We start from the raw sequence: 57,671 nt of genomic DNA on the forward strand, positions 1-57,671 counted from the left end.
CCGGCGATCCTGGCCGGCGGACTCCTGGTGTTCATTGAGGCGCTGGAGAATTTTGGCGTGCCGGCGGTGCTGGCTGAGGACCGGCCGTTCCTGGCCGTCGACATCTTCAAGCTGTTCGCCGGCGAATCCGACGCCAACCCGGCTGCGGCGGGCGCGCTCAGCGTGCTCCTGATCGCCTGCACGGCGCTCGCGCTTCTCGTGCAACGGCACTATCTCGGCAAGCGCCGTTTTTCGACCAATGCCCGCAGTGCGCCCGCGAAGCTGCCGCTGACGCCGGGACTGCGGCTCGTGGCCACGGTCGTGAGTTGGGGCATCGTGATCGCCTCGCTGCTGCCTTTCGCGGCCGTACTGATGATCTCCCTCCTCCGCTTCCGCGGCCCCGTCCTGACCTGGGAGCTCGGATTGGGCAATTACGCGACCCTGCTGTCGGGCTCCTATCGGCCGCTGCTCAACACGCTGACGCTCGCCAGCATCGCGGCCGTCGCCACCATGCTGATCGGCGCTCCGATCGGCTATGTCGTGGCCCGGCACCGCTCCCGCCTGTCGGGGTTGCTCGACTTCGTCGGCATGGTGCCGTTCGCGGTCTCGGGCACGATCCTGGCAATTGGGCTCATCATCGCGTTCAACAGCGGTCCTTTGGTTCTGACGGGCGGCTGGCTGATCCTGGTCATCGCCTATGTCGTGCGCAAATTGCCCTTCGCGATCCGCTCGTCCGCGGCGATCGTGCATCAGCTCGATCCCTCGCTCGAGGAAGCCTCGATCAATCTCGGGGTCTCGCCGAGCAAGACCTTCGCGACGCTGACGGTGCCCTTGATGGCGAGCGGCCTTGTCGGCGGGCTGGTGCTGGTCTGGATCACCGCGGCATCCGAGTTGAGCGCAACCATTGTGCTCTATGCGAGCGGCTGGGTCACCACGACCGTCGTGATGTACCATGCGATCGAGGGCACCGGCGCGGGCCTCGCGGCCGCCGCGGCCGCAGTGCTCATCCTGGTCACCGCAATCCCGTTGCTTCTGATCAACCGGCGCATCAACAAGCAGGAAACGACGGTGATATGACGGCAGGACAGGACGCTATGAACGAAGCAACCCCGACGCTCCCGAATTTCCGCAGCGACAACGTCGCGCCGGTCAGTCCCGAGATCCTGCGAGCGATCGCCGAGGCCAATCGTGGCCCGGCCGCCGCCTATGGCGACGACGATTATTCGAAGTTGTTGAATGCGCGTTTCTCGGAGCTGTTCGAGACCGAGGTCACCGTATTCCCGGTCTCGACCGGCACGGCGGCCAATGCCTTGTCACTCGCGAGCTGCGTGCGCCCCTATGGCGCCATCTATTGTCACGAAGAGGCGCATATCCACACCGCGGAAGGCGGCGCCACCGAAGCCTTCACCGGCGGGGCGAAGCTCGTCGCCATGTCCGGCCGAAACTTTCGGATCGAGCCGCCGAGCCTGCGCGAGGCGCTGGGCCGGGCGGCCTGGGGAGTCCGCAACCGCTCGCAGCCCGATGCGGTGTCGATCACGCAGGCCAGCGAATATGGAACGATCTACCCCCTCGCCGAGATCGCCGAGATCGGAGCAATCGCCCACGACAGGAATCTGTCGCTGCACATGGACGGCGCCCGGGTCGCCAACGCGCTCGCGCGGCTCGGCTGCAGCCCGGCCGATATGACCTGGCGTGCCGGCGTCGACATTCTGTCGTTCGGGGCGACCAAGAACGGGGCGATGTCGGCGGATGCGATCGTGGTGTTCGACCAGGATCTCGTCGAACCCCTGTCCTATCGGCTTCGCCGTGCCGGCCAGACCTTCTCAAAGATGCGCTTCGCGTCTGCGCAGCTGCTCGCTTACATCGAGGATCGCCTTTATCTACGGCTCGCGGCCAAGGCCAATGCCGTAGCCGCCCGCCTTGGAGCGGGTCTTGCCGCGCTGCCCGACGTGCGGCTGGTTGCCCCGGTGGAGGCCAATCTGGTTTTCGTCAACCTGCCCGCTTTGGCCATCGACCGGCTCGCGGCGAATGGGCTGCAATTCGCGCGACGCGGCCAGGAGGTGATCCGGTTCGTCGCCCGCTTCGACAGCACCGAACAGGAGGCTGACGAGGTCATCGCACTCGTCCATCGCGCGATCTCGGGAAGCTGAGAGCGATTATTCCGTAATCGCTCATTCTGGAGACGGATGCCCGGCCCTGAGTCAGGACGAAGCTGGTCGAACCATCCTGGCATTTCCGAGCAGCACGGCTTCAAAGTCGTCCGCGTCACCGCTGACATTCACCTGCTCGAAGTATTCGTACCAGCCCGACGCGGCGACCTGCCGCTCAAATTCGCGTTGAAAATCGACGTTCGGTACACGATAGACGCAAAAGAAATCGTACGGAGCACGACGATCGGTCGCGGGAGAGTTCAAACCATAAGCGACGACCTCGACACCAGCGGACTTCAGACCTTTGACCGCCTCGGCCACTTTCGTCACGAAGTCGGTTCTCTCGCTTTCCGGGCATTTGGTCCAGGCGGGCCGGTAGTTATAGAGCTCGATGAAGATTTGCTGCATGACGCGCATCCTTCTGAAGAACGACGATTTACACCACAGAATATCCGCAAACTACGGCACCGGACGAGACGGCCCCTAGAGCCGTCCCATCGTCGAGCAGCGGGCTCTCACACCCTCCAACTCTTGAACCGGCATCAGCTGCTTCACGATTTCCGTCGTGTGAGCCAATGTTGCAGGATCGGCCAGTTCGGGGCGCCCGGTTCCGAAAGGAGGTTGCGGCGCGTACTCAAATGACAACTCGGCGACGCGGCCGACGGCCTCTCCGGCGATTTGGCCGATCATGGCAAGGCCGAAATCGATCCCCGCAGTCATGCCGCCGCCCGTCGCACGGTTGCGGTCGATGACGTACCTGGCGTCGGTCGGAATTGCGCCGAACAGAGCGAGATGCTCCCGCGTGTACCAGTAGGAGGCCGCCTTGTATCCCTTCAGGAGTCCGGCCGCGCCGAGCAACAGCGAGCCGTTGCACACGCTTGTGATCCACGTGGCGCGACTACCGACACCGGCGATGAAGTCGAGGGTCCGGTCGTCCTGCAGCTGCTTGAAAAGAGAGAGTGTGTTGCCAGGGACGAACAGGATGTCCGGATCCTTCCAGCAACTTCCAAAATCCTCCGTCGCCTGCACGCTGACACCGGCGTCGGAATCGACGATGCCCTTGTCCTGCCACACGATCTGCGAGGAGAATCCCGGAAGCATCATGAAGGCCTGCATCGGACCGGCCAGGTCGATGAATGTGAAGCCAGGAAAAGCAAGCGCCAGTACCTTCATCGCTACCTCGTTCGCCTGAATTTGTGAATTCGCGTTGAAATCCCGCGCAATCTAGCTGAGAATGCCCATGTCAGAAATGACATATAAACGGCAAATCCTGCCATCCGGGCCAGTGCCGGTTCTTGCTCGACCTCAGCGGTCCCCTATGCGCTTTCAATCTGGCGTCGGAGATTCATCGTGCTCCCTATCGGATCGAGGTGATTTCCGTCCATGGCGGCACAATCACGAGCGCATCGGGTGTGCCGATCCATACCTTGAAGGCTTCGCGAGGCAGATCCGTTGACACACTCTTGATCGTGGGAGGCGCCCCCGACAGCGCCGTCGACGGTGATGCCGACACCGTCGCGCTGATCGGGAAGTTGGCGCCGCGGGCGCGGCGCGTGGCCAGCGTGTGCACGGGAGCCTTCCTGCTGGCCGCCGCCGGCCTGCTCGACGGGCGATCGGTTACGACGCATTGGCGATATGCCGCCGGGTTGCAAAGGCGGTTTCCGCGCGTGCGCGTCGATGCGGACAAGATATTCGTGAGGGATGGCAACGTCTGGACATCGGCGGGGATCACGTCGGGCATCGATTTGACGCTCGCGTTGATCGAGGACGATTTCGGGATCGAGGTATCGAAGGCCGTTGCAAGGGACATGGTGGTCTATCATCGCAGATCGGGTGGGCAATCGCAGTTTTCGACGCTGCTTGAACTGGAGCCCTCATCCGATCGCGTCAGGGATGCATTGAATTTTGCGCGCGAGCACCTGCACGAACCGCTTCCCGTCGACCGCATGGCCGCGGCTGCCCGGATCAGCGCACGGCAGTTTGCCCGTCTTTTTCTGAAGGAGACCGGAGATACGCCCGCCCGGGTCGTGGAGCGGCTGCGTGCCGAAGCGGCGCTTCCGCGCATTCAGGAGGGAACGGAGCCGATCGACATCGTTGCCCGCAAAGTCGGCTTTGGAGACAAAGACCGCATGCGGCGCGCCTTCCTGCGGATCTACGGCCAACCGCCTCGCGCGCTCAGGCGTGCGACGGCGATTTCGAAAGCCGCGTCCCTCCCCGACTCCCGTGATCCCCTTGGTTCTCGAGCACCAAGGCGAAGCCGCACCAAATAGGACAACAAAAGCCCGCTATCCGAAGTGCTCGATCAGCAACTCGGTGAGGACTCGGACTTTTCGAGCGGGGTGCTGCCCCGGCGGCCGGACGACAAACACTCCGGCTGTGGGCGGAGGATAGCGCGTCATCACCGGAGTAAGGGCGCCGGAAGCCAAATAGTCCTCGACGAGGCAGTGCGGAAGCCAGGCAATACCGAGCCCTGCTACAGCGGCGACGGCGAGAGCAGTGCCGTTGTCCGCCTTGAACCGCCCCTGCGGATGAATGGAGATTGTTTTGTCCCCGTCGATGAACTGCCAGGTTTCCGTGCCCTGCATGAGCGCCTGATGCGTGAGTAGCTCATCCGGCGTCTCGGGAGCGCCATGCTCCCTGATGTAATCCGGGCTCGCGACGAGGGCACCATGGATTGGTCCGACGCGCCGCGCCATCAGGATTGAATCGCTGAGATAGCCAACGCGTACGGCGCAGTCGAAGCCCTCCCCGACAAGGTCCACGAAGCGATCACTGTAACACGTGTGCACGTGAAGCAGCGGATGGCGCCGCGCCAGTTCCGCAAAAGCCGGCGCCAACAGCGTTGGGCCGAAGGTCAGCGGCGCTGCAACGCGCAGGCGGCCGCGCAGGTCCCCGGCGGGCAGGATCGTCTCCCGCGCGACATCGATTTCGGCGCAGACCCGAGCGGCGTGGTCGCGGAACGTGACGCCGGCCTCAGTCAGTGCAGCGCCGCGAGTTGTCCGTGCGAGAAGCTGGACGCCCAGTTCAGCTTCCAGCCGGAACAGCCGCCGGCTCACGATCGACTTCGAGACGCCGAGCCGGCGTGCGGCCGGCGACACTCCGGCGGCATCGGCCACTTCGACAAAAGTCCGCAGGTCTTCGATATCCATTATCGGCGTTCCGCTTTCCGCGACACTGCTAGGCAGATCGCGAGGCTAGCGCATCGCGCTTCGGAACGACACCATAAACCCGGTGAGAGCGGACAACGCCGCGCACACGCACCGCCTGCTGAAACGGAGATCAAATGCCGAGCCCTTCTGGACATTCGCGTCGCTCCGCCGCAGTCACCGGCGCGGGCGGCGGCCTCGGCCGCGATATCGCGCTCGGACTTGCCGCCAAGGGCTATATCGTTTTTGGCACGGCCATGTCCGGCGCAGAGGTCCAGGATTTGAAGGACGCCTCCGGCGGGCGTGTGAGCTTGACCGTCTGCGACATGACCAAGGAGCAGGCCGTGAAGGCCTGGGCGGGCGGCGTGTCCGACGCGCTCGGCGCTTCCGGCCTTGATCTCCTGATCAACAATGCGGGCATCCTGACCCCGGGCCCGATTGAGGTTCTGCCGCTCGACGCCATCCGGCGCGAGTTCGACGTCAACGTGTTCGGGGCTCTCGCGGTCATGAACGCTTTCCTGCCGGCGCTGCGGACGGCACGCGGCCGCATCGTCCAGGTCAGTACTTGGACGGCGAGCGTTCCGCTTCCCTTCAACGGGCCGTCAGGCGCGTCGAAGGCGGCGATGGAGGTGTTTGCGGCTGTTTACCGCGCCGAACTGAAGTCCTTTGGTGTCGACGTCGTCGTGGCGGCTGCGGGCAACATGAGGACCGGCGGCCCCGCCAAAACGGCGGCGGCGCTGGCACGTGTTGCCGACGACATGACGGCCGAACAACGCAGACTGTACGGAGAGTCCTTCAACACGTTCGCGACCACGCTCAATGGCATGCAGAGCAGCGGGCTCGATTCCGTCCTGGCGGCCAGGCGCGTGATCGAACTGGCCGAGCAGGTGCCTGCACCAAGTCGCGCGCCGGTCGGCGCGGACGCCGATGAGATGCTCCGAGCCGCTCGCGAGAAATCCGACGATGAACTGGATACGCTCCGCCTTCAGATCGTCGGCCTCGGCTAGGGCCATCCGGCCAATCCACTTTTCGCAAGAGGAGTTACCCATGATCGAGCTGTTTGATTCCGATGACAGCCGCGCCGTTCGCAACAGGGCCAGCATCCTTAGCTTCTATGATCTGGTGATCAACCAGAAGAAGTCGGAGGAGTTCGTCGCCGAGTTCATCAGCCCCGCCTACGTCCAGCACAACCCGCTCATTGCAAACGGCCCGGAGGCGCTGGGGCAGTTCTTCGGCCAGATCACCCGGGAACGCGCCAAGGCGCGCGTCGTCGTCCACAAGATCATCGCTGTCGGCGACTATGTGTGGGCTCACGTGAATTTTCTGAATCTGTTCAACGACGATCCAAACGATACGGGGATCGCCGGCGTCGACATCTACAAGATGGATGCCGACGGAAAGGCCATAGAGCATTGGGACACCTTGCAGCTCGTCGGTGACCCGAAAAACTCGGCTCCGTGGCTCGCGCCGAACGTGTCGCGCGCCAACCCTAACGGCATGTTCTGAACAGGAGGGTCAGCTATGAGCGACACACTTGGTCCTCTGATGCAAAGGAACCTGCACGAAGTATTCGGGCAGCCAGATTCCGCGCGCCGAGCGGTCGCAATCGCCGAGATCTACACTGCGAATTGCACGTTCTTTGAAGCGGGGGAACGAATCGTTGGCCGCGACGCTCTGAACGCGAAGATCGAGCGTATTCTCCAGGACGCTCCCGGATTTGTGTTTCGCGCGACGGGATCTGCCGAGGTGAACCACGATCTCGGCCGCTTGCGGTGGTATCTCGGACCGGCCGGATCTCCGCCTGTCGTCACAGGCATGGACGTCGCGATCTTCGAGCACGGGAGAATTCGGGCGCTGTACACCTTTCTCGACAAGCCTGCGAGCGATTGAGCCGGCCCGGGCGCCGGCTTCTTCACCACGGCGACACTGCGATTTACGGGCTGAAAACACCGGCAAATTTGGAAAGGCATTCAGCCCGGTTGCCGAAATGACTTCAACAGTTGTCGGAATGAGATCGAGAACTCGCGCCAAATCACTGAAATTGTTTGGAGCGGGTGAAGGGAATCGAACCCTCGTATTCAGCTTGGAAGGCTGCTGCTCTACCATTGAGCTACACCCGCGTCAGGCGATCACCTAACACGGCCGGACGGCCGCCTCAACTGGTTCGGCTCGCGTCCCAATTCCCCGGTCAACGGAGCATATTTCGATAAGATCCGGCCGGTTTCTGGCGCGGATGGGCCGGACGGCGGCCTTAACAGCGGCGGATTCGCCGCCTATATTGTGAGTCCCATCAACAAAGAAAGGAGGTGATCTAGTGTCTTGTCTCAAGCGCTGTCACCTCGCTGGGATCGCCCGCTAGGCTTTGAGTAATCAGCCTGGCATCGGGGCGCTCTCAGCCCTGACCAGCGAGACAACAAAAACGGGGCGCGGCGGGAGCGATTCCGCCGCGCCTTTTTTGCGGTCCGGGCTGAGCGACTAACTCCGCCTGCCCCAAACGCTGACATCGAATCAGAGGCCGACAATGCCGAGCCAGCGCCGCAGCCAGCGGCGCCTCGCGGGATACCTTGTCGCACCACAAAAACGATCCGGTCCGCTACAAGGGAAATGTCGGCGTGGGTTGCCGCGAGACGTCCTTCGGCCTGCCGCATCAGAAATGAGGAGCACATAGATGCTTTATGCCATCCTGGCCTATCACGTCGAAGCCGAGGTCAAATCGTGGACCGCCGAAGAGGACGCCGCCGTGATGGCGGGCCTGCGCCAAGTCCATCAACGGCTGAAGGGCCGGCTCGGCCCCGCCGCGCGGCTCGGCGATACCCGCAAGGCCAGCACGCTGCGCGGGCCCGGCCACGGCATGGTGATCGACGGCCCGTTCTCGGAGACCAAGGAACAGCTGCTCGGCTTCTATGTGATCGATTGCGCCGATGAAGCGGCGGCGATCGCAGCGGCGCGCGACCTGCGCAGCGTCAACCCGTCGGCGGTCTACGAGATCCGCGCGCTCAAGGTTTACATCCCCGGCGCGCCGTTTCCGGAGACCGCTGGGCCTAGCGACGCGTAGCAGGGTGCCCGATTCTTTTTGACGTGTTTTCTTCACGCGAACCGGTACCCACTTCGCTCGAAAACGCTTCGGCTCAGCGGCTGGAGCGTTTCGGCAGCTTCGGAAGCCTGCTCGGATCGAACTTCGGCAGCGGCAGATCCGGCGGCGGCTCCGGCGTCACGTCCTGGCTCGGAATCAGCGTGACCGCGAAGGCGAGATCGGGCACGGCATCCGCCCTGCCCGTGCAGGTCGCGATTGCGCCAGTAAAGACACCCTCGAGCCGCACCACGAGATCGTCGGTGCCGAACACGGTCGCATGTCCATCGGAGTGCCGTCTTGTGGTCAGAACCGCGGAGAAGCGCTCGCCGTCGACCTCATAGGTGCCGCTGTAGAGCATGATGGCATCGCTGCCCCACAGCCGGCCATCGGCCACGTGGACGATGCCGGTGCCATCAGCAAGCGACGTTCGGAACCACGCCGCATAGGTGCCGTTCTTGAGCATGGAGCCTTTTTTCCATTTGCTCCGTTTCACCGCAAACGATCTGGGCACCCTTGCGTTAACAGGGGGTGAAGGAACCTGGACGTGAAGAATTTGGGCCCTGCGCTCATTGGCCGTCAATCTGCCGCCCCATGATCGCGATCGCCTTCTGATAGACCCCTGCGGCGTTCCACGCCTCGATCGCGGCGAAGTTGGGTTCCCCCGGCTGATAGCCGACGCCGGCGCGCCAGCCATGGGCCCGCAGGAAGTTCGCCGTCGAGTTCAGCGCGTTGGCGGCGACGTCGAGATTGCCGGTGCCATAGGCGAGGACGTTCTTCGGCATGAACTGGGTCTGGCCGATCTCGCCATGCATCGAACCGCGCGTGCTGCCAGAGAGCGTGCCCCGGTCGATCAGCTTCAGCGCGGCATAGAGTTGGTCGGTGAAGAATTCCGGACGGCGGCAGTCATAGGCAAGGGTTGCGATCGACGACAGCATGTTCTGGTTGCCGCGCTGGCTGCCGAAGCCGCTTTCCATGCCCCAGATCGCGATCAGCGGTCCCGGCGGCACGCCATAACGCTGCTGGATCGAGGCGAACAACGCCGCCTGCGATTGCTTGAGCGAACGGCCGCGCGCCACGATGGTCGCAGAGCCCCGCTTGGCCATGAACTGCTCGAGCGACAGGCCAAAGCTGCGCTGGCCGCGATCCGCGGCAATCGTCGCGCTGGCGTAATGCGCCTGCATCAGCGCGTCGATCGCGGTGGCGCCGACGCCCTTGGCCCTCGCCTCGCCGGCGAATTGCTCCTTCCAGGATTCGAAGCCGCCAGGTCCGTTGCCGCACTGCGCCGCGTTCGCCTCAACGCCCAGCGTTGCAACCATCGCGACAGCAGCGAGCGCCGATGCCGCAATCCGCCAGCCCCTCACCATCCGAAACCTCCTCCGCAAATGTGCCGCCCCTCCGGGCGCAGCGCTGACGATGGCCGGATTCATATGACCCGGCGATGAACGATCCGCCTCAGATTCGGCCGCGGATCGCCACGATATGTCGCGGGAAGCGGATTGGCCATCCCGGCCAGATCAGGCAGGCCGGGACATTTGGCCCCTGCGGCCGCCACTGCGCTTGACATTGACGTTAATGACAAGGTGCTAGGCCGACCCTCGACAGGAGATCGCGATGAGGATTCAGGAGGCGGCGCGCCATCTTGGCGTGAGTGCCCGTGTGCTTCGGCACTATGAGGCGGCGGGCCTGATCGAGCCGCAGCGGATTTCGAACGGCTACCGAAGCTACTCCGCGGCGGAAATCGAACGGGCCGCCTGGGTGCGAGACCTGATCGCCTCGGGGTTCTCGACCCGCGAACTTCGCAATCCCTTGCGCGCGCTGGAAGGCGGCCGGCGCGGCGCCCGCGTGAACTGCTCCGCAGTGATGCAGCAGAAGCTCGACCAGATCGATCGGGCGATCGCGGTGCTGCGCAAGCGGCGGCGCGCCTTGTCGCGTCGGCTGACCGAGCCGGATCGCGGCCGCAGCAACACATGAGGACATGATGAGGGCACCATGAGGACCTGGCAATGAAGATACTCAATATCCTCGCGAGACGTTACTTGCCGCTAGACGGTCTGGATGAGGCCGTGGCCTTCCATGAAGCCCTGATCGGCCAGACGGCGCGCCTTCGCTTCGACTATCCGGAATATGATCTCAGGCTCGCGCAGGTCGCCTCGATCCTGTTCATTGCCGGGACGGAGCAGAGCCTGAAGCCGTTCACGGCGACGCATCTGACGTTTCTGGTCGATGACATCGACGCGTTCGCCGCCCATCTCCCCCGCGTCGGCGCTACGGTGCTGGAGGCTCCCAAGCCGGTCCCGACCGGCCGCAACATGCTGGTGCTGCATCCGGACCAGACTCGCGTCGAATATGTCGAGCATCGCGACAAGCATCCGGCCGATATGCTGCCCTGAGCATTGCCGCCACGAGATCATGACGGACGGCGGCTCGCTAATTCAGAACTGTCGGTCGTGCGTGAGCGAGACGGATTGGTCGGTGGTCTGCTCGCGTCCCGTTCAGTCAGGAGGCCCCGTATTGTCCCGGATTTCCAGTTGCCGATTTTTCCCGGCTACAACTGGCATTCACGATCAAAATGGGGTTCCTCCGATCGGGACGTCTTGGCTGATCGCGTAACATGCTTCATCGATCTTTCCGGGAATACGGGTATGCAGATCAAGCCGGCACAGTGGACCACGGAGGACGAGCACCGGCTGTTGCAGTTGCTCAGAGAGACGCTGCTGACGCAGCGGGAGATCGCCCAGGAGCTTGGACGCACGGAGGCCGCTGTGAACTGCCGGCTGTCGGTGATCCGGAAACGGCTCGCAGGCGGCAGGCCGGACGAGCCGTCTCCATCATTGATGCGTCCGCACCCATAATTTCACGGTGTTTCAAGGCTGTTGGGCAATGACGTAACGTAGCCCCGTTGATCCGGTGCCTACTTCATATTTCGAATTGATTGCACAAAGAGGGGCCGCGAAAACGCGGCCCTTTCTTCTCTCCCCTCTCGATTTTGCAACGCCGGGGTCCGTCTCCGAAACGAGAACGGCAATCGGCGAGCGAACCTACCGAGCCCAGCGACGAACGACCGGCCCCGGCGCACAAGGCGTTGGGATTTCGTAGGCGAGCACAATCCACACCCGTAATACAGCGGGCATTCCAATTGCCACTTCTTCCCGACTATAATCCACGCTCTGGGAGAAAACACCAAGGACGGGGACGGCTCCGGCGATCACGACATCTCGCCGGGGCCGTTCAACCCGCCTGCCCCACGCAATACTCGCAAGCAAGTCGGATGACATCAACTGCCCAGGCGGCGTGCTACGGCACGTCGCCTCGCCTGCGCGGGCCGACGGTTTGCGGCCGGTTGAGGAAGAATTCGCGGTTGCCGAGCGCGGCCTCCGCATACTGATCGATCGCCACGATGATCGCCTGCACGTGGTGAAAGCACCAGCCTTCCCGCGTTGCCCGGTGCCGAACCTCGGCCAGCGCCTTGATCCAGGGCGCGTGATCATCGCTGTCGTGGAAATACCGAAGCGGCTCTCTCATCTTTCCTCCGGCAGATCACGTCTTCCAGCTCGGCGCGCTTGCGCGACAGCAGAAGCTGCGCCGACGCGCTGTCGCGCCCGGCCCGCCTGAGCCGGTTCACGGATGCGTCGAGCTCGCCCAACTCGGCGCGCAGCCGCAGCATCCTGAGCGCGTCATCACGCACGCGCTTCGCTGGCGACCAGCGCTGGCCTCCCCGGGCGAATGGAGACGGGTGCCGTCGTGCGGCGCCGCGGCGCCACGCTCGCATGCACGATGATCGGTTCGCGGTCGCCGAGGACGCCGCGCTCCTCGACCAGACGGCTCATGACGAGACGCATCTTCAGCAGGTCCCCGGCCACGAAGGCGCAGTCCTCGTCCCGGTTGAGCTGCTCGCGCATGATGGCCTCGGCCTCGAGCATGCTGACGCGCAGCGCCCTGATCTGCCTGCGAATTTCACTGATACGGTTGTCCATGGCGGCCTCCTGTTCACGGTGGAGGGCGATTAGAACAAAACAAGAACATTGAGTCAAGCGGTACACCCGCTTATCATGGGACGCCGCTACCGAACTCGATCCGGCGAGTTCCTTCTGTCGGAACCTGAGGGTGACAGTTGTCACGACTTCAACGTGGGGCTGTCGGGGGATGAATACCTGATCGACAGAGGACGCACAGCGTCGCAAGCTCCTCAATCGTCACGTCCCGCGTCGTCGGCGAACAGCCGACAATGGCAGTGGAACAATGCGCCATCGAACTTGTCTACTCAAATAGACAAATTAAAATGACGGCGATTCTGTTTCGATCATTGCACAGTACATGCCCAAGTCCTCCAAGCTGGTCGCCGCGAAGCGCGGCAAGGTTCTTCTGGTACGGCGCCGATCCGACGGCCTGTGGATGTTCCCCGGCGGACGCAGGCGCGCGCGGGAGACCGGCAAGGATTGCCTGAAGCGCGAGATCAAGGAAGAGCTGCCGAAGCTCAAGCTCGGCAGGCTCAGCCTGTGGAAGGAAGTCACGGCCAAGAACAAGCGTTCGGGCCGCCGGATGAGCGATGCGATCTTCATCGCCAAGTTTGCCAAGGGCAGGCTGGCAATCGGCGACAAGAAGGAGATCGACCGCGCGGCCTGGCAGAAGCCGCGGGGCCTCCGCCTGACGCCGACCTCGCGCTACATCCGCGATCGGCTGTTTCCGAGAAAGCAGCGGCCCCGGAGATAGGCGGCGGAAGATTCGCTGTAGCGGGAGCTGACGTCCACGTTAGAGCGTTTTCGAGCGAAGTGGCTACCGGTTCGCGTGAAGAAAACGCGTCAAAACTAGAATCTAGAGCCCCGTTCCGATTCCATCGGAACGGGGCTCTAGGGATTGGCCTCTCTCCGAACGTCCCGGCACTCACCCTTGAAATGCAAACAGCTCGATCGGCTCACTGAAGCCGCGCACTGCGTGTTCGCCGACGCGTTCGAGCCGGAAATCGCGTTCGACGAGGTCGGCGAACGCACGCGACAGCAGCACGTTTTTTCCCAATTGCTTGGTGAGGGCTTCGAGGCGCGACGCCATGTTCACCGCAGGTCCGATCACGGTGAAGTCGAGCCGGGTACGCGATCCTATGTTGCCGTACATGACGTCGCCGACATGGACGCCGATGCCGTAATTCATCGGCGCGCGGCCCATCATGCTGTTCTTTTCGCTGAGCGCCGCCATCGCCTGCCGCGCCTCGGACACGGCGTGCAGCAGATTGGCGCAGGCTTTTGGGTCGCTGAGCGGGAAGATGGCGAGTAGGCCGTCGCCGATGAATTTCAGGATTTCCCCGCCATGCCGCGCAATCGGCTCCGACATCGCGTCGAAATAATCGTTCAGGAGATCGATCACGTCGTCGCGCGGCCAGCTGTCCGAGATCCGGGTGAAGTCCCTGAGATCGCAGATCATGATCGCGGCGCGCACCGTCGTCCCGCTGCCCCGCCGCGTCGCCCCCGCCAGGATCAGCTCGCCGGCATGCGACCCGACATAGGTCTCGAGCAGCGTCCGCGCCAGCCGGTTCTTCATCCGGATTTCGCTGACCAGCGCCAGCACCGGCAGCAGCTTCGAGAGGCCGGCGATCTGCGCATCGTCGAAACCTCCGGGCCGGTCGGTCGCAAACGTCACGACATGCCGCTTGCCAAGCGTATGGAGCAGCGGCCACGCCACATAATCCGTCAATCCCTGTGCGCGCATCTCGTCATAGAGCGCGTGCTTGCGGCCGGGCGCCCGTTCGAGCCGTTCGCGCACTTCGGTCGCCCCCTCATGGATTTCGTAGACCGGACTGCCGATATATTCCGAGCGCTCCCTGACCTCGTAGTCGACCCGCGTGATCTCGGCCTCGCGCTTGCCGTCGGCCCAGATGATCCGGGCGCCAAGCCATTGCGGATGCTGGATCAGGAGATTCATCGTCGCCCGCTTGAGGGGAATGCCCGCGCGCTGCAGCCGGAGGCAGAGCTCGGCGAAGATGTTGTCGATGAAGCGCTCGTCGCGCGTCTCGTTGGTCAGCCAGCGCACAATCTCGCCGTCAGACTGCGGAGCGACGGAATCGATGTTGGGCGCGTTCATTTCTTGCTCCAGAGCGGCGAGTTGGATTCGGCAATCGGTATGTCGTGTGTCCGCCCGGCAACGTCAACGCTGCCAGCGGTAATGTGATCGTGCGCGTCTGGCGGTCGAGGCACCGCATGCCGGCCTGCCCAAGCCCCTCCATGCCGTCGATCTGCTCCCGGTCACCGAACGACGTTACCCCTGCGATTGCGCCGCTGCCCGGCGGCGGCCTCGGACATGTGCTTGCGCACGGCACCGTGCCGAACGCGACTCAACTGGTTAGCGATCGATTAATTGCAGCGCGCGGACGTTGCATCGCGAGCACACCAGGCTTGGTTTCGATGCGAACGATACAACCTCCATTTGTCAGCTCACAGTGAGTCACATAGCGTAACACATATCCGCCGCCGGCGAATGTTTGCGCGAATGCAACCTGCCAGGCGGTGGCAAGAACAAGGGGCCAAAGCACCATGCGCGAATGCATCGGGGCTGCGACGATCTCGCGACCAGCGGATGACAATCCACACCTGAGTGCGCGCCGGACTGCATCACCATCCTACAGACGCGCGCAATCCCAGCGCCTGCTGCTGATGAGCGCCTCGGTGGCCGCGCTCTCGGCGCTAATGCCGGGCTTGGCCGCCGCACAGACCTGGACCGGCGCCACCAGCAACGACTGGACGGTCGGCTCGAACTGGAACGGCGGAACAGTTCCGGCCGGCGGTGCGGTTAGCATCGTGGCCGGTTCAACCGTCGTCCTCGGCGTGACCGGACCGGCGACCGGCACGACCGGTACCATCAATGTTCGTGACGCAGTCGGGGCACCGGGCAGTCTCACAATTCAGAACGGCAGCACGCTGACAAGCACCGGCACCGTCTCGATCTCCGACGTCGTAGGCGGTACCGCCACTATAACTGTGACCGGGGCCGGGTCACGGTGGAATGCTTCCACGATCACCACCGGCACTGCCGGCACGGGCATCCTCAATATCACTGATGGCGCGACCGTCACCGTAACAAGCCGGATCATCGTCACCACTCCGGTCAACGGCACCGGCACCCTCAACATCAGCAACGCCACGCTCGTGAATCGCGGCTTCGGCATTACCGTTGGCAACGCAAGGGGCCAGATCAATTTTGACAATGCCACTTTCCGCGCGGCCATCAATACCCCCGGCATCTCGAGCGGAACGGCCGCCCAGAACAACATCGCCGCGGGCGGACTGACCGTCGATAGCAACGGGTTCACCGTCCTCCAAGCGAACGGCTTCAGCGGCGTCGGCGGATTGACCAAGACCGGCGCCGGGATCTTCAGGTTCGCTGGCGTCGGCAACAGCTACACCGGCGAAACCGTGATCCAGCAAGGCACGCTCCAGCTGTCTAACATCGCCGGCTCCGGCAATGCCGTCGCCAGTTCGAGCCGGGTGGTCGATAACGCAATCTTCGATCTTTCACTCATGCCTGACCCCAACGCGCGCATCCAGAGCCTGGCCGGCAGCAGCGCCGGCAGCGTCACGCTGGGCACCAAGGACCTGATCATCACCAATGCGAACGATACGTTCGCAGGCTCCATCAGCGGCACCGGCGGATTGCAACTCACCGGCGGCACGCAGGCGCTGTCCGGCGTGCAGGCCTATGGCGGCGCGACCACGATCGCGGGCGGCACGCTGGCACTGACCGGCGGTGGCGATATTGCCGCCTCCAGCCAGGTGATCGCGAACGGCACGTTCAGCATCGCCGGCCTTTCCGGCGCGGGCACCAGCATCCAGCGGCTGTCGGGCACCGGCGGCGTCGATCTCGGCGCCAAGACGCTGACCGTTACCAACGCAAACGACACGTTCTCCGGCGTGATCGGCGGCAGCGGCGGCCTGACGCTCGCCGGCGGCACCGAGACGCTGTCCGGCGCCAACACCTATAGCGGCCTGACCACGATCTCTGGGGGCACGCTGGCGCTTGCGGGCGCCGGCGCGATCAGCAATTCGAGCCATGTGGTAGCGAATTCGGTCTTCGATATCTCCGGACTCACCGGCGCCGGCACGAGCATCCAGAGTCTGGCCGGCAGCGGCAATGTCGCGCTCGGCGCCAAGACGCTGACACTCACCAATGCCAGCGACACGTTTGCCGGTGCGATCAAGGGCACCGGCGGGCTTGCACTCACCGGCGGCACGCAAATCCTGTCCGGCATCAACAGCTACAGCGGTGCCACCACGGTCAGCGGCGGTACGCTGCGCGCCGGTGCGGCCGATGCCTTCAGCTCGGTATCTGCCGTCACGGCCGGCGCAGGCACCACGATCGACCTCAACGGCTTCAGCCAGGTCGTGGGCGGATTCAGCAATGCCGGCACGTTGCGGTTCGGCATGACGCCCGGGACCACGCTGACGGTCGCCGGCAATTACGCCGGCAATGGCGGAACGCTGCTGTTCAACACCGTGCTCGGCGGCGATAGCTCAGCCACCGACCGCCTCTTCGTGCTGGGAAGCACTTCGGGCACCTCGACCGTGAAGGTCACCAATTTCGGCGGCGGCGGCGTGCAGACGGTTGACGGCATCAGGCTGATCGACGTCGCCGGCGCCTCGAACGGCACCTTCGCGCTGGCCGGCGACTATGTGCTGAAGGGCGAGCAGGCGATCGTCGCCGGCGCCTATGCCTACACGCTGCAGAAGAATGGCATCTCGACGCCATCGGATGGCGACTGGTATCTGCGCTCCAGCCTCGCCAATCCCAGCGATCCGACGACACCACCCGTGATCGCAGGTCCGCTCTATCAGCCCGGCGTGCCGCTTTACGAAAACTATGCCGGGGTGCTGCTCGGCATGAACGAACTGCCGTCGCTGCAGGAACGCGTCGGCAACCGCTATTGGGGTGGCGGCGCCGGAGAGGCGATGGCGCGGATGGGCGTCACGCCGGCGGCGCAGGCGGACAGTTCGTGGACGCAGTCGCCATTCTGGGGCCGCGTCGAGGGCGGTCAATCCAGCCTGCGGCCGTCGAACACCACGGGCTCGACCACCAACAGCGATCAGTTCAAGGCGCAGGCCGGGCTCGACGGCCTCGCGCTCGAGAACAGCTATGGGCGCCTGATCGTCGGGCTTACGCTGCAATACGGCCTGACCACGGCCTATGTGAATTCGCTGTTCGGCAACGGCCGCATCCGCGCCGAGGGCACCGGCGTCGGCGCCACCGCCACCTGGTACGGCGACAACGGCGTCTACGTCGACGGCCAGATGCAGACCATGTTCTACCGCGGCGATCTCACTTCCGATCTCGTCGGCAACATGGCTCACGGCAATGAAGGCCTCGGTTATGCATTCAGCGTCGAAGGCGGCAAGCGGTTCAATCTCGGCAACGGCTTTTCGCTGACGCCGCAGGCGCAGCTCGCCTATTCGAAGGTCGACTTCGACGGCTTCACCGACCGCTTCGGCGCGCTGGTCTCGCTGACCAATGCCGACAGCCTGCTCGGCCGCATTGGTCTCACGCTCAATCACCAGAAGAGCTGGACTGACGGGACGAGCATCGTCCGCTCCGACCTCTACGCGATCGGCAATCTGCACTACGAATTCCTCGACGGCAGCAATGTCGATGTCGCGGGCACCGGCTTTGCCAGCGCCAATGACCGTCTCTGGGCCAGCATCGGCGGCGGCGGCAGCTACAGCTGGGCCAACGGCCGTTACACCGTATTCGGCGAAGCGACCTATCGCGCCAGCCTGCAGGATGCTGGCGACAACCACAGCTACAAGGGCAGCGCCGGGTTTCGGGTGGTGTGGTGAGGACGGAAGACTAAAGCAAACTGAAGTCAGACTGAACTGGCTGCACCTCTCCCGCTTGCGGGGTCGAGATGAGCGAAGCTGCACGATTTCTGGATAATCGAATAATACCGCTGAGTTGCCCGACGAGTCAAGCTGCCGTGTCCGCCGGCAGCCGCCGGCTACTTTGCATGGGGTTGTTTTCGATATTTTGGCATTGCCTCCCTGCGACGGCAGGCTATCGCATGCGGCTATCAGCCTCGTCCCATAGCCCGGCCATGACAACGTGGACACCTCAGTTGCAGAAGCCCGCAAGCGCCATATGCGATCGCCATGCCGCACGCGGGGCGAGGTGACAAGGAGCCCTACCCGCCCAGCCGATCGACCTCGGCCTTGCCGGCCTTCATGACAAGCGGGATGTGCTCGCCCTGGCCGAGCAGGCACGCCACGTCGCGCAGCGGATTGCCTTCCACCACCAGGAGATCGGCAAGGGCCTCCGGCACGATGCGGCCGAGCTTGCCCGTCATGCCGAGCACTTCGGCGCCGACAATTGTCGCGCTTTCGATCACCGCCCGCGGGCCCAGAACCTCGGCGCGGATCCGGAACTCGTCGCTCTGCAGCCGCTGCGACGGTCCGAGCAGATCGGAACCGTACCCCATCCTGACGCCGGCCTCGCGGTAGATCGCGAGCGAACGCAGCCCCGCGTCGCGCACGTCGGCGACCTTGGCGACGCTCGCCGCCGGCAGGCCGTATTTCGCGCCCTCGGTGGCCAGCGCCTCATAGGTGACGAGGGTCGGCACCGCATAGGCGCCCTGCTCGGCCATCAGCCGCGCGGTCGGCAGATCGACCAGATTGCCATGTTCGATGGTCCGCACGCCGCAACGCACCGCACGCTCGATCGCCTCGGCCGTGTAGGCATGGGCCAGCACATAGGTGTGACGCGCCCGCGCCTCCGCGACGATGGCGCGGATCTCGTCCTCGCAATAGCCGAAGGCGCCGATCGGATCGGTCGGCGACGCGACGCCGCCGGACGCCATGATCTTGATCTGGTCGGCGCCCATCTGCAGCTCTTCGCGCACCGCCTTGCGCACCGCATCGACGCCGTCGACGACGCGTGCGATCGCGCCGACCCGCACGCAGCAGGAGCAGGTCGGGTCGTTCAGATAGTCCGAGCGGGCGCGTCCGTCGCCGTGTCCGCCGGTCTGGCTCAGCGCGCGGCCTGAGACGAACAGCCTCGGACCATCGGTCAGCCCGGTGTCGATCGCCTGCTTCAGGGCGTAGCCGGCGCCGCCGGCATCGCGGACGGTGGTGAAGCCGCGCTTCAGCATGCCGCGCAGCAGCATGGTCGAGCGCAGCGTCACCAGCACATTCGCCATCCGCGCCTGCTGTGACAGGTCGAGCTCGACGGCGACCGCATGCACGTGAAGGTCGATCAGGCCGGGCATCAGGGTCTTGCCCCTGAGGTCGATGACCCGGTCCGCGGCGGCCTCGATCGGCCGGTCGGACACCTCCCTGATCAGGCGATCCTCGACCAGCACGTGATGGCCTTCGAGGAGATCTGGCCGCAGCGGATCGAGCAGCGCGGCATTCTTGAAGAGGATGGTGGACATGATGGTCTCCTTGTCAGGACGCGGCCTGCGTCACTTTGAGCATGATCTTTTTCGGAAAACCGCTGCGCACTTTTCCGGATCATGCTTCACGCAGCTTCGGTTGCGATGTCTTCGAGCGATCGACCGCGCGTCGGCACGCCCATCAGCACGACGGTGACGGCACCGATCAACAGCACGGACGTGGTGACGCCGAACACGCCGGCAAAGCCGAAATTGGGATAGAGATAGCCGACCAGGATCGGCGCGATGATCGCACCGATGCGGCCGATCGCAGATGCGAGCCCGGCGCCGGTGGTGCGGATCGCGGTCGGAAACACCTCGGCCGTGTAGGCATAGACACCTGCATAGGTGCCGTTCATGAAGAACGACAGCAGCAGGCCGGCCAGCATGATCTGTCCGTCGCTTTTGGCAAAAGCGAGCCCGAGCGCGCCGGCGCCGCCGAGCAGCATGTAGGAGGCGATCGTGGCCTGCCTTCCGATCCGCTCGTTGAACCAAGCCGCGGTGAAATAGCCGGGCACTTGCGCGCAATACATCGCGAGCGAGTAGCCAAAACTCTTGGTGATGCTCATGCCGTTCTGGACCAGGAGGCCGGGAATCCAGACGAAGAAGGAATAGTAGCTGAACGTGATCGACAGCCACATGATCCAGGTCATGGTGGTGATCCGCGCCTGGCGGCCGGCCAGGAGCGCGGCAAAATTGCTCAGCAGTGTCCCCGACGATGCGGCCGGCGCAGCGGGCTCTGCGACCGCAGGCGGCAGCACGCGGCCCTCGCGCGCGAAGCTGGCCTCGATCTTGTCGAGCACCGCCTCGGCTTCCTGCACCCTGCCCCGGCTTTCCAGCCAGCGCGGCGATTCCGGCAGCGAGCGGCGCCACCACAACAGCATCACGACCGGCACGGCGGTGATGACCAGCACGATGCGCCAGCCGTTCTCGTAGGCGGGCACGATGAAATAGCCGAGCAGCGCCGCAGCGACGAAGCCGAAGGAGAAGAAGCCGGCGAGCGCGCCGGTGAAGCTGCCGCGGTAACGCCGCGCCACGAACTCTGCGAGGTATGGCGCGATGATCGCGCTCTCCGCGCCGGTGCCCATACCGGCGACAACGCGTGCAGCGAAGAACGACGGCCAGCTGTCCACCGCCGCGCTCGCCAGCGAGGCCGCGCTGTAGAGCGCGAGTGCCGACATCATCACCGCGCGGCGGCCGATCAGGTCGCCCAGCATCCCCGCTAGCAGCGCGCCGAATAGATAGCCGACGAAGGTGCTGCTGCCGAGCACGCCGGTCTCGACATTCGACAGCCCCCACGCGGTGCGCAGCACCGGCAGGATGAATGCGAGAACCGCGGCATCCATCGCGTCGAACAGATAGCCCAGGCCGCCCATCAGCAGCAGGTGAATATGGAAACGCGCGAACGGCAGGCGCTCGATGCGCGCCGATATCATCGACATGAAATCCCCCTCTGCGCCCACGGTTCGGCACGCGCCGCGGGGTCAATCGGGGAATGATAGACAAATCGGCATTATCGGAATAGTTTATAATTATTATCTGGTACATCACCAATGTGAATATTGCCGATGGCCTTCCGCACGCTCGACCTCAACCTTCTGAAAGTCTTCGAGGCGCTGATGACCGAGGGCAGCGTCACGCGCGCCGCGAGCGCGCTGACCATGACCCAGCCCGCCGTCAGCAACGCGCTGGCCCGGTTGCGTGACGCGCTCGGCGACCCCCTGTTCGTCCGCACCGCAAGCGGGATCCGCCCGACGCAGCGCGCCGTGGCGCTGTGGGAGCCGATCGGCGACGCCCTGGAAAACGTCCGCCACGCGCTCGACGAGGACGCCTTCGATCCGCGGCGCACCCAGGCTGAATTCAGCCTGTCGATGTCGGATTACGTCTCCTCGCTTGTGATGCCGCGGCTGCTGAACCGCTTTAATGACGTGGCGCCGTCCGCGCGCATCCACACCATGCCCAACACCATCCTGGAGATCGGCGACCGGCTCGAAGACAACCGGGTCGATTGCGTGCTGAGCGTCTATGTCAACGAGGCGCAGCAGCCGCCGGCCGTGATCCGCTCACGCTCGCTGTGGACCGTCGAGTATGCCTGCATGATGCGGCGGGATCATCCGCTCGCCAGGCAGAAGCGGCTCAGCACCCGCAGCTTCCTCGCCGCCAAGCATGTCGATGTCAGCCTCGCCGGCAGGACGCTGCCGACCTACGACCAGTTCCTCGCCTCGCGCGGGCTGTCGCGCAATCTGGTCGCCACCGTCAATCACTACAACACCGCCTACGAAATCCTGCGGCAGTCCGATTTGATCGCCGTGCTGCCGCGCGATCTCAGCGCGCAGTCCCGCCACGCGCCCGATCTGCACGCGATGCCGGTGCCGCTGCCGGCCCCGCCGCGCGTCGTCAGCCTGTTCTGGCACCAGCGCAACGACACCGTGCCCGCGCAACGCTGGCTGCGTGAGACGCTGGTGGAGTTGTTTGCGCGGATGGAATGAGCGAGCGGGACGTCGGACGCCACCCGCCTGCGCCGGTTCGGGGCTTCGGCGCGGCAGCCCTCGCCCGACCCCGTGTGCCGGAACTGCATCGGGGCCCGGTGCATCACCCAATTGGGTCTTTCTAACCGCCCCGCAATGCGTAACCTAAGGTTTTAACGAGCGCCCTCGTTGGCCCATATTGCCGGAGTTGAGCATGGCCGTTTATACGATCAGTCCTCATCCCGAACCGTTCATGTTTGCGTCGTTTCCCAACGGCGATCCGATTTGGCAGATCGTCGAGCCGCAAACTGATTTCGTCGCGGAACCCTGGGGTTTGCAGTTCGGCTTTGATCCCATCTATCCGAGTGGACTGCCCAGCTCCACCTACGGTCTGATCAACATCATCGGGACTGGGCTGACCTATAGCGGAAGCAGTCTGACAGGCGGTGTCGTCACCGGGATTAGCTGGACGTCCAGCGACGGGGCGTCGCTTTGGGAATCGATCACCGGGGTCAGCTACACCATCACGTCGAGCCTCGATATTTCAGGGCTGTGGCGCGCAATCCTGGCCGGCAACGATACGGTTCTGGCGAACAACCCCGCCAACAATTTTCTCTCGGGTGAAGCCGGCAACGACACCGTCGTCGGTGGCGGCGCGTTCGATTATCTGAGCGGCGGCCCCGGGGACGACGTCGTCTACGGCGAAGATGGCAACGACTCGCTGAACGGCAATTCCGGGAACGACATTGTCTACGGCGGCAATGGCAACGACTCGGTGTCGGGAGGCGCCGGAGACGATATCCTGCTCGGCGAAGCGGGTGCGGATTACATCACCGGCGATGCCGGCAAGGATGTCCTTTACGGTGGTCTCGGCGACGATCAGCTATGGGGCGACACACCCGGCTGGAACCTGTATGGCGGCGACGGCGGCGACGCGGATGTCATCCACGGTGATGCCGGAAACGATACGATCGACGGCGGCAGCGGGGCCGACCAGCTCTATGGCGATGATGGCAATGACCTCATCTATGCCACGTTGGGTTTTGCATTCACGGCAACCACCGACACCGACTCGCTTTACGGCGGCAACGGCGACGATTGGCTGATCGGCAATGAAGGGGGCAATCTTCTCGACGGCGGTGACGGCAACGACCTGCTTTACGGCGGTGACGGCAACGACACGCTCGACGGCGGCGCAGGCAACGACCGGCTTTACGGGGCTAACGGCAACGATGCACTCGCCGGTGGCGCCGGCGACGACGTGCTCTACGGGGGTAACGGCAGCGATACGATCGACGGCGGCGCAGGCAACGATCTGCTTTACGGCGGCTCGGGGACCAAGACGTTCATCTTGAGCGGCGGCAACGATACCGCCTTCGGCGACCCGCTCGCCCAGAACACGGCCTTATTCGCTGCACCGCTCAGCGCCTTCCAGATATCGCGCGGCAGCGGCAACTCCTTCATTCTCACCGACACGCGCGCGGGATCGCCACTTGGCAGCGCCGCTCTGATTGGCGTGAATACTCAGCAGTTTTCGAACCAGACGTTGTCCCTGGTGACGCTTGGAACATCGCTGGCCGAGACGCTGACCGCGCCATCCTACGGCGGCTGGCTCGAAGGGCTGGACGGGGACGATACGCTGAACGGGAGTGCCGAAGGCGATACGCTGAGCGGCGGACCTGGAGACGACACCCTCAATGGCGGTGGCGGACTTGATCTCGCGGACTTCTCGGGCGCAACAGGCAATCTTCTCATTTATCTCACCAGCCCGGTCGTCACCGCGCCCGGGCTTGGCACGGATCAGCTCAATTCGATCGAGGGGTTGGTCGGCGGCGCATACAACGACGTATTTGTCGGTACGACCGACCCGAACATTTTCTATCTCAACGGCGGCAACGACTACGCCTATGCCCGCGCTGGCGACGACACCGTCTATGGCGGCGACGGCCTCGATGTGCTGCTCGGCGAAGACGGCAACGATGTCCTCTACGGCGGCGCCGGCTTCAATTACCTGTTCGGCGGCGCAGGCAATGATTTGCTCGATGGCACTGGTGGAGCGTCGGCATCGGACGTGAATGTGATCTACGGCGAAGCCGGAAACGATGTGCTCTACGGCGACATGGGCACCAATTACTTCTACGGCGGCGCAGGCATCGATACGATGTATGGCGGCGCAGGTCTCAACCTCTTCATCTCCTCGGGTGAGACCGACGGAAACGTCATTTACGGCGGTTCGGGCCAGAATTACATCTACGGCTCCAATGGCGGCGATACAGTTACCGGCGGCAGTAGCGTCGACGTCTTTCTGATGGGCACCGGTGCCGATGTGATTAATGGCGGCGGTGGCGTCGACTACGCTTGGGGCGGTGGCGGTTCCGACACCTTCACCATCGACGATACGGCGTCGGAAGTCATGGTCATCCAGGATTTCAACGCGGGCGGTGTCAATGACATCCTGAACTTCGTGGGGACATCGCTGCATTCGTTTGCCGATGTGCAGGCCGCCGAGACCTACGCCGCTGGCATCGCCTCGACCATCATCACCGATGCCGCAGGCAACGCGGCCTGGCTGATCGGGATCACACCGGGACAGCTCGACGCGAGCATGTTCAGATTTTCCTGAGCAGTCGCGCCGCGATCCTTGTTACGGACCCGCACGTCTCAGCTTGAGCGGATTGGCGTTGCGTCCAGATGGGCGCAGTTCGCGGTCCCATGGAACAGGCTCGCGGCTGCCGCAAACAGTCGAGACCAGCCGGTTGACCCTTCGCCACAGGAACCAACAACGCGCCCGTCCCAACCTCACGATTCGGCACGAGCATCGCTTGCGCATCGGACGATGCGCACTCAATTCTGAGTTCACTATCAAGGGATGGAACTTCGCTTGGCGAGCCTTGCCGGTTGCCGGCACTCCCAGCCGCCCTGCGCAAAAGACAAAAAGACAACCATCTCAATAGCTTACAAGCCGCCCGATGTCGTTCGGATGCTCGCCATGACCCCTACACTCTTCCGTGTGCGCTTGAACGTCCTCCCTGCCCCGAACGACAACATCAGGAATGGATTGGACTCAAGATTGTTACTGTACGGAGGTAGGCCGGCGCTCGTAACGCTTGACGCAGTGGAGTCTGTGCGCGGCCATCTTCGGTAAAGCTGCCATTGTTTCGGGCCGAATTCGGACGTTCGCCATGCGCTTGTACACACACCTCAGAGTTTTTGTTCTTCTTGCTGCTTCAGTTCTCCTGGCGTCTCAGCCAGCCTGGGCGACGAAGCGAGTGGCTCTGGTCGTCGGAAACTCCAATTATCAAAACGCGCCGCTGCTTCCGAATCCTGCCAATGATGCTGCCGCTATCGCCGCGACCCTGAAGGGCGCCGGGTTCGATGTGGTAGAGTCTCGGCTCAACCTGGCCTCGAGCGACATGCGGCGGGCACTGAGGGATTTCGCCGATCAAGCCCGCGATGCAGACGTTGCCGTGGTCTACTATGCAGGTCATGGCATCGAGATCGACGGGACGAATTATCTGATCCCGACGGATGCCAGACTTGAACGCGACACCGATATCTATGATGAGGCCTTCTCGCTCGATCGTATCCTGCTGGCGATCGAGCCCGCCAGGCAGCTGCGCGTCGTGATCGTTGACGCCTGTCGCAACAATCCATTTGCCGACACGATGAAACGAACCGTCGCTTCGCGCGCGATCAGCCGCGGGCTCGCCCGGGTGGAACCCGCCGTATCCAATACGCTGATCGCGTTTGCGGCGAAAGCCGGACTGACCGCGCTCGACGGCAACAGCACGAACAGTCCATACGCGACAGCACTGGTCAAGTATATCGCAAAGCCTGGACTCGATTTGCGCAGGGCTTTCGGCTTCGTCCGCGACGATGTCTTGCAAGCTACCGGCAATCGACAGGAGCCATACGTCTACGGCTCGTTGGGCGGCGACGACGTTGCGCTCGTGCCAAAGGCAGAGGAGCCGACGCCGCCGCCGGCCAACGCCTCGTCGGAGACTCGTCGTGACTACGAATTGGCCCTGCAGGTCGGCAACAAGGCTGCCATGAGTGCGTTCCTCGCCCAGCATCCCGACGGCTATTACTCAAATCTGGCCAAGCTTCAGCTCAATCAGATCGACGCCGAGGACGCACGCGTTACCGCGACCAAGAAGGCGCAGGAAGCGGAGCAGCAGCAAGCTCGGCTTGTGTCCGAAGGTGCCCAGCGGGCCGAGCAGGAAAAAGCCGCCGCAGATTTCAAGGCTGCGGAGGATGCCCGTATTGCGGCTGAAAGAACAAAGCAGGCAGCGCAGGAACAAGCGACCGAGGCCGAACGGAAGCGGACTGCATCCCAATCCTCAACGGTCGCCATGCTTTCCCCGAACGGACCCGCCCTCGACAGCGCCAGGCCGGACAATCTTGCACCCCCACCCCCCTCCCAGACTAGCGAGGGCGCGAAGGTTGCCGCCTTGAACCCGGCGGCGCCACAGGAGGATCTTGCCAAATCAGTACAGAGCGAATTGAGCCGGGTCGGCTGTTTCACGGGCTCGGTCGACGGCGAGTGGAACGCGGCCTCGCGTCGTTCCCTGACCCTGTTCAACCGGCACGCCGGGACCAAATTTGACGTCAAGCTCGCAAGCCTCGATGTGCTCGATGCGATCAAGCTGAAACCGGCCCGCGTTTGCCCGCTGATCTGCGAGCAAGGCTACAGGGCGGACGGCGATCAGTGCCGCAAGATCACCTGCGCCGAGGGCTCGTTCCTGAACGAGGACAACCAATGCGAAAAGCGCCGCGGGAAAAAGCCGGTGGCGAAGCGTAACATGGACGAGCGCCCGTCGCGCGCGAATCGTTCGCTACGCGATATCTCCGAGCCGCAAGCCGATATTCCCCGACGACGACAGGCGACTGCAAGACCCTCGGGTGGTAGCGGCCAGATCATGTGTGATGCATATCTGTGCCGCCCGGTCCGTCGCGGATGTCATCTCGATTACCGTGGCGGCGGAGGTCCCGGCGGCGGTACCGGCAACGTTGAGGTCTGCAACTAGGACGGTATGCACGGCGGCGCGCCCGAGATCGTGGAAGGGCCGCCGTCTCTTCCGCGATCGGTAAAGCGTGGTTTGGCGACGATTGAGGGCAAGGGAGCTCAGCCGCAGAGCCCTGCATTGAAGAAGCTGAACGTCAGCCTCGGCCACCAGGACATTCACCACATGATCGCGCGGGGCGGTTGCTTCAGCCGCCTGAGCAAGCCGTAGCAACGGGATCGCTTACCTACTTGATGGAGTATGATTTGATGTCGAACGACCAATTGTTCGGCACCAGTTTTCCGCTGCCGCTGTCCGGTACACGCAGCTGACTGGTCCAGTCCGACAGATAGCTCAACGTGTCGGCCGGCCCCTGAAGCTTGCGCTGAATGTCTGGCAAATCGAGCAATTGCGCACGCCGCTCGCTCAGGATCGCAACGATCACAGCGGACCCGGCCGGCGGCGCGACGACATACTCAAATCCACGTTGCTGTGCCGCCGGGGTCGGAACAATGAATTGGACGCCAGGCTTGACAAGATTCATGTCGGGTCCGACCGACTGCGCCAATAGCTCGGCAGTCGGAAAGATCTGGGACATGCGCCCTTCCGCATCAACATCCACCAGCATGAGATACCCGGGCTTCCTGGCGGTTACGCCGAATGACACCTTGCTGCCAATGTTGACCGTTGGACCCGGCAGGATTTCAAGCGACACGCTGGCAGCATTTGCCGGGCCGCGCGGGGCCTGTACGCGCCGGACCGATTGAGCGTTCGTCGCACCTGCAGATGGAGATGCCGACGGCAGCGGCGCCGCGCACGCGACCTCGCTTCCCGCCAGCACCAGCACGATCACGAGCCATGATTGCTTGCGGCAAACCAGTTCCGCTGGCGACATGACCTGCTTTCCCAAGTTTGTCAGGGAACGCTGAAAAAGCCGATCGACGCGATCCGCGCGTCCGCCGGCAGGTAGCGCTCCAGACTCTTGATGACCTGCCCCGAGGCACGACGCCGGTTGAGCTGCATCAGGACCGTCTCCAGGTCAACCATCCGCTGCTGCGAGGTCACCGCAACGATCTGCTCGGCACCGAACGGCTCACCTACCCGAAGCGGCAGCCGCAGATTTGCCGATCGCGCCAGCGCGGCATCAGAGCCCACCGGATACAGCATTTGGATAGTTCCATCACCGGACACGTTGAACAGCAGCACCGCGCGTGAACTGACGTCGGACAATTCGACCTCGACGGTCTGGCCGCTGCGCTGCTGTCGATCATCCGGCCAAATACGCATCACCTGCGGCGACCGCGTCGCCATGCGCTTAAGCTCCCGAATGGCTGCAGTTCGGTTGACCACTGTCGTCAAGCCGGCAACGTCAACACCATAGGCGACCACATCGCCCCAGGCGATGACGTCATGCGACACGGGGTCCCAGATCAGGTCGGGATTATCAGTTGGTTGAACGGCCTGCACACTGGCATCCTGCGGCTTGACGCCGGCGAAATAGTTCATCTTGCCGTCAAGCGCCGCCAAACGGATCGGCGTGGTGAGACGGAAGGGCGGCAGCGCGGCACTGGGCGCGGCCGGGCCGGTCGCGGCGACGCCGGTTGGAGCGGTTTGTGACGTGGCCGTAACGGCCGGCGGCGTGGGGGTTTGTTTTTCGGCGGGCGTGACGGTAGCAGCCTGACCGGAGGCAGCTCTTGCGGCCGTCCCCTGGATCAGCACCACGCCGCGCGTCAGTTCGAAGGCGACGTCGGTTTCCGGCCTCTGTGTCGGCGACGATACCGTCACGATGTTCTGGCGTTGGTCGGACAGTTGATAGACCACCTGCCGAACATTGCTGAAAAGCTCCTTCAGAGTCACTTTGCCATCATGATTGATGTCCGCGCTGCCCTCCACTGCCCGCGCGACGGCATAACTCAGTGCGCCGCGCAGGCCATCGATCCCGGGGATCCGCACTTCCGGCGCCTTGGTGTTTCGATCGACGGCGGCGATGAACGCAGTGTGGTCGAGATCGAGTTCGGACTTCGGGTCGTCGCTGCTCGACACCGGCTTCAATTCATCAACCAGCAGCGTGTAGCGCGGCACCTGTCGAAAACTCATCTCTGCCGCACGCGGATCGATATCGCGCACCATTCCACCGCCGTGGCAGGTATCCGCAACGAAGATCACTTTCGCGCCACGCAATTCGAACTGCCGGATGAAATGGTTGAATTCGCTTCCCAGAATGCGCTCGGCCGATCCGGCCGGCGTAGTAGCGAATTCGGGCAGCAGGAACACGTTCTCCATTCCGTCGGGTTCGGAGCCCTTGATGCGCTCGGGCTCCTGCGTGCCGTGACCTGCGATCGACAGGAAGATGAGGTCGTTGCTCTTTGTCCGCTCCACCAGTGAGCTGATCTCACGCAGCACGCTTGCCCTATCGACCTGTGCATTGGTCAGTTCGACCACATCGCTGACGCCCATGGTCCTCAGGCTGGACACGATGTCATTGGCGTCGGCGACCGCGCCCTTCAATTTGCGTACATGCTGGTAGTCGTCGACGCCGATGACGAGCGCCCGGAGGGCCGCACCGTCCGGGTTACTTATCGACAGTTCTCCCGCCGCATGCGCGCGCTGGAGTGGCAGGCCGACCAACGTAGCGAGCAGGATGGCGCTACACAGCCAACCGGTCTTTTGATCAAAGCCCTTGAGCCTTCGCATCGTGATCCACCTCGATATCAAGCAGGTCTGCCCTGGAACCACACCGGTAAGGTAGAGCGGCAGGATGCCGTCCAGACCTCCAGAAACCAGCCCGCAGGCAGTGATCCATGTTCATCTGTAGCCCGAGCAAGTTCCCAGGTTCAGCGCCGCTTGTTCGCTGTCTTGCGGCCTGCCGGCGCCTCGCTCTCCTGATAGGCGTTCGCGGAAACAGTCGTCTGATCATCTGCGAAGGCGCGAAAGCGGACCGGAACGTAGCCGCGCGCCAGCAGGCTTGCCAACGGATAGACGTTGCGGCAGACGCGACCGTTGCAGCCACCCGTCGAGGATTCCATGACCTCCGCCTTGCGATCCGGCGTGAACCGCAGGAACAACATCACGTGGGAACCCGGCTTGTTCAGGGCGTCACCAGGCTTGAGGTCCCAGGGGTTCGTCACGGGTGCAGCGATCGCGGGGATGGCGGCGGTCGTGTAGTGGACGGAAAGTCCCCACGCGGCGCTGACGAATGCCGAACAGTCGACGCCGGCCACATCCGGCCGTGGCTCGTTACGGGTGCAGACATTGCCTGCCAGCGTCCCGCTTTCGATCCGCTGCCGGAAGTTCGCGAGCGAACCGTGGCAACCCCAGCAATAGGGCACGCCGCGCACTTCCTGGTTTACCTTGCCCTGCAGATACCACGGCCGGCGAATACGGCTGAAACCGGAGCATTGGCTGTCGGGATCGCTACCGTAGTTCGCCTGTGTCAACTTCCACTGGACACCCTCAAAGGCGAAGGCCGTCTCGATCGCCTGCTGGCGATTGGACGGCCGCACGGCGGCGGTCGCATTGAACTTGATATCCGGCTGCGCCGCCGGTGCGGCCGGAGTGCGCGATGGCCTGACGTCAATGACGGATACCTTCCCCATGGGCCGGAAGCCGACACCAACCACCTCAACCCCCTCCGGCTTGGTACGCAGAAAATAAACATCGCCATCGCCTGAGACGGTGACGAACCGCCGGGTCACGGGCGTGTTTTCCAAAGGCAACTCGTAGATGCCCTCCAGGCGTCCGTTCGCGGCATAGCGTGCAACGAATGTGGCGGCATTCTTGCCCGACGGCGGAATGTCCTCGGCCAGCAAGTAGAAGCGATCACTGTTGTCGATCTCGAGAAACTCCACGGTGCCGAGCTGGTTGCGGACACGCAGGCCGAGCTGACCGATGGTCTCGTTGGACACCATGGTCTGGATTTCGACCCGAACGCTGGCATTGCCCTTGTCGGGAATAATATCAGCGATCACCGATCCCTTGCTGCGCGAGGCGATATACTGCCGGTCGGGCTGTCGCGTCGTCCTTACGATGGCCGCGCGGCTGTTCTGATCGAGCAAGTCGGTTGGACTGCTCAGCGCCTGCGAGCCCATTTGGGCGAAGGCCGAAACGGCGACCTGGTCGTCCGTGCCGCGGGACGAAACTTCCTCAAGCTGGATCACGTCTCCGCCTACCCCGCGCGTGGACTGTCCCGGTGCCGCCTTCAGCATCCGTACGCCGCCGTCCCAAACCATGATGTCGTCGTTACGGACGACGAGGTCGGTGGGCTGGACATCGCCAGGCATCTTCAGGATGTCAGGCGCAGTGTTCGGTTGCTTGGGGTCGAACTGCAGAATGCGGCCGTTGACCTGATCAAGCACAAACAGGTTTCCCTGTCCGTCAGCGCTGAGCGCTTGCGGGCCCCCGAGTTCGACGTCCTGGCCGGCCGGGACGATCCCTACCATGGAGGCAGCCGAACCACCGGCAAAGCTTCGCACGACGGCATCGTCGGCCTTTGCGCCGGTTGCAGCGAAGGCCGCGCCGACGATAGAAAGCCAGATCCAGCTAGATCGACGAAACATATCCGCCTCAATGTAACCGAACCGAATGCGGCGTCAGTCCGACTAATCCAAGACTGCGCGAGCGCAGCGTCAATTAGTGGCTAGCAACCCCAATCCCGTTCAACTCTTTCACTGGACGGTGATAGTCCGAACTCCTTCAGCTTGCAGTGCAAAATCATGGCCAAAAACAGATTTGAGCAAGTCAGCGAAATCCAGCCCGACGCGATTACTCTGGTTTTGAGGCGCGACGATGGGGGCGCCTCCGGGTCGATCGTGTTGCCAGCCGCCGCAAGCGGGGGACGCCTGAGCAGCGACCAGGTCAGCGCCCATATGCCGGCCCAGGACGCCTTTCGCGGCGCAATCCGGCTAGCCAATGACATGAAGCTCGCGATCGTGGTTTGCGACCGGGATGGCGTCTGGAAGCCGGAATGGGGAGAGCTTTACCAGGCGATCGATTGACCCCACACGGGCAGACGCCGCGGCGCCGCATGGAGGCCGGCATGGCAAATGGAGCGTTAAGCGGGCTGTCGTTGCGGTCGCGAGCCCTAATGATCGCCCTGTTGGCCGCAACCAGCTGGCCCGCGCGGGCAAACGATTCCGCCGCCGAATTGTCCATCGGCGGGCTGCAATTCGTTCGCACCAAGGATGTGACCATGGCGAGCGAGGAGCTTCGTATCGGGCTGGACAAGGTCAACGTTCGCTACCAATTCGTCAACCAGACGAGCAAGCCGGTTGCGCTCACTGTCGCTTTTCCGCTGCCCGACATCGACCTGTCCGAAGCCGAGAACATTGCGCTTCCATCGAGCAATCCGGTCAACTTCGTCGAGTTCGAGACCAGGATCGACGGCAACCCGGTGCCGCTGACCATCGACCAGCGCGCCATGGTCGGCAATAGGGATGTCACGGCCCTTCTCCGTCAGTTCAAGCTATCCCTGCTGCCGCTCGGTGATCGGGAGATCCGGGTGGCCGACCTGCCGGCGACAACCCGCACAAAGCTGATCGATGATGGCCTTCTGATGCCTGCCGGCATGAGCGACAACGGCCGCCAGCAATACACGCCCGGCTGGATAACCAAGACTTCAGCTGTTCGCGAGCAAGTATTTCCACCCGCGCGTACCGTCATCGTCGAACATCAGTATCGCCCGAGCGTCGGCTCCAGCCCTGACACGGTCCTGCGCTCGGGTCTGCGTCGCAGCGCAGCGCTAGGTCCGGAAGTCGAGCGGTACAGGAAAGAGTATTGCGTCACAGATGCGTTCCTTGCCGAATTGGACAAGCGCACGGGCAACAGCCAGGACAATGCGGCAAAGCTGCAGGAGCGGCGCATTTCCTACGTGCTCAAGACGGGCGCGAACTGGGCGGGTCCAATCCGGTCCTTCACGTTGACGATCGATCCGGGCGGCGACGACCGTCTGGTCAGTTTTTGTCCGGGACGGCTCATGCCGTCATCTGCCAGCAACTCGCGTCAATTCACGGCAAGCGACTTCAAGCCGGATGCCGACCTGAAGATCTTGATGATCGGCAAGTTCTGACGAGCAGCTCAATTCGTGAGCATCACATAGCGTGCGGCCGCCGTGAGGGTCACATTGCCGCGCTGAGCTTCGCTGATCGCTTGCAGGAAGAATGTGTCGGCCGCCATCGGTCGCGGCTGGCGCAGCGAGTCCAGAACACGCGGGGCCGCAACGACCAACAGGAGCTGCGGACCGGTTGAGCGCGCCATTGGCAGGGCAAAAGAAAGCGAGTCGATGCCCGGCTTCAGGAGATAGGACAGGCTTTGCACCTCGCCGCGATCCGAGACCATGAGCAGTTCCACCACCCGGTTGGCAAAATTCTCGATGGTCCCGTTCAGGGTTTCGCCGGCCTTCAGTTCCGTCGCCGACAGGTTGATGCGCGGCGCACGCGCTTGATCGCTTCCGACCTGACTCAAGAATTTGACGGCCGGACATTGTGCCTGATTCACCTGCCTGACGCCGACCGAAGCCTCAAATCCCTGCTCCTTTCGAAACGCCTTGTCGAAGGTATCGAACGGGGCGGTCGAGGCGCCGAAGCCTTCAATGACGGCAGCGCTGGAGCTCACTGCAACAGGCAGGATGAAGAAGCAGTCGCCGCCCGCATATTGGGCGACATATCTGCGGATGCGCTCGGCTCGACCCGGCCCATCGGGCGACGAAGACGGCGTCACCGTCGGCTGAGGCGGCAGCTTCACCGGCTCCTGACGTGCTGGCTGTGGCGGAGCAGGCTCGATCCTCGGCGGCGCGGGTGTCGCGGCGAGTTTCGGCGGTGGCGGCAAGGCCGCCTGACCCGATGACGACCACACAAATTTATAGAAGGTGTACCCACCGCCCCCCAGCAGAAGCAGCATCGCTGCGACGCCGGCGCCGAGCCAGACGCGGGGAGAGTTCCGCGTGGTTGATGGCGCCCGCTCCAGCTGCGCAGACGTCCCGGCTTCCGGCCTCCCCAACGGATCGAAGCCGTGGAGCGGTGCGGCAGACGGCTGAGCCGAAGCCGCCGGCGCCCAGTTGGCGACCTCCGCCATGGTCGGGCGCAAGGCCGGGTCCGGCTGCAGCATTCTCTCGAGAAGCGGCCTGATACGCATATCCACTGCGCCGAGATCGGGCACACGCCGGCGCTTCTCGACCAGTTGAAACTGGCTTCCGCCCATATCGAGCTTCTGCCCGGTCAAGGCTTGGAACAGCACGAGACCAAAGCTGTAGACATCGGACTTCGCGGTGACATCATTGCCGTACAAGCCGACCTGTTCCGGCGATGCGTAATTATCCTTGCCGGCGAAGCCGGAGCCGATGATGGTCTTGTCACCCATCTGGGTAGACCGGGCGATACCAAAGTCGATGATCTTCGCCCGCCTTACATCATCGAGCGGCACAATGATGTTGTCGGGGGAGACATCGCGATGGATGATGCCGTGCTCGTGAGCGGCGTGCAGGCCCGATGCGACCCGCTGCATCAACTTGATCAGCGCTTCGAAGGTCAGCGGCCCATCGTCGAGCATGTTCGACAGCGAGCGCCCATTCACGAATTCCATCGCGAGATAGGGGCGCTGCAGCACGGGTTCGACCGTGAACAGGAAGTAGCGAACGATCGCTTCATGCGGAAGATTGTGAAGTGCCGCCGCCTCCCGGCGGAACAGCGCAAGTGCCGCCTCGTTGTCGACCATGTCGGGCAGCAACATCTTGACCGCAACGGGCGATCCGGTCTGGATCTCGCGGCATCGGTAGACCTCCCCCATACCGCCTGCCCCGATCATCGCTTCGATCTCGTAGATGCCGTTGAGCCGGGTGCCGGCCGGCACACCGCGGTAGGATGATCGAAACGGATCGTTCGCGGTCATGCTCGCGGCTCCTGATCGAGCGGCGTCCTCGTGGGCTCTGAGGATCGTGGCGCGAGCAATCGCACGATCACGATCGTAACATTGTCGAGCCCGCCGCGATCGAGCGCGAGCGCAAGCATGTCGTCGCATGCTGTCTGGGCAAGGCGAGTGGCCGCGTGCTGCTGAATCTCGTCATCCTGCACGTGTCGGGTCAAGCCGTCGCTGCAAATCACGAAGATGTCTTCCGGTTCGGCCGGACCGGTCACCACCTCGAACTCGGGGTCGGCGACAACGCCGACAGCCCGGGTGATGGCATTGTTCGGCCAATCCTGGACCTCTTCGCGCGATAGCGCGCCGCCGGCGATCAGTTCCTCCAACTCGCTGTGATCGTGCGACACCTGGGTGATGCCATGGCGGTTGATCAGGTACACCCGGCTGTCTCCCGCCCATATGCAGGCATAATGGTCGTCGCGTACGAGCAGGACTGCCGTTGTGGTCCCGACAGTGGCACCCTGCCTTGCCTGGCTGAGTGCCAAAATCTGCTGGTTGGCGCTGAACAGGCGCGCCTCGCATTGCGCCAACAGGTCCGCCGCGGAGTCCGGCGCGGCGATCGCATCAAGCGACTGTACCACGATGCGGCTGGCAAGATCGCCTGCCTCATGACCGCCCATGCCGTCAGCGACCGCCCATAGGCCGACGTCGGTTCTGACCAGACACGAATCCTCGTTCCGCGCCCGCACCCGTCCGGCATGAGTGACGCTACCGACATCGAACAAGGACGGGACGTGTACCATCGCGCGTCATCCCGTCCCGGCTACCGCGCGGCTGACGTCGCCGGTCAGCAGCGTGGAATAGTGAAACGGATCCGGCAATCCGCGGCAACAGAGTGCGATCGGCGGGAACCCTTCGCCTCCGGCGGTCCACCAGAAACTAGCCGCGGCATAGATTTGAGGGTTCGCGCCGCAGAGCGTGCCGAACGACTCGGCAAACCCATCGGCCGACGAAACCATTCCCAGCGTCGTGTCACTCAGCGACACGATTGGCGCTCCATCAGTCCCTGACGCCCGCAGACGCGGAAGCGCGAGACGATCCAGCGCATCGGAGATCTGCTCGAACGTCGCCGCCCGGTCCAGGGTCGAGAGCAGGAATGTCTCCACTTGCGCAAACCATTCGTCCTGCGGATCGATGTTCGGCGGCGGCAGCGCGGCGTCACCATCCAGCACCGCATGCAATGTCAACGGATAGTATCGCCCCACCCCGTCAAGCGACGGCATGATCGCTCCTGCGACGGTGGTGCCGCAGATCGCGCCGCCAAGCCAGAACCGCCAAACCGGCGCGGTCAGGAATGCTTCCTGCCAGGCGGAGCCGAGTTGATGGCGGCTCGCGGAGATGGCAGCCTGCACCCACGGCTCCCAGACTTCCAGGAAGCTGCGCGGCGTCGCGATCGCGATGAAATCGCGCTTCGCGCCGATCTTGCCGAATAAGCCGCATCGCATGGTCATATTCCGGTCGGGCAACGAAACTCGCGGAGCACTGACAGGTTTAGCGGATTGCGCAACGATCCGGTGGAAATCTGATAGTTGAGCTCACGTCCGGCAACAATGAAGGTTGCGCTGGCGGTTTCCGCCTTGGCAACCAGCGAGCCAGCCTCCAGCATTCGGAACAAGGACCAGGGGCCGATGCGCTCAAGTACGGATGGCGAGCCGGACTCGTTGCTGACCGAAATTGCCGTCCGCGGCGATGGGCCGGGCCAGAGGACCGTCGTCGGCGAATTGCTCTGCGGCGGCGACGGAGCAGCGGGTTGCGGCGCGCCAAACATGGAGGGAGCTGCGGCTGGTCCCGGTGTGGTGGGGCTGTTGATCGTCGTGCCACCGATCTCGGTCTTGACCGTGATGCCCGGTCCGGCGGCAGCCGGCGGCCGGATCGCAAAGGACACCGCCGGCACGCCGCCGCCAGTTTGGAAAAAGGCATCGCGGATATAGGCGGCATTCTGGAATTGCTTCAACGTGTCGGGCGAGAACGATCGTCCGACGGGGCTCTCCTTCCGCCAGACCCAGTCCGATCGCGAAGTATCGGCATAAGGCGCCAGGAACTGAGTAAAGAACTTGTCCATGACGCCGTTCGGGCTGAACAGCTTGGCGAAATCAGCGAGCGGGACTTCCTGACCACTGCTGCGGACAAACGGGTAGCGGTTGGTCACCGTCTGCTGACAGACCGGCGTGACCTGATCGCGCAATGACTGCAGGATCTGACCGGCCGTGGAGGCAGCGATGCTGCCTTCGAACTCCGCGGCTGCCGCCCGCAGCATATCGGAAAACGGCGGCGGCATACGCGAGGCATTGTTGCGCAGCGCGGCAACCTGGGTCTGAAGCCCGGCAGTTGCTTGCGCCGTCAGTTGCGGATTCTCGATCATCAGCGTCAGATTTTGCGCAATGTCGTTCAGGTTTGCGATCGTCGAGTCGATCGGCCGGCGGGTGCTCTCCCCCTCAAGCGCTGCATGGTAGGGCTTGAACTGCGACTCAATCGTCGCGCCCGGTGTACCATCCTGGGCATTGTTGAACAGCGCCGGCGTGGTCACCGAGGGCGGCACGGCCGGCGTTCCGGTGCTCGCCGGCTTCGGGCGTTCCTTGGTCAGCATGGTCTCATCGCGCACCGATTCCAGGATTTGCCGCATCGGCGAGGTCGGCGCCGAAAGCGACCTCAGCACCTCGTATTTCGGCTTGTCCGCGAGCAATTTCTTCAGACGCAGGCTGCCGAGCGCGGTACGCCACGCCGTTACAAAATCATTGGAGTAGATGCTGAGCAGATCGCCAGCCAGGTTGTCATATTGCTGGTCAATTGCCGACTGCTGGCCGGCGTCACCCAAGACCCACCGCTCCCGCTTCATGCGCTCCGACAATCCGGGCAGTCGAGCGATGAACTTCTGATTGAAGCCGTTATAGGTGAAGAACTCGGGCACCCGCACGTTGTCCAGGGGCTGCCCAGTCGTGGTTTCGAACACGACTGCGACGTCCGGACCGCCTCGGCGGCTGGCGATCCAGTCGCCGGCGGTCGATCCACGAGCCTCTGACTTCAGGAACTCGTAGGCACGTTGCGAGACGCTGAGGCGCGCCAATGAATTCTGCGCCTGCTTGATCAGCCGGCCATCAAGCTCGACCAGCGGCGGTTGCTCGGTTTCGAGGTCGAACATTGCCATGAGATTTTCATCGAGCAGACGCCGACCTTCCGCGTTGGTCGCGCCAGGATAGAGGTTATCCGCCCAGTCCCGCTGCATCCAGGAGCGGATGAGCTCGCGGTCCGGGGATTGCAGGCCGCCGAGCATCAGGTAGACCTTCAGCGCCTCATAGACGAAGGCAGGCTCGGCGATGCGCGCATTGAGCTGCTCTTCCAAACGGTACAGCAGCCGAGGCCTGAACATGCGCTCAAGCGCGGTGTGATAGGCCGCCTTCGCAGGCGATAACAGGCGCGCGTGCTGACTGAGCCCGTAGCGCGCCGAGAGTGCTACCGGCTCATTCCGTGAGGCGTAGCCCGCGGGGGCGTTCCGCAGCCGATAGAGCAGCGGCAGCACCTTGTCGAGATCGTGATCGGCGATCAGCGTTTGCTTGATGAGCGGCGCACCGGCGGCGGCATACTCGTTGTCCGCCTGCAAGCTCTGCTCGATCAGGTCGGAGTTGCGCTTGTAGCTGGTCAGCCACGCACCGATCAGTCCGATCGCCACCAAACCGATCACCGACAGCGCCGCGGTCTTGAGGATCAGGGCGCGGCGCACCGCAGCACGGTCGGTCGAGACCCAATCAGCCTCACCGATGATGACCTTCGAAATCAAATCGGCGAGGAAATAGCTCTTGCCGGTTCCGGAGTAGGCTCCTGCACCGACTTCCTCCGCGCCGAATGTACGCGCCAGCGATCCGATCAATTGATCGATCGGCGTACCCTGCTGAGTGCCCGATGTGAAATAGAACCCACGCAGATTGGCGTTCACGTGATATCGCGTCGGCTCAAAAATCTGGTTGAGGAAATCGTGGATCTGCGGCTTGAGCCGCGCCATCTGCGCCGGGAAGCCAAACAACTGCACCCGGTGCTGCGGCGTCGGCTCGTCCTGCAGACGGTCGAGCGTTTCCTCGCTCAGGCGCTCCAACAGGCGATCGAACTCGACCGGGACCTGCCCCACCAGGTTCTGGGTCTTGTCGGCGGTCTGGAAAGTGGCGCCCCAGACCTGGCGCCGGCCAGCCTCGCCGAGATACGCGAAATATTCGGTGAAGCCGGCGACGAGATCGGCCTTGGTGAACAGCGCGTAGACCGGGAAGCTCACTTTCAGCCGCTGATGCAGTTCGAGGAGCCGCATCCTGATGGCATCGGCATGAAGCGCGAGTTCCTGCTTCGGCAGCGTCAGCACGTCTTCCAGACTGATTGCGACGAGAACGCCGTTGATCGGCTGGCGCGATCGAGTTTTCTTCAGGATATCCAGGAAGGAGATCCAGCTTTCCTTGTCGGCCTTGCTGTTTGAATCCTGGGTTGTGTAGCGACCGGCGGTATCGATCAGCACCGCTTCCTCGGTGAACCACCAATCACAGTAGCGAGTGCCGCCGACCCCGGCGATCGCCGCCGGCGTTGCCCCTCGCGCGAGCGGAAACTTGAGCCCCGAATTCACCAGCGCCGTGGTCTTTCCGGCGCCGGGCGGGCCGATGATGACATACCAGGGCAGATCGTAGAGATAACCGGACTTGTTGCCGCTCGCAGTCTTAAGTGTTGAGAGCGCATCCTTCATGCGCTCCTTGAGCACCGGCTCGTCGCTGACGGCCTGATCCGCACCGCTGACACCGTCGGCGATTTCCTTGGCATTCTTGCGTCGCTTGAAGAAATGAAGACCGGTGACGCCTGCTGCCGCAGCGCCGAGCAGCAGGATCGCGATCTGGCGAATGATGTGGTTTTCCAACGGATGCCAGTCGCCGAAAGCAATAAAGGGACCGGCAAGGTAGATCACCGCCCCAAGCGAGCTGAGCCCGACTCCATAGAGAACGATGCGTAGAATGTCCTTAGCGAGCATTTACCGGTACCTGTCGCTTATCGCGTGAGCTTGTGGCGTCCGCTATTCGCTACGTTCGATGAAGATTTCCACCCGACGGTTCTTGGCACGCCCCTCGGGTGTCGAATTGCTGGCAATTGGTGAATCCGATCCCTTGCCGTCGACGTCGACGCGCGAACCGTCGGCCAGGCCGGGTTTCAGCGCGGCGGCAACCGCCTTGGCGCGTTCGACCGACAATTCGAAATTCGAGGGGAAACGCACGGTGCGGATCGGCGAGCTGTCGGTATGGCCAACCACCCGGATTCGGCCGGGCTCCCTGTCGAGCGTCGCCGCAACCCGGGCCGCGATCGGCTTGAAACCATCCAGGATGGTTGCCTGACCCGAGGCAAACAATGCGAGATCGCAGACCCTGATCACGATGAAGCTCGCCGTCTGATCCGCCGTCATGGCGCAGGCCGTCTTCTCCAGTGCAAGCGCGTTGCGAATGCGCTGCAACTGGGTGATGCGGTCCGGGGGTGGCGGCGGAGGTGGAGGCGGCGGTGGCGCAACGACGCGGCGCTTGAGTTCGATCGGATCGCCGGGATGCAATGCCAGCGCTACTTCCGCAGCATTCTCTGCACGGCCAGCCAGCAACGTCCGCAGGACAAAATAGGATCCCGTCAGCAGCGCGGCGACCACGGCCGCCACCAGCCAAACTGGAATACGCAAGTGCTTCCGCCGACCGGCCAAGGCCTGCCCGCGCCAGTGCGGCGACAAATCGTTGGTCGGCTTGGGCCGAACCCGGCGCAGCGTTTCATAGAGGTTGCGCTGGATCACCTGGAGGTTCGCAAGCCCGCCCGGCGACGTCCGGTGAATGCCCTGGAACCCGAGCGCAAGGCAGGCGTGCTGGAGCTCGAGCACCGGGTAGTTGACCAGCGGATCAGTCTTCAAATGGTCGAGGATCTCGAAGAAGCGTACGCCGCCCACGCGTTCGCCGAAGAACCGGCTGAGCATCGAGTATTGCGCCCAGACGTGTCGATCGTCGGTCGGGATGTGTTGCACAATATCGTCGGCGGTAGCGCACAGGATATATTTCGCCGTGTTGGCCTGGTGCTCGGAAATGCCGGCCGAGCGGATATCCTTTTCGAAGAACTTGATGGCGTCGGCGACCTGCTCCATCAGGCTCGCGAATGACGCCCGCATCAACGCTACTCGCAGCCGGCCAAGCAACTGCAGCAAAGGGCCGCCGGCGCGTATCACCGGATTGGCATTTGGCGCAACCAGATCGTCGACCCGCAAGGGCGGTCCGGGCGGCAAGAGTTGCGGCGCCTGAGCCTGCGCCGGTGTCGAAATCCATTCCTCGGACGGCTGGCTGGTCGGCGGGGCGGCGTAGCTTGCGCTCTGCGGTACAGGAGAAAATGACGGCGACGAAGGGGCACCAGGCGAAGCCACGGGCGATGGCGAATACGCTGGACGGCTTGCAGGTCCCTCGCCCGCCGGAGATTGAGGAGCCGGAGCCGGCGGCATCTTCCCGCCGGGATTCGGACGGATGATGGTCCGCTCACCCCGACCGAAAGGATTAACCGGCTTGTCCCTGTCGGTCATGGCCGCTCTTCCAGGATGGCCCAAAGGTACAACTCAAGCTCCGGCCAGTCGCCGGAAAAATGCATCCCGATCGAGGCCGCAGTGCTGAACTCGGGCCACAGCGGCGACTTGCGATCGAGGTAGAAATAAACGTGGTCTGTGATGGCTCGGATGTGCGGTGGCGGCGTCGGCAGATGCACCAAGGTCAAACCCGGCAGGTTTGCGTGCACGATCTCGGTCATTTTGGTATTGGGCCCGACCTTGAACAGGTGCGGGAATTCGTTCTGAATCTCCACCAGTGGCCGCCGCGCGGCGACCTCCAGCACGAGGGTCGCATTTCGGAACAACGCGCGATCGCGGATCGGTGATACAAAGGCGTTCTGGGCGCGTTCGATGATCTCGAGACGGATCGCCCGCCTGCCCAGCCGCGCGCTCAGGAAATCCTGGATGTCGCGTACCAGCGGCGTGAAGACGTATTCGAGGTTGTCGTGATCATATGCCGGATAGTCCCGCGCGCGTCGTTCGGTCGTCGCGAAGGTCGCAAGCTCACCAGCAAACCTCAGTAGCTCTTCGTACAGCCGCTCGGGATGTACGCTGCCGGACCGCTTGAAATGAGTCAGTACGGGAATGGTTCGGTTCAGAACCTGCAGCACCAGGTAATCGACGCTCTGCAAACCGCCGCCGGACGAAGGATCGACCGCGTAGCGTGCAAGCTCGTCGAGTTTGGTCTCAACCCAGCCAATGATGCGATTGAGCCAGCCATCGACGACCGGATGTGCGGCGCACGCCAGCATCGGCGGCACAAATTTGTCGTCGAACAGAATGTTCTTGTCGCGTACTTCGAGGATGCGGGCGATGCCGAGACCCATGTATCCCGGCTTGCTGGTCTTGCGCAGCTCGAACGACAGCCGCGGATAGACAATGTCAATCTCTTCTTCGATGCGCAGCGCCGAGGTTGAATCGATGAACGTTTCGGACGTCCGAACGTAACGACTTGCGCTGTCGGTGCGATCCTCATCCACCTCCCGCGTGTTGGGCGCCGCGACCGGCATCATCAGCCAGACGATCTGGCCTGCGGCCGAATCCGGCACTTCGATGGCTTCCGGGATCGGACTGTCAGCAGGGATATCGAACGGCGTTCCATCGGGCATGACGCCGGTCGCACTGCGCACGGCGAATTTGCTCTGTTGAGTAAGATCGTTGTCGATCTCGAGCTGAGCAAAGCCCCACGGGTACGGTGTTGTGTAACGAACGCGCTTTTCCAGCAGATGCTCGAGATAGCGATCGTTCTGCTGCAGATGATGCGGCCGCAGAAACAGACCTTCCGACCAGAAAACTTTGCTGTACCAGGACATTCCTGCATCCACTTGGCAATGATCGGCGACGGCATCGTCACCGACAGTTCACTTTGACCCCGACTTGTCTGCGCGGTCGTAATATTCAGAGAAATGCAGCATGAAGGTATCGATCGGCGCGCTTTCGTCGCGACCGAGATGCGCCTTCCAGCGCGTCAAGAATTCATCCCACAACTTACTCTTGTTCGAGCCGAAAAAGGATCTTGCGCCGCGCTGAAGCTCGAGCTCGCGCGCCATCAGCGTCGGATCGATACTGGCGATCAGCCCGCTGACGGCATGCTGCATTGCCGCATAGGTCTTCAATTGATGGGATTTGAGATCCTTGAAGCCCTGCGCGAAGGCATGCGGCGCATCGAGGTAACTGCGCGTCGGCGGCCCGAACAGGATACGCATCGCGTCTTCCGCGGTCGGCGAGAATTTCAGCGGATTGTTCTCGATGGCCTGGATGGTGGTTTGACTGGTGCTGCGCGTCAGCTGCTTGGCCTGGGTCCGCGCCTGCAGCAGAGCCATCAAGTTTTCCACGGTCATGCGCAGGATGATGCCGAGCTGCTCCGCGAGTTCGGCCTCGGTCTTGTCGGCAAAGAAATTGTCCGGCAGTCCGGCAGCACGTGCCACCAGGCGCGCAAATTCGGGATTGCCGATCGAGGTGGCCGTAGCCGGTGCCGGCTCGGCCACCTGCGGCCGCGGCGCTCCCGCATGCCCTGCCGGTGGCGCCGCCGGCGGTGGCGGGACAGCCGCTTCATCCTCGGCCCAGACCGATGGTCGGCGCGGCGTCGGCATCGCGTGCAGCACGTCGAACGGCGGTTTGGGCGTGGCGGCGGGACCGGCTGCCCAGCTCATGTCGTCGTGCAGAGGCGGCTCCCGTTGAGGCATCTGCGGTGAATGCCGGACGGGGTCGACGCCCGCCGGCGGAACGCTCGCCGCCCAGTCCAGGAATTCCGCATTGACGGGCCGCGCTGCTTCGCGCGGTTTTCTCAACTGCTGGGGGTCGATTGGCGGCGGCACGTCGCGACCGGGAGCCCACAGTTCCTGGTAATCGGCGTGCTGCTGCGCGAGAGGAGCTTGCTGCTGGGCGCCATGGCTCGGAGTGCCCTCGGCACGCTCGTCCAGGTCCAGCGAAACGCCAATGACATAGTGGCCGATGACGAGCCGATCGCCATTGCGCAGCCGATGCGCTCCCCGTATGCGCTGGTCGGCCCCATTGAGAAAGGTGCCGTTGGTCGAGACGTCGTGCAACCAGTAGCAGCCGTCGCGAAAATGGACCTCGCAATGCTTCCCCGAAATCATCCGAGACGGATCGGGCAATGTCCAATCGAGATGACGATCGCGGCCTATATCGACCGAACGTCTTCCGGTGACCGTAAATGACACAGGTCCGCCATCGGGTAGGTTGGGCTCGTTCTCGATGTTGAAGCGAAGCACCATCACATCGTCTCGTCAGCGCAGAGGGCGCGGTTCGCCGCGTGCCAACTGAATACCATCCTCCAGGCAGGCCGTCATTATCCGGTCCCTGGACTCGCGGGCAAGCCGGCAAAGTCCGATCAAAAGAGCTGCGCGAACCGCCCGCGCCGTCTGATCTGGCTTGGCTTCGACCGGGGCAAATTCCGCTGGGACCACGCTTCCGCCAGACCAGCCCGCCGCCAGCGCCAGCCAAGTCGCCGGCTGCTCGGGATCGTTGGCATTGCCGACCGCCAACGCCTTGTTACGCGATTGCTCGTCTGGCTGCCGGACCCAGGTCTCCGCAAAGCTGAGCGACCTGCCTTCGTTGCCGTCGAAATGGTCGAACATCTGCCGCAGCGAGCGACATCCCCAGGCGACGGCCACGCGCCTGGGGAGCAGATACGCGCAGAAGGATACAGCCTGGTGCCAGTTGCCTGCATCAGCGGCCTCCTGCAGGAAATCCAGCGACAACTTGTCCGGCGAGGCTTTGCCGACGTCGTAGCGCGCCAGCGGATAGGCTTCGAACAGATCGCGGACTGTGCTGAACCGAACCTGACCCATGGCCGTCAGCCGACAATGGTTGGTGTGCCGTGGGCAACCAACGGGCCGCCGGCCGCAAGTGCCATGGCGGCCTGCGCGGTCATGGTGATGGTCGGGGCGTTGATGACGATTCCGGCGGGGGTCAGGATGATCTGGCTGGGACCAACCTGGAGGGTGATGTTGACATTGGCCGTGAGCGTGATGCTCAGCCCTGCATTGACGGACTGATCCATCGCCAGCTTGATGTGCTGACCACCCAATTCGATATCAAGCTTGTCATTGCCGTTCTTGAGTGTGGTCTTGCGGGTATCGCCGCCGAACGCGGCTTCACCGATGGTCCTGGTCTCGGTGTCGCGGACCGTTACGTCGTAGTCCTTTTCGGCGTGCAGGGTGATCTTCTCGGACCCTTTCTTGTCCTCGAAGTTCCATTCGTTATAACCGCCTCCTCCCTTGGTCGAGTCGGACTTCAATCCCGCAATCGTCTTCTTGGACGGCAGATCGTAGGGCAGCTTGTATTCATCGTTATACACCGTGCCGATCACTAAGGGCCGGTCGGGGTCTCCTTCCAGGAATTCCACGACCACTTCCTGCCCGACGCGCGGGATGATCTGACCGCCCCAGCGCTTGCCGGACCAGACTTGGGCCACGCGCAACCGGCACGACCGCTTCTTCTTTCGATCCCAGAAAAAGCGAACATAGATTTCGCCGAGCGACTCGACGTCGATTTCCTCGCTCGAATTGTCGTCCTTGGTGACGACCTTGGCCGTCTGGATACCATTGATCCTCGGCTTCGGCGTCATCATGGGAGATCGAAACGGCCGATCGCTTGGCAGAAATTCGAAGCTGCCGAAGTAGACGTGCTGTCCGCCGTCGCCGGGACCGCCAGTGCGATAGGACTCGATAGAAAATGAGTGAGCCGCTCGTACGACGAGATATTCAACGTTCTGCGAGTCTTTCGAGTGCTTCTCGAGCTTGGTTAGTCCGCCGGGGAACAGGCTGACGGCGTCGCCGTTGCCGCGGCGGCGCCGATCCATCGCCTGCTCGGCCTGGAGCTGAATCTTGGCGTATCGCTCGCCGTCGGATTTCTCCTTGAACTTGCCGGGATAGTCGTAGAACTCCATCTCGGATCGTGTGTAGTGCTCGGAGCCCTTGGCGTCGCTGATCATCTGCGCGTTGGGTTTCTGGTAGTTGTAGTCGTTAAGCTCGAACTTGCCGGTGCGAAACCGGCGCTCGGAAACCCACTCATAAATATGCTGCTCCTCGCGACGGTCGGATCCGGTCAGCGGGATATAGGGGATCTTTGCGAGACCGTTGATTGGGCTGTGCGAGGACTTGGAGTCAGCCAGCACCAGCGTATGCTTGCCACCCTCATGCTTGAAGAAGTAGTAGATGCCGTGCTGTTCCATCAGCCGGCATACGAAATCCAGATCGGTCTCGCGATACTGAACGCAGTACTCGAGCTTTGGACATGAGCCCTCTTCGGTAAGCTTGGACTCATAATCCGTGAAGCCGCGCTCGTTGAAGACCTCCTTGATGATGTCGGGCGCCTTCTTGTCCTGAAAAATCCTGCAATCGGTGGTGCGCGACAGCAGCCATAACCAGGGCCTCAGCACGATCCGGTAACTGAAATAGTCGTTCTTGACCCCGAGCCACTGCGCTTCCGTGAGAATGCCGCTGAACTCGCGCTCCTTCCCGTGCAATTTGATGGTGAGCGTGCACTGCTGGCCGATTGCGCGATCGAAGTCGAGATCGGCGTCCTCGCTGAGGCACTCGATACGATATTCGAACAGTTCACTCAGACCTTCAGAGGCCTCGAACCTGACAAAAACCAGAACGTCCTTGCCAAGGGGGGTCTTGAGCTCGCAAAGGCGGGTATCCTGGGTAAGCTGGCCCATGTGGGCGTTAAACTCCTTCGTTGACCGCACGATCCGCGCAACCGGCGCATCAGGTCGTCAAGCACGAAACAACCGAAATCCGAGCCAGCCATCGGTGGGATGACCGACAAGTCCGTCCGGTGTCGCCCTCTCCTGACGCGCCAAAGGACGCGCCCGATGGAACCATCCCGGCACTCTTGTAGTCGGCTCCAAGAGCTTGTTGGTTCACGCGAAACGGTCGTGGCCGCCGGGAATGAACCGAGGTCATCGTTGATCTGACCTAACAGACAATAGGATCATGATCCCCGCCTGATCCGCCACATGTGACGGACTTGGCAAAAGGGGGCCAGGGCCCCGCAGACGGACCATCTTTGCATGCTCGATGTCACATCCCTGACCAAGCCCATAGCCCCGGACGATCCCTGCGGGCCTGACCTCGATGCGGCCGGGGATGTCCAGTACATGAATTTCTTCGCAGGTGCGGAATCGCTGCTTCCGATGTCGTATTTCGAGGTCGTCAACGCCAACGGAGAGCGCGGCCGCTTCGACCCAAAGGCCATCGACATTGCCGGCCAGTTCGCCGCTGCGCAGCCCCTCCTGGCACGCACCCGCGATCTGCGCCTGACCATGCTGCTCGCCAAGTTCTCCATCCTGAACCGCGATCTCGACGGCTTTCTCAGCTGCCTGAAGGCGACCACCCTGCTGCTCCGCGAACAATGGGAAGCGGTTCACCCGAGGGGCGAGGACGGCGACTATGCCTTTCGCGCCGTCACCGTCGAGGCGATCGACGTGTTTCCGACGGTGATCAACCCGCTCCAATTCCTCCCCCTGATCGAAAATCGCAGGCACGGCAGCCTCAACTACCGTGCCTATCAGATTGCCAAGGGCGAAATTCCCGCCGCTGACGCTGACGTCGACGCGCCTGACCTCGGAACCATCGAGCGCATCATCGGCGAGACCGACCTCGACACCCTCAAATCGTTGAGCGCCCGCTGTTCCGCGGTCGCGGCCGAGATTGCCGGCATCAAATCGGCTTGGCACGAAAAGTTGAACTCGGGGCAACCCGTCAGTCTCGACAGGCTTGCGGGTGTCGCGAATGGCATGGCGAACTGGCTCGCGGGCCTGGTCACAGCACGCGATCCAACCGCAGTTGCTCCATCTCCGGACGAAACTGCTCAAGACAACCAGCAGCTTCCCATTGAAATGGCCGGCGCAGTGACCTCACCGGGCCGGGCATCCGCGGCGCTGGCGGCAGCCGCCGACTATTTCGCTCGGAAGGAACCGTCGAGCCCGGCGCTCTTGCTGGTGCGGCAGGCGCAGGACATGGTTGGCAAATCGTTTATCGAAGTGATGCGGATGCTGATGCCCGCCCACGTCGAGAGCGCTGCCATCAATATCGGACGTGACAAGGTTTTCGACCTGCCGATCGAGCGCATGGCGGAATTCGCCACATCGCTCCCAGCTGCGGAAGAAAATGACCCTCAAGATACTGTTTTTGCAGCAGAAAACAGAGCGCAGGCGTTGGATTTGCTGACCAAGGTTGCGTCTTTCTTCCGCGCCGCGGAGCCGTCCAGCCCGATCCCGTTTCTGGTCGATCGCGCGCGCGAACTCGCACAACGAGATTTCCTCAGCCTGCTGAGTGACGTTTTGCCCGAGGGTGCTCTGAAGGCGATCGATAAATCGAATTGAACCCGCCTTCCGTTCGACGGGACTAAGAGAAGGAAGCTCCGCTGACGAAAGACCGAGGCACTTCCCGAGCCTGCGTCGCGCAAGTCGGCTTCCGCACAGATTTTGTGAAGAGGGCAACCCAATGGCAACCGACAGCGGTCAGAAATTCATTCGCCGAAACCGCGCACCGCGCGTGCACATCACTTATGAAGATCCCTACGACGCCGAACGGCTGATCGAGCTGCCGTTTGTCATGGGCGTCCTGTCCGATCTTTCCGGCAACAACCCCGGCGTCGAGAAGGCGAAGGTCGAGGAGCGCAAGTTCCTCGAGTTCGACATGGACAATTTCGACAACCGCATGGCAGCGATCCAGCCCGGCGTGACGACGCGTGTCGCCAATCGTCTCGGCGATGAGTCAGACGAGAAGATCTCCGTCAACCTGAGCTTCAACAAGATGTCCGACTTCACGCCGGTGGCGGTCGCCCGCCAGGTACCGGCGACGGCGAAGCTGCTCGAGGCGCGCGAACAACTCGCCAACCTGCTCCGCTACATGGATGGCAAGGTGGGCGCCGAGGACCAGCTGAAGAAACTCCTCGCCGATCCTCAACTGATGGCCGCACTGCGCGAGCGCGCGACCAGCCAGTCAACCGAAGCCGACACCAACAGCTAACGCAAGGGATGGGGACCATGGCAAAAGAAGCAACTCACAAAGAGACCACCACCCAGGTCAAGACCGTCGAAGCTGACGAGTTTGCTGCCCTGCTGAAGCAAAGCTTCAAACCGCGCACCGAACGTGCGGCGACCGAAGTCGAGAACGCGGTCTCCACGCTCGTTCAAGAGGCGCTGAAGGACACGAGCGTCATCAAGTCGGACGTGCTCGACACCATCGAGGAGATGATCGCGCGGATCGATCAAAAGCTGACCGCGCAGATGAACGAGATCCTGCACGCACCCGAATTCCAGGCGATCGAGAGTGCCTGGCGCGGTCTCCACTACCTCGTCTTCAATTCCGAGACCGACGCCAACCTCAAGATCCGGGTGATGAACGTCTCCAAGACCGAGCTGTATCGGAACCTGCGGCTTTATCCCGATGCGCGCTGGGACCAGAGCCCGCTGTTCAAGCAGATCTACGAATACGAGTTCGGACAGTTGGGCGGCGAGCCATTCGGCTGCCTGATCGGCGATTACTATTTCAGCCACCTTCCGACCGACGTGCAGTTGATGCGCGATCTCAGCAAGATCGCCGGCGCAGCACACGCTCCGTTCTTCGCCGGCGCCGAGCCGACCCTGATGGGGATGGATTCATGGACTGAGCTGTCGAACCCTCGCGACATTGGCAAGGTGTTCGACACGCCGGAGTATGCGGCCTGGAAGGGACTGCGCGACCAGGACGACTCGCGCTATCTCGGCTTGTGCATGCCCCGCGTGCTGGGCCGCCTCCCTTACGGCGCGAAATCGGAGCCGGTGGAAGAATTCGCCTTCGAAGAGGAGACCGACGGGCATACCGGGGACAAATACGGCTGGATCAATGCGTCCTACGCGATGGCTGTCAACATCAATCGCGCTTTCAAGGAGTTCGGTTGGTGCACGCGCATTCGCGGCGTCCAGTCCGGCGGCGAGGTGATCAATCTGCCCACACACACCTTCCCGACTGACGACGGCGGGGTGGACCTGAAATGCCCAACCGAGATTGCCATCAGTGACCGTCGTGAACACGAACTTGCAAAATCGGGGCTGATCCCGCTGATCCATCGCAAGAACACCGACAAGGCAGCGTTCATCGGTGCCCAGTCGCTCTACAAGCCGAAGAAATACTTCGGCGAGAAGGGTGTGGACGCAACCGCATCCGACAACCTGTCGTCACGTCTACCTTACATGTTCGCCGTGTCCCGCTTTGCGCACTACCTGAAATGCATGGTTCGCGACAAGATCGGATCCATGAAGGAGAAGGATGAGCTGACGGTCTGGCTGCAGACCTGGATCAACGAGTACGTTGATGCCAACCCAGCCCTGTCGTCAGAGGCGCAGAAAGCGCGCAAGCCGCTGGCCGCTGCGAAAGTCGAGGTCATAGCAAACGAGGAGAACCCGGGATACTACAACGCACGCTTCTTCCTCCGTCCACATTTTCAATTGGAAGCGATGGACGTCGGTCTCAGCCTTGTTTCGCGCCTGCCAGGCCCGAGCTCCTGACGCCGCGTTATCGCAACCGTCACTCATCCAAGGTTTTTTGAAAGGACTATTCTATGGCTGTCGACATCTTTCTGAAACTCGATCCGATCAAGGGCGAGTCGCTCGACGACAAACACAAGGACGAGATCGACATCTTGAGTTGGTCGTTTGGCGAGAGCCAAAGCGGCACCTTCCACAGCGGCTCGGGCGGCGGCGCCGGCAAGGTCAACATGCAGGATCTCCACTTCACGCACTTCGTTGACAAAGCGACGCCTGAACTCTTCAAGGTCTGCGCCAACGGCAAGCACATCGATACCGCGATCCTCACTGTCCGCAAGGCCGGTGAAAATCCGCTGGAATATCTCAAGATCGAGATGAAGCACGTCCTGGTCGCCAGCGTATCGACCGGCGGATCGCATGGCGAAGATCGTCTCACCGAAAACGTGAGCTTGAACTTCGCGAAGGTGAAGATGATCTACAAGACCCAGACGGAAAAGGGCGGCGCCGGCGCATCGCCGACCTTCGGCTGGGACGTTCCGGCCAACAAGGAATGGGCCTGATCGAAAGCTTCCTGCTCGGCGCCGGCTGCCAATAGTGGCAATCGGCGCCGGCGGTATGGGGACCGTCGATGACCGTTACGCCAAAGAAGGACCGGCTTTCTCCTCCGTTGATGCTGGCCTTTCGCGCGGCCCACGAGGCTCGTGATTCGCGCAAGAAGATCGAGCTGCGCGATCAGTTCGGCGAGCGCGTCATAGCGGGGCGGCGCAGTGTCGGCCGTTTCCCGATCTCCGAAACGTTGCTGAGGCGAGAGGTCTCGCATGATCTCGAAACTCTTCTCAATACAATTGCTCTCGAATCGACCCTGGACTTGACAGGCCGCGACTGTGTCCGGACCTCGATCCTGAACTACGGCTTTCCCGATATCGCAAACCGGTCGATCGACGACGTGACGGACGAAGAGCTCAGCGATGCCCTGCGCACGTCGCTCACGACCTATGAACCCAGGCTCGACCGCAAATCGATCCGGGTCCGGCGTGATACCTCGGTCGGCCCCGAGCAGCTCAAGCTTCGCTTCATCGTGCACACCGACCTGAAGTGCGAGCCGCTCAACGTGCCCGTGGAATTCGTCGCCGACGTCGATCTCGACAGCGGCGATATACAGATCAATCGAATGTAGCATGAATCGCGAGTTCCTCGACTTCTACAACCGTGAACTGTCGCTGCTGTACGAGCATGCGGAAGACTTTGCCGAGGAATATCCTGGCATCGCGGAGCGCCTCGGCGGCCTGATCCGCGATCGCTCAGACCCAATGATTTCGGGCCTGCTCGAAGGCGCCGCGTTCCTTGCTGCTCGCGTTCAGCTCAAGCTCAAGCACGAATTTCCGGAGTTCACGGCAAACCTGCTCGAACAGCTGGTTCCGAACTACCTCGCGCCAACTCCGTCCGCCATGCTGGTCAAGGCACAGCCGACCTATGCCGATCCGGCATTGCGCGACGGCAGGAAAATCGCGCGGGGCGCCTACTTCGATGCGAGCTATCGCGAAAGGGAACGTAGCCTTGCCTGCCGTTTCCGGCTCTGCCGCGATATCGTGCTTTGGCCGTTTGACGTCACCGGCGCCGAATATTTTGCGACCGCGGGCGCATTGCAGGCCCTCGGGATTCCAGTCGGCGGAGAGGTCATTGCGGGGCTCAGGCTTTCCTTGACCCACCGTACCGCCGCGCGGCTCGACGAAGAGCCGGCAGACGCGGAGGCGCGCAGCAAACCAGAAACCTGGTTCGCCGGCTGCCGCACCAGCGAACTGCCCATCTATCTGACCGGCGCCGAGTCAGACGCTATCGCACTTTACGAACAATTGACCTCGAACTGCGTCGGCCTCTATTTTCGTTATCTCGACGATTTCGGCGATCCGGTCGTCATCCGGGCTCCGAACGACTGTGTGCAGCAAGTCGGCTTCAGCGAGAACGAATCCCTGTTTCCGAACGATAACCGGGTCTTTCGCGGCTCGGAGCTGCTGCGGGAATATTTCGTGTTTCCGCGCAAGTTCCTTGGCGTCAATCTGACGGGACTTCGCGCCGTGATGCCGCGGTTGCGCAGCAAGTCCATCGATATCGTCTTCGCGTTCGATGAGCACAACTCACGGCTTGCCGCCTCTGTCCGGGCGGAGACTTTCAGTCTCTACACCGCCCCGGCGATCAACCTGTTCGAGAAAACCAGCGATCGCATCCCGGTCAAATCGAATACGCACGAATACCACGTGGTGCCCGACCGAAGCCGCTATCTCGAGTACGAACCGCACCAGGTGCTGGAGGTCTACGCGCACTTTCCGGCAGAAAAGGACAAGCGGCACGTGCGTCCGCTGTACTCCGCCGCCGTCGACCGGACAGCCGGATCAGTCGAGGGACTTTATTTTACCGTTCGTCGGCTACCGCGGCGCCGCACCGTCGAAGAGAAGACCTATGGCGCGTCCTCCGACTACACCGGGACGGACATGTTCCTTTCGCTGCTCGAGCCCGGCGACCTGAGCGGCGACGGATCCGCCGCCGAGCTGAGCGTCCGGGCGTTGTGCTCCAACCGGCATCTCACGGAACATCTGCCGGTCGGCCAGGGCGGAGCCGACTTTCGCCTGTTGGATGACACCTCGCTCGAGCTGATGTGCATAGCCGGTCCCACCCGGCCACGCGAGCCGGTGGTGGCGCAGTTGCGCAGTCGCAGCGAAATCGCCAATAGCGGCGTTGTCAGTTGGCGCCTGATCAACATGCTGAGTCTGAACTATCTCGGCCTCGTGGAACGCAGCGGCGGTAAGAACGCCGGAGCGCTGCGGGAGATGCTGTCATTGTTCGCCGACCAGTTCGACGACGCTACGGAACGAAAGATTCGCGGCGTGCGCAGCGTCGAGAGCAGGCCCGTGGTGCGGCGGGTGCGTGAGCGTACTGGCAGTGGCGCAGCGCGCGGCCTGGAGATCACCGTCACGCTCGACGAGAAGGCATTCGAGGGCAGTGGCGTGTTCCTGCTCGGGGCTGTGCTGGAACGCTTCTTCGCCGACTATTCGGGCTTCAACACCTTCACCCAAACTGTCATCTCGACTTCGGAACGCGGCGAGATCATGCGCTGGCCGGCCCGCATGGGCACCCGGAGGCCGCTGTGACGCTGATCGACCAGATGAAGGCCGAGCCTTGGCGGTTCGATTTCTTCCAGACGCTCCGCCAGCTCGAGCGATCCAATCCGGATCGGCCGCGGATCGGCGACAGTGCCGCGCGTCGTGAGGAATTTGTTGACCTCGGTCAAACCCCCTATCTGGAGTTTCCCGCTTCCAATCTGAGCTCGGTCGACGACCGCGATGGCAGGCTCAGGATCCTGGTCAAATTCCTCGGTCTGCTCGGACCGCAGGGCGCACTGCCGCTGGCCACCACCGATGAGAGCCTCGGCTGGCAGTTGATGCGAGACGACGCTTTTCCGCGCTTTCTCGACCTTCTCAATGGACGCTTTCTGCAATTGTTCTTTCGTGCCTGGGCGGACGCACGGCCGATCGCGCAGCACGATCGGCCATCGGATGACCGCTTCATCGCCTATGTCGGCTCCTTTGCCGGCCTCGGCTCTGATATCTTTGCCAATCGCGACACGGTACCGGACATGGCGAAGCTCAGCTTCGCTGGACTGGTCTCACCCAGGGCGAAATCCGCGTCACGACTGGCCCGGCTGCTGCAGGGGCTGTTCGATGTCAGGGTCGAGATCGACGAATTTGTTGGCACCTGGCTCCCGTTCGACTCGAGCCATTGCAGCCGCCTCGGCGCGGCGCACGCCAAGCTCGGCCACGACGCGCTTCTGGGCTCGCGGGTGTTCAGTGTCGAAGACAAGATCAGGGTTCGCGTTTTCGTGAAGGACTTCGCTCAATACGAGCAGTTCCTGCCCACCGAAGTGCCTAACCTGTCCGAGCCCCTGGCTGACGCCGTCTACTTCTATATCGGGGACGAACTCGAGTGGGAGGTGGAACTCGCCATTCCGGCGGGAGCGGTCGTGCCGATGAAGCTGGGACAGAGCGGACGCCTTGGGTGGACCAGCTGGGTTTCACCGAACTGGGCCTCGACCGAGGAATATCGCCGCGATGCTCGCTTTCACCTTGCCGAGCGTCTGAGAGCCCGGCGAAGCGCCGCGGCAGACGCCCCGCCGATTTGAACCAATGCACCGGTCCGATTGTCCTAACATCATGGAATTCGCGCCAGTTTCCACGATGAGCCGGACATCGCCCGGGGGAATTGAGCAGGAGGCCCCACCGTGACCGACATCAGCCTTGAGGCCGTGACTGGAAAACTGAACCGCGCTGGCTACGATGCCTTCATACAAGCCCTGCGCCACGCCAAAAGCGCGAGCAACCGCAACATCGAGCTCGCACACTGGCTGTTTCACATCCTGCAGCAGGAAAGGACGGACCTCAGCCTCGCGGTGGATCACTACAAGCTCGACCGCGCGCGGCTGCTGTCGGACCTCGCAGGCGTCATCAACGGCTTCCGCAAGAACGAAACCGACATGCCGGGGGTCGCCAATTCGGTCATCGATATTCTCGACCGTGGCTGGCACTATGCCACGCTGTTCTTCGGCGAGACCCAGATCCGCACCGGCCATCTCCTGGTCGCCGGACTGAAATCGAATGAGATCCGTCGTGCGCTCAACAACATCTCGCAGGAATTCGTTAAGATAAACGTAGACGCATTGGCTGCGGAGCACCGCGCTGTCTGGGCAGGCTCCGAGGAAGAGACCATGCGTCCGATGGACAGCTCCGGATTGGCCGGTGCCGGCACCGACGGCGCGGACCGGGCAGGTCCCAAAGGAACAACACCGCTCGACCGGTTCTCCCAGGATCTCACCGCCAAGGCCAAGTCGGGCCAGATGGACCCGATCCTCGGTCGAGACGACGAGATCCGCCAATTGATCGACGTGTTGATGCGCCGGCGGCAAAACAATCCAATTCTCACCGGCGAAGCTGGCGTCGGCAAGACCGCCGTGGTCGAGGGATTTGCGCAGCGCATTGCCGCTGGCGAAGTGCCGCCGCCACTGCGCAACGTCAGGCTCTGCGCGCTCGACATCGGCCTGATGCAGGCCGGCGCCTCGATGAAGGGCGAGTTCGAGCAGCGCCTGCGCTCGGTGATCGACGAGGTACAGAATTCCCCTACCCCCATCATCCTGTTCATCGACGAAGCTCACACGCTGATCGGCGCTGGTGGCGCGGCCGGCACCGGTGACGCGGCCAATCTGCTTAAACCTCCCCTCGCCCGCGGCACGCTGCGTACGATCGCCGCCACCACCTGGGCAGAGTATCGCCAGTACATCGAGAAGGACCCCGCGCTCACACGACGCTTCCAGCCGATCCACGTCGATGAGCCGGATGTCGCGACCTGCTGCATCATGTTGCGCGGCCTCCTCGGCCCGATGGAGAAGCACCATGGCGTTCGCATTTCGGACGCCGCGATCGTGACCGCGGTCAACCTGTCGCATCGCTACATTCCATCTCGACAGCTGCCGGACAAGGCGGTCAGCCTGCTGGACACTGCCTCGGCACGGGTAGCCATCAGCCAGAGCGCAACGCCGGCCCTGATCGAGGACGCTCGCGTCGCCATAGCGGCTCGCGAGGCCGAACGATCAGCGCTGGTCAGCGACGGCGATCTCGGGGACGAGAACGCCGAGCGCATTACCGCAATCGACGGCGACATAGCGGCGCTGAAGGACAAACTGACCGGCCTGGAGGCCGATTGGGCCAAGGAACAGGAGCTCGTCAAGGACATCCGCAGCATCCGCGAAATCCTCTCCGGAAGCGGAGACGAAGATCGGGCCGCGGAACGCGTGGAGTTGCGCGGCAAGTTTGAGACCCTGGAGGGCATCAATCCGGAAAAGCGGATGATCTATGCCCATGTGGACCAACAGTCGGTGGCCTCTGTCGTGTCCGACTGGACTGGTATCCCGACCGGCAGAATGATGCGTGACGAAATCGAGACCGTCCTGAAGCTGCCCGAAATCCTCAATCGCCGCGTGGTTGGCCAGTCCCATGGACTGACGATGATTGCCAAGAGAATCGAGACCAGCCGCGCCAAGTTGGACAACCCGTCCAAGCCGATTGGCGTTTTCATGCTGGCCGGACCGTCTGGGGTGGGCAAGACAGAAACTGCCCTTGCGCTTGCCGAAACCCTTTATGGCGGCGAGCAGAACATGATCACGATCAACATGTCGGAGTTCCAGGAGGCGCATACGGTCTCGACCTTGAAGGGAGCACCTCCGGGTTATGTCGGCTATGGTGAAGGCGGTCGGCTCACCGAAGCGGTCCGGCGCAAGCCTTACAGCGTTATCCTGCTCGACGAGGTGGAGAAGGCCCATCCCGACGTCCATGAGATTTTCTTCCAGGTGTTCGATAAGGGGGTCATGGAGGACGGTAACGGTCGGCGAATCGACTTCAAGAACACGTTGATCATTCTGACCACAAACGTCGGCACTGATCTCATCATGGGCCTGGCGCGCGATCCAAAGTATCGCAACGAGCCGGAAGAACTCGCCAGGCTGCTGCGGCCCGAATTGCTGAAGGTGTTCCCTGCCGCGTTGCTTGGGCGCATTGTTTCGATCCCCTACTTCCCACTTTCGGACGAGATGCTTGCCGGCATCGTCAGATTGCAGCTCGACCGGATCGGACAGCGCTTGCGCGATAATCACAAGGCTGCCTTCGGCTACGACGATGCAGTCGTCGAGCACATCGTATCCCGTTGCAACGATCCGGACTCCGGCGGGCGGATGATCGATAACATCATCACCAACACGCTGCTGCCCGAACTGTCGCGTGAATTCCTCAGCAAGTCTCTCGCCAAGGAGGAAGTCAAGCAGACGCGCGTCTCGATCGTGAACGACAAGTTTGCATATTCGTGGAACTGACTGCGATGAACATCCAGACCGAGCACCGCCAGCCGACCACCGGTACCAC

48 protein-coding genes and 1 tRNA gene (2 of these 49 only partly in view) are annotated in these 57,671 nt (G+C 62.8%); 26 read left to right on the plus strand and 23 right to left on the minus strand.

The window, feature by feature from the left end; all coding sequences use genetic code 11:
• Together WDM24_RS25435 and WDM24_RS25440 are read left to right on the plus strand one after the other, a co-directional pair.
• Positions 1-1,056: the 3' portion of an iron ABC transporter permease gene (locus WDM24_RS25435; protein WP_338827546.1), read on the plus strand. Its footprint begins 582 nt before the window's first position; the window shows 1,056 of its 1,638 coding nt (coding positions 583-1,638); its start codon lies off the left edge, out of view; the stop codon is at positions 1,054-1,056.
• Between the two features lie 17 nt (positions 1,057-1,073).
• Positions 1,074-2,129: a threonine aldolase family protein gene (locus WDM24_RS25440; protein ID WP_338827548.1), complete on the plus strand. Its 1,056-nt coding sequence runs from the start codon at positions 1,074-1,076 to the stop codon at positions 2,127-2,129.
• 51 nt (positions 2,130-2,180) lie between these two features.
• Here the strand turns inward: WDM24_RS25440 and WDM24_RS25445 are convergent, their stop codons facing one another.
• Both WDM24_RS25445 and WDM24_RS25450 read right to left on the minus strand, forming a co-directional pair.
• Positions 2,181-2,537, minus strand: coding sequence for a DUF6616 family protein (locus WDM24_RS25445; RefSeq protein WP_338827550.1), 357 nt, complete (start codon positions 2,535-2,537; stop codon positions 2,181-2,183).
• 75 nt (positions 2,538-2,612) lie between these two features.
• On the minus strand, positions 2,613-3,302 hold the full coding sequence (locus tag WDM24_RS25450; protein WP_338827552.1) for a DJ-1/PfpI family protein: 690 nt from the start codon (positions 3,300-3,302) through the stop codon (positions 2,613-2,615).
• Positions 3,303-3,460: 158 nt separating this feature from the next.
• Here WDM24_RS25450 and WDM24_RS25455 point away from each other — a divergent pair, with 158 nt between their 5' ends.
• On the plus strand, positions 3,461-4,399 hold the full coding sequence (locus WDM24_RS25455; RefSeq protein WP_414645771.1) for a GlxA family transcriptional regulator: 939 nt from the start codon (positions 3,461-3,463) through the stop codon (positions 4,397-4,399).
• A 15-nt stretch (positions 4,400-4,414) separates the two neighbouring features.
• On the opposite strand, the gene WDM24_RS25460 is transcribed toward WDM24_RS25455, so the two are convergent.
• On the minus strand, positions 4,415-5,278 hold the full coding sequence (locus tag WDM24_RS25460; RefSeq protein ID WP_338827556.1) for a LysR family transcriptional regulator: 864 nt from the start codon (positions 5,276-5,278) through the stop codon (positions 4,415-4,417).
• A gap of 134 nt (positions 5,279-5,412) precedes the next feature.
• Here WDM24_RS25460 and WDM24_RS25465 point away from each other — a divergent pair, with 134 nt between their 5' ends.
• Genes WDM24_RS25465 through WDM24_RS25475 form a run of 3 tightly spaced genes read left to right on the plus strand, consistent with a single transcriptional unit; the run spans position 5,413 to position 7,165 of the window.
• Entirely contained in the window at positions 5,413-6,282 is an 870-nt protein-coding gene (locus WDM24_RS25465) for an SDR family NAD(P)-dependent oxidoreductase (protein WP_338827558.1), read from the plus strand.
• Between the two features lie 40 nt (positions 6,283-6,322).
• Entirely contained in the window at positions 6,323-6,781 is a 459-nt protein-coding gene (locus tag WDM24_RS25470; RefSeq protein WP_338827560.1) for a nuclear transport factor 2 family protein, read from the plus strand.
• A 15-nt stretch (positions 6,782-6,796) separates the two neighbouring features.
• Positions 6,797-7,165 (plus strand): nuclear transport factor 2 family protein, encoded by a 369-nt coding sequence (locus WDM24_RS25475; protein WP_210297460.1) that lies wholly within the window; start codon positions 6,797-6,799, stop codon positions 7,163-7,165.
• 156 nt (positions 7,166-7,321) lie between these two features.
• Here WDM24_RS25475 and WDM24_RS25480 read toward each other — a convergent pair.
• Positions 7,322-7,395: transfer RNA gene (locus WDM24_RS25480), tRNA-Gly, on the minus strand.
• Between the two features lie 548 nt (positions 7,396-7,943).
• Between WDM24_RS25480 and WDM24_RS25485 the strand changes: the two genes are divergently transcribed.
• Positions 7,944-8,330, plus strand: coding sequence for a YciI family protein (locus WDM24_RS25485; RefSeq protein WP_338827563.1), 387 nt, complete (start codon positions 7,944-7,946; stop codon positions 8,328-8,330).
• Positions 8,331-8,403: 73 nt separating this feature from the next.
• On the opposite strand, the gene WDM24_RS25490 is transcribed toward WDM24_RS25485, so the two are convergent.
• Positions 8,404-8,811, minus strand: coding sequence for a hypothetical protein (locus WDM24_RS25490; protein WP_338827565.1), 408 nt, complete (start codon positions 8,809-8,811; stop codon positions 8,404-8,406).
• A 103-nt stretch (positions 8,812-8,914) separates the two neighbouring features.
• Complete coding sequence (locus tag WDM24_RS25495; protein ID WP_338827566.1) at positions 8,915-9,712, minus strand: lytic murein transglycosylase; 798 nt, start codon at positions 9,710-9,712, stop codon at positions 8,915-8,917.
• Between the two features lie 247 nt (positions 9,713-9,959).
• Here WDM24_RS25495 and WDM24_RS25500 point away from each other — a divergent pair, with 247 nt between their 5' ends.
• From WDM24_RS25500 to WDM24_RS25510, 3 genes are all read left to right on the plus strand, one after another.
• Complete coding sequence (locus WDM24_RS25500) at positions 9,960-10,319, plus strand: MerR family transcriptional regulator (protein WP_338827567.1); 360 nt, start codon at positions 9,960-9,962, stop codon at positions 10,317-10,319.
• A 32-nt stretch (positions 10,320-10,351) separates the two neighbouring features.
• Positions 10,352-10,738, plus strand: coding sequence for a VOC family protein (locus WDM24_RS25505; protein ID WP_338690066.1), 387 nt, complete (start codon positions 10,352-10,354; stop codon positions 10,736-10,738).
• Positions 10,739-10,990: 252 nt separating this feature from the next.
• Positions 10,991-11,200, plus strand: coding sequence for a hypothetical protein (locus WDM24_RS25510; protein WP_029080226.1), 210 nt, complete (start codon positions 10,991-10,993; stop codon positions 11,198-11,200).
• Between the two features lie 442 nt (positions 11,201-11,642).
• Here WDM24_RS25510 and WDM24_RS25515 read toward each other — a convergent pair whose 3' ends face one another.
• Positions 11,643-11,870: a hypothetical protein gene (locus tag WDM24_RS25515; protein ID WP_029080225.1), complete on the minus strand. Its 228-nt coding sequence runs from the start codon at positions 11,868-11,870 to the stop codon at positions 11,643-11,645.
• A 155-nt stretch (positions 11,871-12,025) separates the two neighbouring features.
• Positions 12,026-12,322: a hypothetical protein gene (locus tag WDM24_RS25520; RefSeq protein WP_029080224.1), complete on the minus strand. Its 297-nt coding sequence runs from the start codon at positions 12,320-12,322 to the stop codon at positions 12,026-12,028.
• A gap of 340 nt (positions 12,323-12,662) precedes the next feature.
• Between WDM24_RS25520 and WDM24_RS25525 the strand changes: the two genes are divergently transcribed.
• Entirely contained in the window at positions 12,663-13,058 is a 396-nt protein-coding gene (locus WDM24_RS25525; protein ID WP_338690082.1) for an NUDIX hydrolase, read from the plus strand.
• Positions 13,059-13,229: 171 nt separating this feature from the next.
• Here WDM24_RS25525 and WDM24_RS25530 read toward each other — a convergent pair whose 3' ends face one another.
• On the minus strand, positions 13,230-14,420 hold the full coding sequence (locus WDM24_RS25530; protein WP_338827571.1) for an adenylate/guanylate cyclase domain-containing protein: 1,191 nt from the start codon (positions 14,418-14,420) through the stop codon (positions 13,230-13,232).
• Between the two features lie 581 nt (positions 14,421-15,001).
• Here WDM24_RS25530 and WDM24_RS25535 point away from each other — a divergent pair.
• Positions 15,002-18,160 carry an autotransporter outer membrane beta-barrel domain-containing protein gene (locus tag WDM24_RS25535; protein ID WP_338827573.1) on the plus strand — a complete coding sequence of 1,053 codons (3,159 nt, stop codon included), beginning with the start codon at positions 15,002-15,004 and terminating at the stop codon, positions 18,158-18,160.
• A 341-nt stretch (positions 18,161-18,501) separates the two neighbouring features.
• Here WDM24_RS25535 and WDM24_RS25540 read toward each other — a convergent pair whose 3' ends face one another.
• Together WDM24_RS25540 and WDM24_RS25545 are read right to left on the minus strand one after the other, a co-directional pair.
• Positions 18,502-19,746 carry an amidohydrolase family protein gene (locus WDM24_RS25540; protein ID WP_338827575.1) on the minus strand — a complete coding sequence of 415 codons (1,245 nt, stop codon included), beginning with the start codon at positions 19,744-19,746 and terminating at the stop codon, positions 18,502-18,504.
• 86 nt (positions 19,747-19,832) lie between these two features.
• A complete protein-coding gene (locus WDM24_RS25545) occupies positions 19,833-21,188 on the minus strand; it encodes an MFS transporter (protein ID WP_338827577.1) in 1,356 nt (451 codons plus the stop codon).
• 126 nt (positions 21,189-21,314) lie between these two features.
• On the opposite strand from WDM24_RS25545, the gene WDM24_RS25550 reads away from it, so the two are divergent.
• The 3 genes from WDM24_RS25550 (at position 21,315) to WDM24_RS25560 (ending at position 27,241) form a co-directional block, all read left to right on the plus strand.
• Entirely contained in the window at positions 21,315-22,235 is a 921-nt protein-coding gene (locus tag WDM24_RS25550) for a LysR family transcriptional regulator (RefSeq protein WP_414645626.1), read from the plus strand.
• 193 nt (positions 22,236-22,428) lie between these two features.
• On the plus strand, positions 22,429-24,837 hold the full coding sequence (locus WDM24_RS25555; protein ID WP_338827581.1) for a calcium-binding protein: 2,409 nt from the start codon (positions 22,429-22,431) through the stop codon (positions 24,835-24,837).
• A 646-nt stretch (positions 24,838-25,483) separates the two neighbouring features.
• Entirely contained in the window at positions 25,484-27,241 is a 1,758-nt protein-coding gene (locus WDM24_RS25560) for a caspase family protein (protein WP_338690098.1), read from the plus strand.
• A 223-nt stretch (positions 27,242-27,464) separates the two neighbouring features.
• On the opposite strand, the gene WDM24_RS25565 is transcribed toward WDM24_RS25560, so the two are convergent.
• The 3 genes from WDM24_RS25565 to WDM24_RS25575 form a co-directional block, all read right to left on the minus strand.
• Positions 27,465-28,112 (minus strand): DUF4384 domain-containing protein, encoded by a 648-nt coding sequence (locus tag WDM24_RS25565; RefSeq protein WP_338827583.1) that lies wholly within the window; start codon positions 28,110-28,112, stop codon positions 27,465-27,467.
• Positions 28,113-28,132: 20 nt separating this feature from the next.
• The gene (locus WDM24_RS25570; protein WP_338827585.1) at positions 28,133-29,911 is read right to left on the minus strand and encodes a caspase family protein; all 1,779 of its coding nucleotides are present in this window, start codon (positions 29,909-29,911) and stop codon (positions 28,133-28,135) included.
• 140 nt (positions 29,912-30,051) lie between these two features.
• Positions 30,052-31,773: a hypothetical protein gene (locus tag WDM24_RS25575; RefSeq protein WP_338827587.1), complete on the minus strand. Its 1,722-nt coding sequence runs from the start codon at positions 31,771-31,773 to the stop codon at positions 30,052-30,054.
• 156 nt (positions 31,774-31,929) lie between these two features.
• On the opposite strand from WDM24_RS25575, the gene WDM24_RS25580 reads away from it, so the two are divergent.
• Together WDM24_RS25580 and WDM24_RS25585 are read left to right on the plus strand one after the other, a co-directional pair.
• On the plus strand, positions 31,930-32,211 hold the full coding sequence (locus tag WDM24_RS25580) for a hypothetical protein (protein ID WP_029080213.1): 282 nt from the start codon (positions 31,930-31,932) through the stop codon (positions 32,209-32,211).
• Between the two features lie 89 nt (positions 32,212-32,300).
• Positions 32,301-33,281 carry a DUF4424 domain-containing protein gene (locus tag WDM24_RS25585; protein WP_338827590.1) on the plus strand — a complete coding sequence of 327 codons (981 nt, stop codon included), beginning with the start codon at positions 32,301-32,303 and terminating at the stop codon, positions 33,279-33,281.
• Between the two features lie 8 nt (positions 33,282-33,289).
• On the opposite strand, the gene WDM24_RS25590 is transcribed toward WDM24_RS25585, so the two are convergent.
• The 9 genes from WDM24_RS25590 to WDM24_RS25630 form a co-directional block, all read right to left on the minus strand.
• Positions 33,290-35,098: a serine/threonine-protein kinase gene (locus WDM24_RS25590; RefSeq protein WP_338827592.1), complete on the minus strand. Its 1,809-nt coding sequence runs from the start codon at positions 35,096-35,098 to the stop codon at positions 33,290-33,292.
• Positions 35,095-35,871, minus strand: coding sequence for a PP2C family protein-serine/threonine phosphatase (locus tag WDM24_RS25595; RefSeq protein WP_029080210.1), 777 nt, complete (start codon positions 35,869-35,871; stop codon positions 35,095-35,097). The genes WDM24_RS25590 and WDM24_RS25595 overlap by 4 nt, the downstream gene beginning before the upstream one ends.
• Positions 35,872-35,877: 6 nt before the next feature.
• Positions 35,878-36,579 (minus strand): type VI secretion system-associated protein TagF, encoded by a 702-nt coding sequence (gene tagF / locus WDM24_RS25600; protein WP_029080209.1) that lies wholly within the window; start codon positions 36,577-36,579, stop codon positions 35,878-35,880.
• Entirely contained in the window at positions 36,576-40,124 is a 3,549-nt protein-coding gene (tssM, locus tag WDM24_RS25605; protein WP_338827596.1) for a type VI secretion system membrane subunit TssM, read from the minus strand. Before tssM ends, tagF begins: the two co-directional genes overlap by 4 nt.
• A 42-nt stretch (positions 40,125-40,166) precedes the next feature.
• Positions 40,167-41,399 carry a type VI secretion system protein TssL, long form gene (tssL, locus tag WDM24_RS25610; protein WP_338827597.1) on the minus strand — a complete coding sequence of 411 codons (1,233 nt, stop codon included), beginning with the start codon at positions 41,397-41,399 and terminating at the stop codon, positions 40,167-40,169.
• A gap of 284 nt (positions 41,400-41,683) precedes the next feature.
• On the minus strand, positions 41,684-43,021 hold the full coding sequence (gene tssK / locus WDM24_RS25615) for a type VI secretion system baseplate subunit TssK (protein ID WP_338827598.1): 1,338 nt from the start codon (positions 43,019-43,021) through the stop codon (positions 41,684-41,686).
• Positions 43,022-43,069: 48 nt separating this feature from the next.
• Positions 43,070-44,446, minus strand: a complete 1,377-nt coding sequence (tagH, locus tag WDM24_RS25620) for a type VI secretion system-associated FHA domain protein TagH (protein ID WP_338827600.1) — start codon at positions 44,444-44,446, stop codon at positions 43,070-43,072.
• 12 nt (positions 44,447-44,458) lie between these two features.
• Positions 44,459-45,022, minus strand: a complete 564-nt coding sequence (locus WDM24_RS25625; RefSeq protein WP_338827601.1) for a DUF6931 family protein — start codon at positions 45,020-45,022, stop codon at positions 44,459-44,461.
• Positions 45,023-45,027: 5 nt separating this feature from the next.
• Positions 45,028-46,896 carry a type VI secretion system Vgr family protein gene (locus WDM24_RS25630; RefSeq protein WP_166297552.1) on the minus strand — a complete coding sequence of 623 codons (1,869 nt, stop codon included), beginning with the start codon at positions 46,894-46,896 and terminating at the stop codon, positions 45,028-45,030.
• Between the two features lie 354 nt (positions 46,897-47,250).
• Here WDM24_RS25630 and WDM24_RS25635 point away from each other — a divergent pair, with 354 nt between their 5' ends.
• From WDM24_RS25635 to WDM24_RS25675, 9 genes are all read left to right on the plus strand, one after another.
• Entirely contained in the window at positions 47,251-48,564 is a 1,314-nt protein-coding gene (locus tag WDM24_RS25635; RefSeq protein WP_166297554.1) for an ImpA family type VI secretion system protein, read from the plus strand.
• Between the two features lie 121 nt (positions 48,565-48,685).
• On the plus strand, positions 48,686-49,213 hold the full coding sequence (gene tssB / locus WDM24_RS25640; protein WP_166297556.1) for a type VI secretion system contractile sheath small subunit: 528 nt from the start codon (positions 48,686-48,688) through the stop codon (positions 49,211-49,213).
• 17 nt (positions 49,214-49,230) lie between these two features.
• The gene (tssC, locus tag WDM24_RS25645; RefSeq protein ID WP_029080200.1) at positions 49,231-50,733 is read left to right on the plus strand and encodes a type VI secretion system contractile sheath large subunit; all 1,503 of its coding nucleotides are present in this window, start codon (positions 49,231-49,233) and stop codon (positions 50,731-50,733) included.
• Positions 50,734-50,786: 53 nt separating this feature from the next.
• The gene (locus WDM24_RS25650) at positions 50,787-51,272 is read left to right on the plus strand and encodes an Hcp family type VI secretion system effector (RefSeq protein WP_029080199.1); all 486 of its coding nucleotides are present in this window, start codon (positions 50,787-50,789) and stop codon (positions 51,270-51,272) included.
• A 68-nt stretch (positions 51,273-51,340) separates the two neighbouring features.
• Positions 51,341-51,889: a type VI secretion system baseplate subunit TssE gene (tssE, locus tag WDM24_RS25655; RefSeq protein WP_029080198.1), complete on the plus strand. Its 549-nt coding sequence runs from the start codon at positions 51,341-51,343 to the stop codon at positions 51,887-51,889.
• A 1-nt stretch (position 51,890) separates the two neighbouring features.
• Positions 51,891-53,858 (plus strand): type VI secretion system baseplate subunit TssF, encoded by a 1,968-nt coding sequence (gene tssF, locus WDM24_RS25660; RefSeq protein ID WP_338827607.1) that lies wholly within the window; start codon positions 51,891-51,893, stop codon positions 53,856-53,858.
• The gene (tssG, locus tag WDM24_RS25665) at positions 53,822-54,886 is read left to right on the plus strand and encodes a type VI secretion system baseplate subunit TssG (RefSeq protein WP_338832445.1); all 1,065 of its coding nucleotides are present in this window, start codon (positions 53,822-53,824) and stop codon (positions 54,884-54,886) included. The genes tssF and tssG overlap by 37 nt, the downstream gene beginning before the upstream one ends.
• Before the next feature lie 99 nt (positions 54,887-54,985).
• Positions 54,986-57,622 carry a type VI secretion system ATPase TssH gene (gene tssH, locus WDM24_RS25670; RefSeq protein ID WP_338827609.1) on the plus strand — a complete coding sequence of 879 codons (2,637 nt, stop codon included), beginning with the start codon at positions 54,986-54,988 and terminating at the stop codon, positions 57,620-57,622.
• A 5-nt stretch (positions 57,623-57,627) separates the two neighbouring features.
• Positions 57,628-57,671 carry the 5' portion of a class I SAM-dependent methyltransferase gene (locus WDM24_RS25675; protein ID WP_338827611.1) on the plus strand. Its footprint extends 1,543 nt past the window's final position, so the window shows 44 of its 1,587 coding nt (coding positions 1-44); its start codon is at positions 57,628-57,630; its stop codon lies off the right edge, out of view.

The organism is Bradyrhizobium sp. 27S5, from assembly GCF_037217225.1.
GTDB classification, from domain to species: domain Bacteria; phylum Pseudomonadota; class Alphaproteobacteria; order Rhizobiales; family Xanthobacteraceae; genus Bradyrhizobium; species Bradyrhizobium septentrionale.

Bases quoted from the DNA above. Each gene is read 5' to 3' on its own strand.
- WDM24_RS25580 (WP_029080213.1), top strand. From the start codon at position 31,930: ATGGCCAAAAACAGATTTGAGCAAGTCAGCGAAATCCAGCCCGACGCG.
- WDM24_RS25525 (WP_338690082.1), top strand. From the start codon at position 12,663: ATGCCCAAGTCCTCCAAGCTGGTCGCCGCGAAGCGCGGCAAGGTTCTT.
- WDM24_RS25545 (WP_338827577.1), bottom strand. From the start codon at position 21,188: ATGTCGATGATATCGGCGCGCATCGAGCGCCTGCCGTTCGCGCGTTTC.
- WDM24_RS25505 (WP_338690066.1), top strand. From the start codon at position 10,352: ATGAAGATACTCAATATCCTCGCGAGACGTTACTTGCCGCTAGACGGT.
- WDM24_RS25500 (WP_338827567.1), top strand. From the start codon at position 9,960: ATGAGGATTCAGGAGGCGGCGCGCCATCTTGGCGTGAGTGCCCGTGTG.
- WDM24_RS25650 (WP_029080199.1), top strand. From the start codon at position 50,787: ATGGCTGTCGACATCTTTCTGAAACTCGATCCGATCAAGGGCGAGTCG.
- WDM24_RS25460 (WP_338827556.1), bottom strand. From the start codon at position 5,278: ATGGATATCGAAGACCTGCGGACTTTTGTCGAAGTGGCCGATGCCGCC.
- WDM24_RS25495 (WP_338827566.1), bottom strand. From the start codon at position 9,712: ATGGTGAGGGGCTGGCGGATTGCGGCATCGGCGCTCGCTGCTGTCGCG.
- WDM24_RS25490 (WP_338827565.1), bottom strand. From the start codon at position 8,811: ATGCTCAAGAACGGCACCTATGCGGCGTGGTTCCGAACGTCGCTTGCT.
- WDM24_RS25570 (WP_338827585.1), bottom strand. From the start codon at position 29,911: ATGCGAAGGCTCAAGGGCTTTGATCAAAAGACCGGTTGGCTGTGTAGC.
- WDM24_RS25550 (WP_414645626.1), top strand. From the start codon at position 21,315: ATGGCCTTCCGCACGCTCGACCTCAACCTTCTGAAAGTCTTCGAGGCG.
- WDM24_RS25575 (WP_338827587.1), bottom strand. From the start codon at position 31,773: ATGTTTCGTCGATCTAGCTGGATCTGGCTTTCTATCGTCGGCGCGGCC.
- tagF (WP_029080209.1), bottom strand. From the start codon at position 36,579: ATGACCATGCGATGCGGCTTATTCGGCAAGATCGGCGCGAAGCGCGAT.
- WDM24_RS25530 (WP_338827571.1), bottom strand. From the start codon at position 14,420: ATGAACGCGCCCAACATCGATTCCGTCGCTCCGCAGTCTGACGGCGAG.
- WDM24_RS25485 (WP_338827563.1), top strand. From the start codon at position 7,944: ATGCTTTATGCCATCCTGGCCTATCACGTCGAAGCCGAGGTCAAATCG.
- WDM24_RS25515 (WP_029080225.1), bottom strand. From the start codon at position 11,870: ATGAGAGAGCCGCTTCGGTATTTCCACGACAGCGATGATCACGCGCCC.
- WDM24_RS25585 (WP_338827590.1), top strand. From the start codon at position 32,301: ATGATCGCCCTGTTGGCCGCAACCAGCTGGCCCGCGCGGGCAAACGAT.
- tssB (WP_166297556.1), top strand. From the start codon at position 48,686: ATGGCAACCGACAGCGGTCAGAAATTCATTCGCCGAAACCGCGCACCG.
- WDM24_RS25540 (WP_338827575.1), bottom strand. From the start codon at position 19,746: ATGTCCACCATCCTCTTCAAGAATGCCGCGCTGCTCGATCCGCTGCGG.
- WDM24_RS25450 (WP_338827552.1), bottom strand. From the start codon at position 3,302: ATGAAGGTACTGGCGCTTGCTTTTCCTGGCTTCACATTCATCGACCTG.
- tssM (WP_338827596.1), bottom strand. From the start codon at position 40,124: ATGCTCGCTAAGGACATTCTACGCATCGTTCTCTATGGAGTCGGGCTC.
- WDM24_RS25630 (WP_166297552.1), bottom strand. From the start codon at position 46,896: ATGGGCCAGCTTACCCAGGATACCCGCCTTTGCGAGCTCAAGACCCCC.
- tssK (WP_338827598.1), bottom strand. From the start codon at position 43,021: ATGTCCTGGTACAGCAAAGTTTTCTGGTCGGAAGGTCTGTTTCTGCGG.
- tssE (WP_029080198.1), top strand. From the start codon at position 51,341: ATGACCGTTACGCCAAAGAAGGACCGGCTTTCTCCTCCGTTGATGCTG.
- WDM24_RS25465 (WP_338827558.1), top strand. From the start codon at position 5,413: ATGCCGAGCCCTTCTGGACATTCGCGTCGCTCCGCCGCAGTCACCGGC.
- WDM24_RS25445 (WP_338827550.1), bottom strand. From the start codon at position 2,537: ATGCAGCAAATCTTCATCGAGCTCTATAACTACCGGCCCGCCTGGACC.
- WDM24_RS25510 (WP_029080226.1), top strand. From the start codon at position 10,991: ATGCAGATCAAGCCGGCACAGTGGACCACGGAGGACGAGCACCGGCTG.
- WDM24_RS25440 (WP_338827548.1), top strand. From the start codon at position 1,074: ATGAACGAAGCAACCCCGACGCTCCCGAATTTCCGCAGCGACAACGTC.
- WDM24_RS25635 (WP_166297554.1), top strand. From the start codon at position 47,251: ATGCTCGATGTCACATCCCTGACCAAGCCCATAGCCCCGGACGATCCC.
- WDM24_RS25470 (WP_338827560.1), top strand. From the start codon at position 6,323: ATGATCGAGCTGTTTGATTCCGATGACAGCCGCGCCGTTCGCAACAGG.
- WDM24_RS25555 (WP_338827581.1), top strand. From the start codon at position 22,429: ATGGCCGTTTATACGATCAGTCCTCATCCCGAACCGTTCATGTTTGCG.
- WDM24_RS25625 (WP_338827601.1), bottom strand. From the start codon at position 45,022: ATGGGTCAGGTTCGGTTCAGCACAGTCCGCGATCTGTTCGAAGCCTAT.
- WDM24_RS25520 (WP_029080224.1), bottom strand. From the start codon at position 12,322: ATGGACAACCGTATCAGTGAAATTCGCAGGCAGATCAGGGCGCTGCGC.
- WDM24_RS25475 (WP_210297460.1), top strand. From the start codon at position 6,797: ATGAGCGACACACTTGGTCCTCTGATGCAAAGGAACCTGCACGAAGTA.
- WDM24_RS25565 (WP_338827583.1), bottom strand. From the start codon at position 28,112: ATGTCGCCAGCGGAACTGGTTTGCCGCAAGCAATCATGGCTCGTGATC.
- WDM24_RS25590 (WP_338827592.1), bottom strand. From the start codon at position 35,098: ATGACCGCGAACGATCCGTTTCGATCATCCTACCGCGGTGTGCCGGCC.
- tssC (WP_029080200.1), top strand. From the start codon at position 49,231: ATGGCAAAAGAAGCAACTCACAAAGAGACCACCACCCAGGTCAAGACC.
- tssF (WP_338827607.1), top strand. From the start codon at position 51,891: ATGAATCGCGAGTTCCTCGACTTCTACAACCGTGAACTGTCGCTGCTG.
- tagH (WP_338827600.1), bottom strand. From the start codon at position 44,446: ATGGTGCTTCGCTTCAACATCGAGAACGAGCCCAACCTACCCGATGGC.
- WDM24_RS25595 (WP_029080210.1), bottom strand. From the start codon at position 35,871: ATGGTACACGTCCCGTCCTTGTTCGATGTCGGTAGCGTCACTCATGCC.